We start from the raw sequence: 56,966 nt of genomic DNA, 5'->3' as shown, positions 1-56,966 counted from the left end.
GCAGTTTCTGAAAGAAAAGACTTTTGTCGAGTTTCATCTGCTTAACGAAAGAGATGAGCCTATCGCCAACGAGGCGTATGAACTGACACTTCCCGATGGAACCTTAATGACAGGCACCCTTGACGATAATGGTTTCATGCGTGTGGAAAATATTCCCAGAGGGAGTTGCAGCATAAAATTTCCGAAACTTGAAGATACGGAACATCTTTAATGGTTCAGCCTACTAAAACTACCAGCACAACCCAGACGGCAAAAAATGCAGGCACATCAGGGAAAACTACGAAGACCAACCAGGTAGTCGTGTCCGGAGCCTATATGGAAATACTGGTGGGTGGTCCCTATACTCGCGATAAAGAAGAACATCCTTTCGGACACGCAGCTTTACATGTCGTAGTCGGTAGTAAAGACATTACCTATGACTTTGGTCGCTATGGAAAGACGTGGGGCACATTCGATAGCGAGGGTGAAGGTGTGCTGAACGTTTGGACTTCCTTCAGAGCGTATATCTCTGGTGAGAACAGTCTGGGGCGTACAACAACAGGCTTTGTTTATTTTTTGGATAATACAAAGGCTGAGGCTGTGATCGCTCATTTCGACGCTATTGTTGCTCTGCAAAAAGAGCAGAGAAAAAAGACTGCGTCATCAGCAAGGTATGTCTTGCCATCCAACTATCATCCGACGACAAATAACTGCACAACTGTGACAATCGCAGGGGCAAAGGTTTCGGGTAAGTCAATTGTGCAGAACCCGGCGAAATATAACGAGATGCGAGGTCTTTCTTTTATCGAAAGACAAGCCGCACGTACGCAGAGTAGTCCGAAGGATGGGATTTTCATGCCAGCGGATTTACAAGCCATGCTCGAAGCGAATACAGAGGCCCCCTATGATAAGAAAAATGTTTACAAATAGGCGATTGGGCCTGTGGCTGGTGGCTGTTTTATCCGTAAATGCAATTTTTTTGGCGTTTCTGATTTTTGACGATATTGCGAAGGGGCACGATATGAAAATGATCAAAACTAAAGAACCGTTGCTGATCGAAGGTCCAAATGGCGACGAGAATTACTATGTCCTGCCTCTGGGGACTACGCTATATCACGATAAAAGCTTTCCTGAAGGGCATGATCGTTATGTGGTGTATCTCAACCATAAAGGCGCCATTGCCCACGAAGAAGTACCCATGAAGCCTGAATATGGCGGTTCATTTATCGATCCTCTCTGGTTGGCCAACGTTGATGCGGACACCTTGAAAGAAATTTTCAAGCGTTTCCCGCTTTCAAAAAATGACATTGCCGCTGCTATTAAGGCCAATGGAATAACCAAGGATGATCTGGCCGACATTATTCGTTCTATGCCAGATTGACCGACGTTACACAGGGGTATAAAGACCGCGCGTCCTCTCACCAGAGGATCGCGGTTTTTTATGCCTCAGACTTTCTGCTGTAACACCGTCGCCTGGTTAGCCGACCCGCACTGATGAATATTCGCAGTTTGCGTCATCCCGCCCCGGGCCACATACGCCACATTCATGGTTTGATCATTCCCACGCTCTGCGTGGGAATGCAGCCCGGACGCTCCGCGTCAAATTCGCGAGCTGGAACGCGGTGCGTCCCTTGAGGCATTTCCCGAGTCGGTTCGACGTGGGAACGATCAACGACTCAAGCACCAGCGAAAAAAACGCCCCCAAAAGGGAGCGCATTTTTTGCTTCAGTGGGGTTATTCATTCTGTGACCGAGCGCCACATCACGGATATTCCTGACGTGCGTGCACAACGCCCAGAATATGTATCCGGCCCACCGCTTGGTAAATGAGCAAGTAGTTGGGATGCACGACCATCTCGCGAGTGCCGGGAGTTCGCCCCACTCGATAGAGGTGTGGATGTTTGGTAAGGGTAACCGTGGCGGCTTCGATAGCGTTTGAGAGCTTGTTAGCCGCTTTGAAATTACGGTCACTGATGTAGTCAAGAATGTGCAGGAGTTCAGCCCGAGCTTCGGGCTGCCACTCAACCTGCATCGTATTTTTTACGCTTTGCTTCCATCAGGGCATGCATTTCGGCCATCACCTGATCATTAGGAATGCTCGGACGTGGGTCATTCATGGAAGCTTGTATTTTGGCGATCAACCAACGGTCATAACTCGCAGCCTGCTCCTCAGGACCAAGATCCGAAACAACCGGGCACAGTGGGTCGATCAAAGACGGGTCGATCATGGAACCTCCGGGTGTGGTGCCGGGAAGTCTATTCGGTAACGGTATCGCTGTCTGGATGAATTGCATGTAGGCCAAGCTCCATGGGGATCAAGTTGTCCCGGCAAATCCTAGAGCCTGCACTTCCGACGGCCAACCGCCAGAATTCGTCAGAAAACTCCTCGAATTTCTGAAAACGTTCCGTTTTCCGTAGGACGCAGCCGTGTGTTTCTCCAAAGCTGTGAGGTTAGAATGCCATCAGTTTCAAGTCGTATATCTAAACAAAAGGAATGAGCTAGTGGTTGCACTGATAGGGTTGGTGTCGTTGTTTGGATTGCTGTCTTTGGTGGTGGCGGTGGTTGGCTTGATTGCGCCGACGGTCTTCAAGAGCAAGAAGACCGGCAAGGTCCCGACTCGATGGACTTTATTCATGGGCGGGTTGGGTTTTATGTTTCTTGCTTCTGCCCTGGTTGATTACCTCAACCCGAAATCTGAAGATCTTGAGCCAGTGGCTGCTGTCGAAGCTACGACCAGTGCCATTAGCGCCGAGAACAACACCGCACGTTCAATGAACTCCATGGGTTTGACAGTCAACGAGTTCCATAACGCGTTCAACGACGCAATCGGTCAATACAAGGAGGAGTTCAAGACTGCGGATTTCGACGTCCAGGGTGGTGGGGCCACTGATACGTTCTCGCATGTTTTCAATCAAAACCTGTCGATGATGGGGACCATTGATAAGAGTGACGGCAACGTGGATATGGTGATCATTAATGTTTCCATGGGGCAGGAGAATTTGCTGCAACCGTTAGCTGTTCTGCTCGCCGCCACTGAGGCTCTCAATCCTGACGTTTCATTGGAGAAGAACAAAAAAATCGTGATGGAAATCTTTAATGAGTCCGTCGCGAAAATCGACTCTGAGAAAAGTGTCGAGCGTAAGGTAGGCGACCTCCACTACTCAGCGACGACCACTCGGTACACCGGCATGATGTTCGGCATCACAAAGAGCAGCGAAGGCTGAATCGTCCTGCTGGCATAAAGAAGCCGCGATCCCCTCACCCGGGGACCGCGGTTTTTTTTTACCCAACACTTACTGCTGCAAAACCGTCGCCTGGTTAGCCGACCCAAACTGCTGAATGGTCGCGGTCTGCGTCATCCCGCTCTGATCCACATTGGCAATGTTCCCGGTGCCGCCCTGGGTCACGTACGCCACGTTCATGGTGTCAGCCTGTTTCACGCTGATCATGTTGTCGCTGCCATACAGCTGCGCGGTGTACGCCTGGTTGCCGGTGCCGGATTGATCGAATTCGGCGCTGTTGCCCGAACCGTTCGATGAGCCCTGAACCAGGTTGGTGGTGCCGCGCTGGTCGGCGATGAGGATGTTGTCGCTGCCGTTCTGATCGAAGTACAGCTCGTTGTAGGAATCAGCCTGGCTGACCGTGGTCTTGTTGCCGGTGCCGGTCTGGTGGGTGGTCATGACCTGGCCGATGCCGTCCTGTTTGAAGCTGGCGATGTTGCCGTTACCGGCCTGGGTGACGGTGGCGCGCTGGCTGCTGCCGAACTGTCCGCCCAGTTGCGGGCCTTTCCAGTTGCTGGCGTAGACCTTGTTGTCGTTGCCCACCGACGTGGCGTTGAGGGTGTGGCTGTCGCCGTTCTGGTAGGTGAAGTGCACGTTGCCGTTGCCGACCTGATACAGCGCCAGCGTCGAGTTGACCGATTCGAACTGGTCGGCATAGATCGCGTTGGTGTTACCGACCTGAGTGACGGCGGCGGTGTTGTTTTCGCCGAAGCTTTGGTCGACCACGGTTTCGTTGCTGTCGCCGTACTGGTTGACGGTGGCTTGGCTTGCCAGTTGCGAGTCTTGCCAGATTTCGGTGCCGTTGAGGTTGCCGAACTGGTTGATGGTGATGTTGCCGCCGGTGCCGTTGCGCTGGTCGCCATAGGCGTAGTTGCTTTCGCCGGCCTGGTTGATGCCGATCTGGCCGCCGTTGTGCAGCACTTGTTCGGCGGTGCCGTAGTTGGCGGTGCCGTACTGGGTGATCACCGAGCTGTTGCCGGTGCCTTCGTACAGTTGCTCGATGTTGGCTTCGTTGCTGTCGCCGAACTGGAAGGTCTTGCCTTCGCTGCCGTTCTGCGAGTCCTGATAGACGAACGAGAAGTTGCCGGTGCCTTGCTGTTGTTGCAGCGCCTGGTTGCCGGCGCCGAAACCCAGGGACTGGCTGGCGTGGGCGGTGTTGAAGGCACCGGTCTGTTGTTGGGTGATGGTGCTGTTGTCTTCGAAAAGCTGTTCGGCGTAACCGGCGTTGTAGTCTCCGACCGCGTCCTGGGTGATGACGCTGGTGGCGGTGTCCTGCACGGCGGCGGCGTTGTTGCCCTGGCCCAGTTGGGTCTGGGTCGCGGTGCTGAACGGGGCCTGGGTCTGCTTCACATCAGCGATGTTGGCCGTACCGAACTGGCTCTGGGTGGAAAGGCTGTCGTCGGCCATGGCCTGGGCACTGATCATGACCAGGATGGCGGCGGTGAGGGGCGTCAGTTTGAACATGATGAACTCTCCGATGATTGCAGTGCTTAGCGATATTGCTTGACCGAAACGCTCATGCCGTTGCCCGACTGGGTCACGGCGCTTTGCAGCCCCGTGCCGGCCTGCTCGATGCTGGCGTCGTTGTTGTTGCCGTTTTGCGAAATCTGCGCACGGTTGTGGCTGCCGGTTTGCGTGATGGACGCGGCGTTGCCGGAACCGTTTTGCGTAATCAGGGCCATCAGGTCGCTGCCTTGTTGCAGGATGTACGCCTCCTGATTGCTGCCCGACTGCACGATCCTGCCCAGCAGCGACTGACCGTTCTGTGAGAGCAGCGCCAAGTTGACCTGGCCGTTCTGGTCGATCAGGGCTTGCTGGCCCACGGGGGGTGGCAGTTCGCCGAGATCGGCGCTGTTGGGCGCCAGGTCATCGTTTTCCATCAGGTCGTCGGCGCGCACGCCCGCACTGACGCACAGGGCGAGCAGGCAAAGCAGGGCGGCGGTCGGCGTGTTCATGGCGTTGTCCTGTGTTGTGTGCTGCCCGAATCCGAAATCGTGGCTGAGTCAGCCCCACCCACCCCGCGCCAAGCGGTGTGGGTTGGGTGGGGCGTGGGCTCAGAGCGTGTTCACCGAGACGGTGCGAACGGTGCCCTGGGACGAGCGGATGGTGGCGGTCGGGTTGGCTGATGGCACGACCAGCGTGTTGTTCAGCGTCAGCCGCCAGCGTCCGGTCACCGGTACCGTGGTGGTGCCCAGCGTTACCAGCCCGGTCGGGGTGGTGACCTGCACGGTGATGGTGTTGCCGGTGGTCACCGACGAGGTGCCGGCGAAGTCCCAGTTGAAGCGGCCGCCGGAACGGGCCTGCACGGTCGAAGTGGTGATCGTGAAGGTTTCCGCTGCTGGCCGTGGCGACACTTGCACCGTGACGGTCGCCGGCGTCGACTGGGCGTTGAAGCTGTCCCGGGCGATGTAGGTGAAGGTCGTGGTGAAGGCCGTGGTCACGGTGGCCGGTGGGGTGTAGGTGATCACCGTGCCGTCAGTGCTGACCGTGCCGCGTCCTGCCGGCGGTTGGGTCAGGCTGGCGACGCCCAGCGGTGTGTTGCCTTCCGGATCGGTGTCGTTGGCCAGGACGTTGATCGGGATCGCGACACCCAGCGTGGCGACGCTGTCGGCGACGGCGGTCGGTGGCCGGTTCGGCGCGACGGTCACCGTCACGGTCGCCGGGTTGGCCGAGGCCAGGCCTTTGCTGTCTTGCGCCTTGTAGGTGAAGGTCGTGGTCAACGGTGTCGTCACCACGGCTGGCGGGGTGTAGACCACCGAGGTGGTGCCGCTCAGCGCGACGGTGCCTTGGCCTGCGGCCGGTTGAGTCAGCGCGGTGATGGTCAGCGGCACGTTGTTGTCCGGGTCGCTGTCGTTGGTCAACAGGCTGAGGGTGATCGGCACGCCGAAGCTGGTGCTGCCGGTGTCGGCGTTGGCCAGCGGCGCCTGGTTCTCACCGGTGTCCGGTGCTGCACCGACCACCACGACTGGCTCGGTGTCGCTGCCGCCGGCGGCGGATTTGACCGTGACGGTGGCCGGAGGCTGGGTCAGGTCGGCCACGGTGATTTTTTGCAGCGTGCCGGTTTTCGACAGGCGTCCGTAACCTTGCGCGACCATGTCCGGCACCGCGACTTCATCGGTCGAAGTGGCTTCGATCAGCAGGCTGTGGCTGGCCCAGCTGTAGCGGGCGGTCTGGATTTTCACCACGTCGGTGAGTTTGGCCGAGACGGCAGTCGGACGGGTCGTACCGGCCGGGTTGGTGGCGGTCACGACCACCACCGACGGCAGGGTGCCGGTACCCAGACGCTGGCCGAAGAACAGTCCGTTGTTGTCGCCCAGCAGACTGGTCTGGCAAGGCGTCGGTGGTGGGCCGGGCAGCAACGCCACGGTTTCGCGGAAGCACAGGGTCGAGCTGCTGTCAGCCTTGGCGAACACCTCGGCGCGCACACCGGCCGAGGTCCGGCGATAGGTGGCGCGGTCGATGGCGACTTGGGTTTGCTGACGATTGTCGAGGACCTTGCCGGCAACGGTGAACAGGTTGGTCTGAATCGAGCCGGCACCCGACGGACCATCGATCCGCAGGAAGTTGGTGTTGAACGGGCTGCCGGTCACCGCTTCGGTGAGATTCGGGTCGCCGACGAAGGTTTCGACGCCGCCGGTGTCCGGGTTCACTTCGGTATACGGCCCGTTGATGCTGCGCAGGAACGGGCCGAGAGCGCCGTTGAGCGCACCGCTGAAGTCGCCCGGCGCGCCGATGCCGATGTCTCTGGTGATGTTGATCGCCCGCCGGCCCGGTGTGGTGACGTTGACGGTTTCAACGCCGTACGGGTGGGTGATGGTGTAGGTGCCGGCCACCGGGACGTTCACCCGGATGCGGATCCGCGCGAAGCTTTGCTGATCGCCATCGACCGGATTTTCCGAGGCGAACGCCGCTTCGATGCCTGCGACGTAGGCGTCCACACCGAAACCGGCACCGTTGTTGGGGATCGCGGTTTCAGCCAGGAACCAGAAAGCTTCCGGTGGCCAGTTGTCGGGGAACACCATCGGCAGGCTGTCATCGAACACGCCAGGTTCCGGCAGCAAGGTGCACATGTAGGCCGGCGGGGTGCTGGCCGGCACCCGCGAACTGGCGGCGCGCGACTGGCAAAGCTCCATCGACAGCTGATTGTTGTCCTGGTACCACATCGGGAATTTCCCGGTGGCGAAGGTGTAGGGGCCGGGATCGACGGCGGCCAGTTGCGCGAACGCACTGCCGGTCAGCGAGATTGTCAGCCCGAGCGCGTTGAGCGCGAAGCGTGGCCACTTGTTCATGATGCCTCCTGATGCGGATCTGGGCATGTGAGCGTTCATTGCACGATGACCACTTCTTCGGTATCGCTGCCGCCGTTGGACGACGTCACCCGAACCTTGGCCGGTGGAATCGGCGTGATCCCGGTGGCCAGGGTTTTCACCGCGCCATCACCGCCCAGCGCACCGATGGTGGCGCCGGTGCCGGAGGTGGCGGTGAGCACCGGTGGCGAGGTTTCGTCACTGGTCGAGGCCACCACGGTCAATTGCCCGGAAGTAAGGCTGTACTCGGCGCGCTGGATCACCACCAGGTCGGTCAGGGTCATGGGCAGGGTGGTCGGCGAACTGGTGGCGATCGCCAAGTGGTTGTCGGCGGTCACTTGCAACACGGCCGGCAAGGTCGGGTTGACCGCCGATTGCGCGTACCAGCTGCCGGTGCTGTCGGCTTCTTTCATGTTCACCACGGGCGTGCTGCTGGTGATGGCCGCGGTGCCCGGTGCTGGCGGGGCTTTGACGAACACGTCTTGTTGGGCCACTGGTGCGCTTTCGCCGGGCTTGCGCGAGTAGGTGCTGCGCTCGGTGATCAGAGGCGTTGGCCGCACCACTGTCGACAACTTGCCGGACACGGCGAAGGTCGTGCTGCGCAGGTCAATACCGCCCGGGCCTTCGATGCGCACGTAGTTGGTGTTGAACGGGCTGCCGGTCACGGCTTCGTTGAGGTTCGGGTCGCCGACAAACTGTTCGGCCGCGCCGGTCAGCGGATTGGTCTCGGTGTACGGCCCGTTGACGCTGCGCAGGAACGGGCCGATGTCACCCTTGAGGGCGCCGTCGTAGGTTTGCGGGGTGCCGATGCCGATGTCGCGGGTCATGTTGATCGCGCGCCGGCCGGGGGTGTCGACAGTGAACACATCGACGCCGTACGGGTGGGTGATGACGTAGGTGCCGGCGGTGGGCACGTCGACCCGGATGCGGATTCGGGCGAAGCTGATCTGGTCGCCCTCTGCGGGGTCGCCGCCGCCGAACGCGGCTTCGACGGCGCTGACGTAAGTCAGGTCGATGCCGCGTGCTGCATCGACGACGGTGGTTTCGCCGGTGAACCAGAACGCTTCATCGGGGAAGTTGGTGGGGAACACGATCGGCTGCGCGTCATCGAACACGCCGGGGGTCGGCAGCAGCGAGCACATGTACGACGGGGCGCCGGGTGTGCTCGGTACGCGGGAGCTGAGTGCTTTGGACAGGCACAGATCCAGGGTGCGACCGTGGCTGTCCTGATACCAGCTGGCGAAACCGCCATTGGCCGGTGTGTAGGGACCCGGATCGACGGCGAACAGAGCGGCCTGGGCAATGCCCTGGGCCAAGGCGCTCACGACCAGGACGGTCGCGGTTTTGGACAGTAAAGGGTGCATGAGTTAATCCCTCTATCGAAGTACCTGCCCCGTGGGGTTGGGTCAGTTGCTGAGGGCTTTACAACTTCCATACCAACGATTGGCCAACCGGCGGCAAAGGCCCGTGGCGCAAGGGTTCGAGGCTCGTCGTGGGGGAAAAGGACGCATGCCCGGATAGGGCGACTGTCCCCAGGATTGGGGATTGTGGGGGCATGAACGCCTGGCGGTTTTTCCCTGACCGGGAAATCGGCTGAGTGTGGGGCCGTTCACCCCCCGCATCCGGGCAAACACCCAACCGTGGGCTATAACCCTATAGGGACGTTTCGGGAAGTCGCCGCCATGAACATGCAGTCACAATCGCTACCGGTCGAGGAGGGCAGCCAGCGGCTGAACTCGCGCAAGCAGCCGTTCAACCTGTTGCGCTGGTTTTCATTGATCAGCATGGCGGTGATCGGCACCGTGGCGGTGGCGCTCGGGGCGGTGTCGACACGGTTCGTGATCGAAGAAAGCGTGCAGCGCGATGCCTTGCTGACCGCGCAGTTCATTCAGGCGATTGCGTCGGCGGAAGTGCGCCACGTCTCGATTCCCAATATCCGCACCATGGGGGAGTTGCTCGACCCTCGTCAGGACAACGATTTTCCCGATGTCGACCCGCAGGCCCGAGCCAGCGCCAGAGGTGAGTTTCTTGATCACATCGAGCATTTGCCGGATGTGATCCTCGCCAACATTTATGCGCCGGACCGTACCGTGATCTGGTCGACCAACCCGGCGCTGATCAACACCCGGATTCATGCCGACGAAGACCTCGACCGGGCCTTCGATGAAAAGATCCCGGTCTCGGCCAGCTATCACGACGTCGACAAGGCCCGTGAAGAACAAAAGTTCGTGGTGCCGCCGGAATACATCTTTATCGAAAACTACATCCCGCTGTTCGACGCCGAGGGCAGGAATGTCACGGCGATGGTTGAAATCTATAAAGAGCCCAAGGATCTGATCGCCCGCATGGAGCGTGGGCTGACGCTGATCTGGCTGGCCACCGCGCTGGGCGGCGGGCTGATTTACCTGGGGCTGTACTGGATCGTGCGGCGGGCGGCGATTCTGCTGGCGGCCCAGCAAAAACAACTGATCGCCAACGAAACCTTTGTCGCGCTGGGCGAGATGTCTTCGGCGGTGGCCCACAGTCTGCGCAATCCGCTGGCGACCATTCGCTCCAGCGCCGAGCTGGCGCTGGAGTTCGACGCGGGGCCGGCACAGAAGAACATCAACGACATCATCGGCCAGGTCGACCGCATGTCGAAGTGGGTGCGCGAACTGCTGCAATCGTTGCGACCGCTCAATGACGACCCGGAACCGGTGAACCTGGTGGCGGCGCTGCACGACAGCCTGACGGCGTTCGAGCAGCAGATCGCCAGGGCCGGCGTGCAGGTGGTGTTTCAACCTCAGCAGACGCCGATGGTGCTGAGCCAGCCGGTACAACTCACGCAAATCCTCAACAGCCTGCTGGCCAATGCGCTGGAGGCGATGGACAAGGGCGGCACGCTGACCATCACCCTCGAACCGAGCGACAGCCGTGGCGTGAGCGTCATGCTCAGCGACACCGGCAAAGGCATGAACGAGGAGCAGCGCAGCATGGCGTTCCGGCCGTTCTTCACCACCAAACAGGGCGGCCTCGGCGTGGGGCTGGTGCTGGTCAAACGGATCATGGAGCGCTTCGGCGGCGGGGTGAGCCTGGACAGCCGCGAAGGCGAGGGCACCACCGTTCGTCTGGCGTTTCAGCTCATTCAGTAAATTGGGGTGAACTTTCCCCCAGCAGTGGGTGTCAGGCCCCGGTCACCGGGGAGTGGGGAATGCAACAGCGCGTCCAAGTCCCTGTTACAACTGGAAATGATTTTTTGGCGAGGTAATTGCAAAACACCATCACCCCTTCCTTAGATGAGGCGGCTGATGATGGACAGAGCAATGCGTGACCCCAAAAAACTCTTCCTGTTGACGCCACTGAGCGTCTTCCTGATGTTGGCCCTCGGCCAGATGACCGGGGTTCGAGCGAGCCCGATCGACGACGAGAATCAGCCGGAAGCGTCCGACCCGTCGGCCTATTACGACGAGCCCGCAGACCGCGCCGGCGCCCTCAACGCCATCCTGACGATGCCCGAGGCTAACGAAGACTCCTTCGATCTGCCCGACGGGGTCAAAGGCACGCGGGACACGACGCGCACGGAAAACATCCTGCCGCCCACCGTCCAGACCAGTTTCAATTACCCCACCAACGGCAAGCCGAGCCCGCTGTACGGTGCCCAGCCGTTCACTCAGCAACTGGTGCTGTTCGAAGAGTTCGGCCCGGAAAAACTCGACCCGACCACACCGGCCGCGCCGTTGAGTTTTCCACCGGCCGCCATTGGCCCGGCGCCGGCGCAAGACCCGAACAACATCGCCCGCAGCGCGCCTCCCGGCACGGCGCTGGATGCGTTTTTGCGTCAACCGGGGCTCACGCCATTTCCGAGTCAGTTCGCCAACGTGGTTGACCGCAACCCGTGGCAGGCGCAGATCGAACTGTTCCTCAATCGTCACATCGGTTCCTCCGCCGAAGGCCGGCCACCGGGAAAAGGCTGGGCTCATCAGCGCTGGAACGAGTTCTACCCGCAAGTCGCCTACAAGACCGTGCAGACCGGTGCGCGTCTGAACGGCGGCCTGCGTGACAGTCGGCAGATGCACGGTTATGCGGTGGGCGAGTTCGGCCCCGGCGGTCTGTACCACAACGTCGCAGGCGTGCCGGCGACGGATGGCACAGCCAAGGGTGTCGACCCACGGTTCCACCCGGCGATGCCGGTGCAGGACCATAACTCGGTGTGGACTTTCGACGGCACGCTGCCGCCGAAACTGTTGATGGTGCGCTACGGCCAACCGGTGCTGATGCGGCACTACAACGGTTTGCCGATCGACCCATCGGCCAACCGCGGTTTCGGCCTGCACACCATCACCACCCACGAGCACAACGGCCACGCGCCAGCGGAAAGCGACGGTTATGCCAACGCGTTCTTCTTCCCCGGCCAGTTTTACGACTATCGCTGGCCGATCCAGCTCGCCGGTTACGACAGCATCAACACCAAGGCTGAAGATCCACGCGCCGCATTCCCGTGCGCACCGGGGGAAACCCTGTGGGTCAACGACCTGCAGCCTGCGAAAAAGACCTGCGACCACGGCACCATCAAGATTCGTGGCGACTGGCGCGAAACCATGAGCACTCACTGGTTCCACGACCACATGCTCGATTTCACCGCGCAGAACGTCTACAAGGGCAACGCGGCGATGATGAACTACTACAGCGCCCTGGACCGTGGCAACGAATCGGTGAACGACGGCGTCAACCTGCGTTTCCCCAGCGGCAGCGCCTTGCCGTGGGGCAACCGCGACTACGACGTCAACCTGGTGTTCGCCGACAAGGCCTGGGATCAGCAGGGCCAGTTGTGGTTCAACCCGTTCAACACCGATGGCTTCATCGGCGATCAGGTGCTGGTCAACTGGCAATGGAAACCGACCCTCGACGTGCGGGCCCGCAGTTATCGCTTCCGCATTCTCAACGGTTCGGTGTCACGCTACTTCAAGCTTGCGCTGGTGCGTGAAGTCAAAGGCACCAGTGGTGAGTTCCAGGGACCGAGAAACTCCGGCGTGTCGTACAGCCGCGTGCCGTTCCACATGATTGCCAACGACGGCAACATCATGGAACACAGCGTGCCGTTCGACGGCTCGATGGACCTCGATGCCGATGGCGACAAACAGAACCACAACGCGATTCTGCCGACCCAGGGCATCGCCGAGCGGTTCGACATCATCGTCAACTTCGCGAAAAACGGCATCAAACCGGGCGACAAGCTGTTCTTCGTCAACCTGCAAGCCCAGGACGACGGCAAGGGCCCGAAAGAAGTGATCCCGCTGGCCGATGTGCTTTCGGAGAAATACCTGGCGGTCATCAAGCAGACCAGCAAAGGCCCGCAATGGGACCGGGGCGACCCGGTAGTGGGCAAGGTCCTGCAACTCAACGTCAAGGCTTATACCGGCCAGGATCTGTCGATGAACCCGGCGGCCTACGAACCGGCCAAACCGGGCAAGGCCGAAGGCATGGTGATGATTCCGCTGAAGATTCACCGCGACAACGCTGCCGACAAGGCGCTGCTGGCCAAGGCCCTGCACCGGACCTTCATCTTCGGCCGCTCCGACGGCACCGATGAAGCGCCGTGGACGATCAAGACCGATGGCGGTTTCGGCTTCCATATGGACCCGCGCCGGTTGAATGCGTCGACCAAGCTGGCCAGCGGCCCGACCGACGCCGGAGTCAGTGGCATCGGCACCCTGGAAGTGTGGAACATCAAGGCCGGCGGCACGGGCTGGAGCCATCCGGTACACGTGCACTTCGAGGAGGGGATCATCCTCAGCCGTGGCGGCAAGGCCCCGCCTGAGTGGGAAAAATGGGCGCGCAAGGACGTCTATCGGATCGGCTCCGAAGCCGACGGGCTGGACAGCGTCGAGATGGCGATCAACTTCCGCGAGTTCGCCGGGACCTACATGGAGCACTGTCACAACACCCAGCATGAGGACAACTCGATGCTGCTGCGTTGGGACCTCGAGAAACCCGGGCAACTGCAGTTGATGCCGACACCGCTGCCGAGCTGGGATGGCGTGCGCTACGTCAACTCCGCCGCGCTGCCAACCTTCCGCACTGGCGACGGCTTCGGCCCGCAAGTGACCGTGAAACCATGAGCAGGGAGGGAGCCGACATGACCCAGCCAACGCCGCGCTCCCGCGCCCTGGGCATGCATTTGATGCTGGTGCTGGTCACCTGCCTGCTCGGCAGTCAGGTGCTCATCGCCCATCAGGCACAGCCCGAAGGCGCCAGTGAATCCGCCACCCCGTGGGGTGGCGACTATTTCCCCAACACCCTGCTGACCGACCAGGACGGTCGGCAGGTGCGCTTTTTCGATGATCTGATCAAAGACAAGGTGGTGGTGATCAACTTCATCTTCACCTCGTGCAGCGACTCCTGCCCGCTGGAAACCGCGCGCTTGCGCCAGGTGCAGAAACTGCTGGGGGACCGGGTCGGGAAAGACATCTTTTTCTACTCGATCACCATCGATCCGCTGAGCGACACCCCCGAGGTGCTCAAGGCCTATGCGCAACGCTTCAAGGTCGGCCCTGGCTGGAAATTCCTCACCGGCGAGTTCGAAGACGTCACCGAGCTGCGCAAGAAGCTCGGGCTGTTCATCGAAGGCGTCGACAACGGCCGGACCAAGGATCACAACCTGAGCCTGATCGTCGGTAACCAGAGCACCGGGCGCTGGATGAAAGCCTCGCCGTTCGAGAACCCGTGGATCCTCGCCGACCAGCTCGCCAACACCTTGCAGAACTGGAAACAGGCCAGCAGCGAAGAAAGCTACGCCGACGCTCCGCAGATTCGTCCGCCGAGCAATGGCGAAGAGCTGTTCCGCACCCGCTGCGCTTCGTGCCACAGCCTCGGCCCACAGGATGGCGAAGGCATCGGCATGCGCAACATCGGCCCGGACCTGATCGGCGTGACCCGCCAGCGTGACCCGGCCTGGCTCAATCGCTGGATCCGCGAACCGGATCGCGTGCTGGCGGAGAAAGACCCGATCGCGCTGCAACTGTTCGAGCAATACGAGCGCATCCCGATGCCCAATCTGCGCCTGGACGAGGCCTCGGCGCAGTCGATCATCGACTTTCTGAGTGCCGAAACCGAGCGTCAGCATCCGTCGGTGCAGCCCTTGGCCGACGGGGCATTGACGCCAGTAAAACCGGGTTCTGCCAGCGAAACGGTAAGTCGTATGCAGTAGCGGCTAAATAGCATCATTGAACCGTGTGTCACGGTCATTGCCACCTACACTCATTCGAGAGGGCGGCTGTAACCGGCTCGATACCAGAACGCCAGGGCATCCCCATGCAACGACTGGAAGAACAGAAAACATCGGCACCGAACCTCGCGCTGGCGGCCATCAAGAGCTGGGGCGGGCAGTTCAATCTGCTGCGCTGGTTTTCGCTGGCGAGTTTTTTCATCATCGCGGCCGTGGCGCTGGGGCTGGGCTACATCTCCACGCGTTTCGTGGTCACCGAAAGCGTGGAGCGGGACGCGCTGCTCACGGCGCAATTCGTGCAGGCCATCGGCGATGCGGAAATGCGCCACGCCAACATCACGCCGCAGCGGACCATGGGCGAGATGCTCGACCCGCGCCAGGATCACAGCTACCCCGACGTTGATCTGCTGGCTCATGCAATGGCCCGTGCCGAGTTTCTCGATCATGTCGAACACCTGCCCGACGTTTTGCTGGCCACGGTGTATGCCCTGGACCGCACGATCATCTGGTCGACCAATCCTGAGCTGATCAACGTCAGGATCGAAGATGACGACGAACTGGACGAGTCGTTCGAAATGAAAGTCCCGGTGTCTTCCAGCTATCACAAGATCGACGACGAAAAACCCGAGCAGCGGCTGTCCCGCGAACCCAAATACCTGTTCATCGAAAACTACATCCCGATGTTCAACGCCGACAAAAGCAAAGTCATCGCCATGGTCGAGATCTACAAGGAACCGGCGGATCTGGTGGACCGCATCGACCGTGGATTCGCCTCGATCTGGGCCGCGACCATCTTCGGCGGTGCGGTGATTTACCTCGGGTTGTTCTGGATCGTGCGGCGCGCCTCGAGCCTGTTGCAGAGTCAGCAACAGCAACTGATCAGCAACGAGACCTTTGTCGCTTTGGGCGAGATGTCTTCGGCGGTGGCCCACAGCCTGCGCAACCCGCTGGCGACCATTCGCTCCAGCGCCGAACTGGCCCAGGAAATCGCCAGCCCCGGCGCGCAGCGCAATATCGGCGACATCATCAGCCAGGTCGACCGCATGTCGCGCTGGGTGCGCGAGCTGCTGGTGTCATTGCGCCCGATGAGTGATGACGGCGAGGCGGTGGACCTGCTGGCGGCGGTCGAGGACACCCTGGGAGCATTTGACGCGCTGATCCGGCGCAATGGCGTCGAAGTGCGATTCACGCCACAAAGTTGCCCGCCGGTCGTCAGTCAAAAGGTGCTGCTCACGCAAATACTCAATAGCCTGTTTGCCAACGCCCTGGAAGCGATGCCCAGAGGCGGCGTGCTCAGTGTCGAGATTGAAACGACGCAGTCCGGTCAGGTGCGCATGACCCTGAGCGACACCGGCAAAGGCATGAGCGCGCAGCAGCAACAACAGGTGTTCAAACCGTTTTTCACCACCAAACAGGGCGGCCTCGGGGTCGGCCTGGCGCTGGTCAAGCGAATCATGGAGCGGTTTCAGGGTTCGGTCGTGCTGACCAGCCGCGAGCAGGAAGGAACCCGCGTCAGTCTCAACTTTAGAGTGGCATCGGGAGGGGAATATGGAACACAGCATTCTGCTGGTCGAGGATGACGAACTGTTGGCCGAAAATATTCAGACCTACCTGGAGCGCAAAGACTTCGAGGTGACGGTCTGCCACTCGGCCGAGGACGCGCTGGGGCAACTGGAAAGCTTCATGCCGGACATCGTCCTGACCGACAACTCGCTGCCGGGCATGAGCGGTCACGATCTGATCCAGAAGCTGCGCATCAGCGCGCCGGACCTGAAAGTGATCATGATGACCGGCTACGGCAACGTCGAAGACGCGGTGGTCGCAATGAAGGAGGGCGCCTTTCATTACGTCACCAAACCGGTTGCGCTGCCGGAACTCAAACTGCTGCTGGACAAGGCCCTGGCCACCGAACGGATGGAGCGCACGCTGTCGTTCTATCAGGAGCGCGAGGCGCAGAAATCCGGGGTGCAGGCGCTGATCGGCGAGTCAGCGCCGATGCTGCATCTGAAGAACACCATCGCTCAGTTGCTCGACGCCGAGCGGCGCATGGCCAACGGCGATCTGCCGCCGGTGCTGGTGGAGGGCGAAACCGGTACCGGCAAGGAGCTGGTGGCCCGCGCGCTGCATTTCGACGGCGCGCGCAGCAAAGGCCCGTTCATTGAATTCAACTGCGCGTCGATTCCGGCCAACCTGGTGGAATCGGAGCTGTTCGGCCACGAGAAAGGCGCGTTCACCGATGCCAAGGATCGCCGGGTCGGACTGGTGGAAGCGGCGGACGGCGGTACGCTGTTTCTCGACGAGATCGGCGAAATGGACCTGCTGTTGCAGGCCAAACTGCTGAAACTGCTGGAGGATCGCACCATTCGCCGGGTCGGTTCGGTGAAGGAGCGCAAGGTGAACCTGCGGGTGATCAGCGCCACCAATTGCAACCTTGAGCAGATGGTCCAGCAGGGCAAGTTCCGCCGTGATCTGTTTTTCCGGCTGCGGATCATTTCGATCAAGGTCCCGCGCCTGTACGCCCGGGGCGAAGACATCCTGCTGCTGGCCCGGCACTTCCTTGCCAGCCACGGCAAACGCTATGGCAAACCGAACCTGCACTTCAGCGACCAGGCCGAAGAGCTGCTGCTCAGTTACACCTGGCCGGGCAACGTGCGCGAACTGCGCAACATGCTCGAACAGACCGTGCTGCTGGCGCCGAACGACACCATCGCCGCGCATCAACTGAACGTGTGCATGAGCCTGTGCGATGAGCTGCCACCGCAACATCAGCACGAGGTGCAGCACCCGCACTTCGAACCGCGCCCGGCGAGCAACACCGAATCGATGAACCTGCCGGAAGTCGAGCGCGACATGGTGCGCAAGATGCTCGACAAGACCGACTGGAACGTCACCAAATCGGCGCGCCTGTTGGGCCTGAGCCGCGACATGCTGCGCTACCGCATCGAAAAACTCGGCCTGGCGCGCCCGGACAAGCGTCAGTGGTAAACGGCGGTGCTGCTTGGATTCGGCGGGCTCAGGCATTCGAGCACGCACGTCGGGTCCAGCACTTCGTCGTTGACGTAAATGCCGCGTTCGGCATCGTAGGTGCGGATGAATACCCGCACCGTCGCGTCGGCTACGGTCGGCAACTGCGAGTCATGGAACACGTGGCGATCCGGGATGACGATGAAATCCTGTGGCGGCGTGTCATCGAACGGCCGGGGCGGCTGGGCCGACAGCGACGGTGGAGCAGGGTGGGCAAAGGGCTGGTCAGCCCCGTAGTAGTTGAAGTCGCTGTCCAGCGCCTGCGCCTGGGTGGCGGCGAGCAGACAAACGGACAACAGCAGTCGATTGAACATTCCCATGGCAGCACCTGTGGAAGCGGATTTCCCCAAGGCTATTAACTATAGCTGTCCATCGAAGCAGGCGTTGTTGCAGGCGTCGGCGGCTTACAAGTTCGCAACAACCTGTTGCGCGTGGCTGATCTAGACTCGGGCCGCTCAATTGTGAGCATCGCCCGGAGTGCGCCATGGAAGTGCCAAACAATAAAAACGCCGTCGAGAGCAATCGTCAGGCGTGGAATGATTCCGCCCGTCATCATCAGGACTCGCCCGATTGGCAGGCCTTGCTGACCGAGGTTACGCAGGCGGATTTTTCCTGCCTCGACGACACCCTGCGCGGTTTGCTCGAGCAGGTCGGTGTCGATGGCAAAGACGTCGTGCAACCGGGTTGCAACAACGGCCGCGAAAGCCTGTCACTGTTCGCCCTCGGCGCACGGAGCGTGGTCGGCATCGATCAGTCCAGCGCGTTTCTCGAACAGGCCCGCGAACTGAACAAGCGTTCGCCGCACAACGCCGAATTCATCGAAGCCGATATTCATCATTTGCCTGAATCGCTGCGCGGCCGTTTTGACGTTGCACTGATCACCATCGGCGTCCTCAACTGGATGCCCGACATCGGCGAATTCTTCCGCCACGTCGCCTCGACCCTCAAACCGGGCGGACAACTGGTGATCTACGAAACCCACCCGTTCCTGGAAATGGTCGACCCCGAGGCCGAAGACCCGTTTCGTCTTGCCAGCTCGTATTTCCGCGAAGAACCGTTCGTGCAGGAGGAGCCGATCGTCTACGTCGGCAAGGTCGAACAGCCGGCGGCGAAGTCTTACTGGTTCGCTCACACCCTGGGCGCGATCTTCACCGCCGCCCTCGAGGCCGGCCTGAACATCACGCACTTCAAGGAATACCCGCACTCGAACCGGGAAGAAGTGTATGACCAGTACCAGAACCGCGAGGCGCAGATGCCGATGTGTTTTACGTGGGTGGGGGTGAAGCGCTGAAGCGCGAATGGAGCATTACGAAGGCGGCCGAATGGCCGCCTTCGTTGTTTCAAGCCTGCGCAGCCGCCGTCACCACCGGCCGTCCCGGTTTGCGCAGCGGATCGAGGCGTGAGCCCTCATAGCGCGTTTCGCGGAAGAAGCGCCATTTGCCGAACAGGCAATAGACGTGCATGACGCGACCCTGTTCGTGGTAGCCCATGCGGATGTGCAGTTTCAGGGCCGGGATGTTGTGGGTTTCGCAGACGTCCACCACCTTGTTGCAACCCTGGGCGGCCATGGCTTCCCAGAGGGCGACCTGCACGTCCACCGACAGGCTGCTGCCGAAGTAGGCGCGAATCATTTCACCGCCGAACTCGAAGAACTCGCCGGGTTTGACCGGGAAGGTGCAGCCGTAATAGTGGCGGTCGTGGTAGTCACGAGTGCTGCCCCAGATAAATCCGACCGCATGGCCGTCGGCGTCCAGGTACATGTGCCCGGTGTGGCCCTCGTTGGCCAGCTCGGCCATGGTCTGCACGCGGTCACCGAAGTGTTTGGCGAACGCGCCGGCATTCTGTGCGGTGATGTCGACCTTGCGCAGGCCGTCGTAGGGGCGCAGCTTGTGCGGCGGTACCGGGCTGACCAGGTCGCGCTCCATCCACAACAGTTCCCAATGGAAGAACACGTAGCGTTTCCACAACGTGCCGAAAGTACGGCCCAGGCCTTTTTGCTTGATACGTTCACGCAGCTTTTCAATGACGCTCATGATGCCCTCCGAGGCCGGAGCCCGGGTGTTGTGGATGACGCTGTTGTGGGTATAGATCAAGCCGGCAAATGCATGTCAAAGCGCCAGCTTTGAAAGTATTGCAAGTTGTGTAACGGCTCAGATCGCCTCGGCACCCCGCAAAAAATCCTTGTTCAGATCGGCATAGGAAACCCGTGGAACCCCCGTCAGCCGCTGCTCTAGCAAGCGGCTCAGGGACTCTTCGGGTGGCAGATAGGCGTCGCCGAAATCCGCCCCGAGCTGGTTCGGATGGGCGACGATTTCCAGCACGCCGTCGGTCGGCGCAGGCGCGTTGCGCAGGTCCACCGGGGTGCAGACGTAATCGGCCGTGACCCCGGCCAATCCCTGCAATCGGCGGTTGAGCAAACCCTTGAACAGGCGCTTGGGCAGGCTGAGGTTTTGCCCCAGGTTGCGCGCCAGGCGCACCGGCACACCTTGATGGGCGGCGAAGCGCGCGACGATCTCGCCGATCGGCCAGATGTTGTGCACGTGCTGATGCGAATCGAGGTGGCTGGGACGCACGCCGTGATCGACGCAGCGCTGCCACTGCGCCTGCAATTCTTCCTGCACCGCCTCGCGGTCTTCGCGGCCCAGCCACAGGCTGTGGCGAGGCAGGTTGAGGTCGAACACGCCGTGGCTGTCGCAGAAGGTGCGGCGCTCGACAATGGCCCGGCTCAAGGGACGGCCGTAGGTCAGGTTGAAATGCAGGCCGATCCGGCCCTCCAGCAGCGGCAGCCGGGCCATGGCGCAGGCCGCTTCGAACGCCGGCATGTTGGCCATGGCGGTGGCGGAACTGATGACCCCGGCCTGGAACGCACCGAGGATCACCGCGTTTTCGTTCGGGCTCAGGCCGAAATCGTCAGCGTTGACTATGACTTGGCGAGGCATGTTCGCCCTCCTTGGTGGGGTTGATCACAGGTGTCGCAATGACCGCCGCTTTGGCCGCCGCACGCTTCGCCCGCCATTGTTGCAACGCAGGTTTGAGCCGGTGCCAGGCGCGCAGCCCCAGCCCCAGCAACAGACCGCTCGGGCGCCAGGAGTAGAAGCTCCAGCGCCAGTGCTCCAGTTGTCCGGTCATGCGTTCGTGCAATTGATGGCTGGAGTTTTCCAGGCTGACCCGCGAGGCATCGATCCAGCGCCAGTTGTCGTCCAGCCCCCAGCGAATCCATTCCTCCAGCAACACCCGGCCGCTGCCCAGATCGGCGTATTGCGGCAGGAAGGCGAGGTTGTAATCGTAGAGCCGGCCTTGTTCGAACAGACCGAGCCGATAGCTGATGCAACGTCCGTCCAGTTCCAGCATCACCACGCGCACCCGATCCGAAGCGGCGAGGGCGGTGAAGGCGTTTTCCATGTAGCGGCGGTTGCGGTCGCTGGCAAAGATTCCGACGCCTTCGTCACCTTTCCAACTGACCGCTTCGACTTCGCTGATGGCCTGCAACAACGGGCCCATGCTGGTCGCGTCGGGCGTGATCCGTCGGACTTCGGCGCCGCACGCGGCAATCCGCTTGCGCGCCCGGCGCAGTTTGTAGCGCGGATCGCCCGAGACTTCCTGGCGGTCGGCGTCGCTGATCAGGTGCACCGGCACCCGGCAGCTCAAGCGACGTTCGCCGGTGGAGCTGTGGGCCATCCATTCGGTGAGCACGCTTTCGGCGCCGACCGGCTCGGTGATTTCATTGAGTTGCAGCAGGGCGTGGGGCACGCGCTGGCGAATCAGTCGCAGGGCCTGGCGCATGTCTTCGGTGTCCAGCCGTGATAACAACGCAAGGCGATCGGCCAGTGGATAACCCAGATGATGCACCACCCGAAACGGCACGCCGAACAACCGCTCACGGCTCGCCACCAGCGGCAGGCACAGGCGCAACTCGTCCGCTTCCCAACCCAGCAATACGTGCAGGCGCTCGTGCGTGTCGAGCGCCTGCTCTGCCGCACACAGCCAGTCGAGGCTGTTGAACGGTGTGTGGTCCGTCACCCGCAGGCGCAGCGCTTCATAGGCCGCCGCCGGGAAGTCGGGTGCGCACAACGAAGTGCGCCATTCGAGTCGCGCCATAGGTTCAGGTCACCGTTGCTGTGACAGGTGGACGGGAAGGTTTGCGCAGTGCCTCCAGGCGCGAGCCGCTGTAGCGGGTTTCGCGGTAGAAGCGCCAGCGGCCGAACAGTTTGTAGATGTTCATGATCCGGCCCTGTTCGGTATAGCCCATGCGCAGGTGCAGCTTGAGCGCCGGGATGTTGTGGAATTCGCAGACGTCGACCACCTTGTCGCAGCCCTGGGCGGCCATGGCTTTCCACAGTTCCAGTTGCAGGTCCACCGACAGTTCGGTGCCCCAATAAGCGCGGGTCAGTTCGCCGCCGAATTCGAAGAACTCGCCGGGTTTCACCGGGAACAGGCAGCCGTAGTAGTGCCGGTCGAAATAGTCTTGAGCGGTGCCCCAGATGAAAGCCACCGCATGGCCCTGATCGTCCAGGTGCATGTGCCCGGTGTGATGTTCCCGGGCCAGTTCGGCCATGGTGCCGACCCGGTCACCGAAGTGGCGGGCGAAGGCGCTGACGTTGTCCGGGGTGATCTTCACTACCCGCAGGGGCGGGTAGGGTTTGAGGCTGTGGGGCGGCACCGGACTGACCAGGTCGCGCTCCATCCACAGCAGTTCCTGATGAGAAAAGACGTAGTGCTTCCACACCTTGGCCAAGGTGGCCCGCAGGCCTTTGTGTTTGATGTGATCGCGGATTTTTTGCAGAACATTCATGGTCGTGGCTCCTGATGACGAGTCATCGCGCGGCACAGGCCAGCGCGGCCGGACATCAACGGGGCGGTCATGAGGCGCTCCAGCGCAGGGCAAACAGGGTCTGTCCCGGCAGCTCGAAGCGCACGCGGCCGTCCTGACAGCGAAACGGCGCGTCGCGACTGCGGTTGTCGGCGCCGAAGTAGCGCAGCGCGCCGTTGTTCAACGGGCATTTGGCGCCCGCCAGGTCGACACGCTGCAAGCGCGTGCCCTTGTTCACGCCGAGCAGCCCGCGCTGATCGTCGCCGGCCATCGCCAGCACATCGACTTCGAACGCATCGTTCTCCAGCCACAGCACGTTGTGCAGCCAGTGCTGCTGAATGAACTGCTGGGCCAGGCCCACCGGTTTCAACTCGAAGCGGTCATCGCCCAGCACCCGCAACATGCCTTTGGGGTATTGCGGCTCATCGGCGGCCTGGAACCAGTTGAGCATGGTCAGCAAACCGTCCTGGGAGGCGTTGATCACCACCGAGGCCCACCACAGCGAGGTGAAATGGGTTTCCTGATCGTAGGGGCTCAGGCTCGAGCCGCTGGACAGGTTGGTCTGATCCAGCAGCAAGGCCTTGAGCGGCTGGCCCTTGGCATCGAGGCCAACCAGATCCGCCGCGCGGCGCACGCTGTCGCGGTACACGCGGGTGGCGAGCAGGTCGCGAATCATCCATTCGTGCCAGGCCAGCGCATCGACCTGATCGGCGGATTCACCGAGCAGGCGCCGGGCCCAGTCGATGCCACGCTTGTTCGCCGCGTTATCGGCGAACGGTCCGTTGATCAGCCGTGAACTGGCCGGCATCGCGATGCGCACGCCGGCCCTGGCATTGGCCGGATCGCTGCGCACCTGCCGGGCCATGCTGGTGAAGATCGAACGGTATTGCTCGTAGCTCGAATAATTCAGGTTGGGCTCGTCGGCGAACCCGATGTAGTGCGTACCTTTGCCGCCCAGCGCACGGGTGCCGGCGAGCCACGCGTCGAGGCCGCTGTTGCTTTGCACGTCGGCGCGCAGATCGGCCTGACGCTGACTGCCGGCAAGCAAGGTGATGTCCTGACGAATGCCGAACCGGTCCTGATAGACCTGACGAAACGCATCTTCGAAGTGCGGATTTTTTGCCGTCACGTCGACGAACGTGTAGTAACTGGCGGCCGTCGGTTTCAGTGCATCGAGCACCGGATGACTGGCGGGCGGCGGCATCACGTAGGGCAGGGCGATGCCCAGGTCCGGCGTGCGGCCGAGGACTTTGTCGTGCAGGGTCAGGCGCGTCTGGCCGTCGTCTTCGCGCAGCGGTTTGAGCTGTTGCGGGGTCTGAGCGAACAGATTGGCCGTGCCGTCGAGCCAGAATGCCGCTTTGCCGCTGCCTTGCAGACGCAGGCGCCAGACCTGCTCGCGCTGACTGACGGGCAGCGCGAGCTGATCGAACTGCCAATAGGCGCGATAGGGTTTGAGCGACAGTGTCAGGGGCTGCCCGTCGCCGACCCGCTGCGCTTGCAGGGCGCTGACCCCGCCGTGAAACTTGCCCGCCAATATCGCGTGCTCACCGGCGGCGACCTTGAAATACAGTTCATCGCCATTACGGGTTTCTGCACTGAAATGCACCTTGGCCGGGGCAAACAGCGCCACGGTGGTTGCGTCGTGCTCGACCCGGTAACTGCGGAAGCTGTAGCCGGGGATCTCCAGCTGATAACTCGCGGCGCCCGGCGCCAATGGCCAGCTCTGACTGCCACGGGTTTCACTGGCCTTGATGAAGCGCTCGCCCTGCAATTGGCCCCGGCCGTCGAGCAGGTAAATGTGCTCTTCGTTGGCCTCCGCCTGCCACGCCGGCGCCCAGCGCACGGTCACCGTGTCGGGGCGATCCGCTTGCAGGTACAGACTGCCGTCGCGAATGTCGCCCCAACGCATAGACGCCGCGAAGGCGTCCAGCGACAGGCCGAGACCGAGCAGCAGGGCCAGGCCTTTCATGCCGATTTCCGTTGTAAGAAGCGACGCTGCAACATCAGCCACATCGGCGTGAGGTCGCTGGGCAGAATGATCAGGGTTTGCCAAAACGCCACGCCGCTCAGCCGGCAGTACAACACCAGCATCGCCACGGTCACCGCCAGATAGGCAATCGACGAAGCCGCCGCCGCGCCGACGATGCCGTAGGCCGGAATCAGCAGCAGATTCAGCGCAAGGTTGAGCAGCGCGCCAAGCCCCATCATCAACGACACCGTGCCGGGACGGTTCTTGCCGATCAGGTCCAGGCGCAGGATGCTGGCGTAGCACAGGCCCAGCAGCCCCGGCAGCAACGCGAGCAGCGCCGGATACGCCGGCTGGTAGGCGACGCCGAACAGGGTGACGATCAGCCATTCGCCGATCACGGCCATGGTCAGGCAGGCGCCGAGCATTACCGTGGCGGTCAGGCGCAGGGCCAGCGGGGTGACCTTGTCCATGCCTTCGTCCTGTTGCAGCAGGCGTTTCATCAGCGGCGTGGTCACCGCTTCCGGGACGATCAGCAGCAGTTCGGCGGCGGCGCTGGCCATCGCGTAATGCCCGAGGGCGGTGCTGCCGAGCAGGGCGCCGATGAACAGGTAATCGGAACGCAGGATCACTTGCTGGAACAGCAGATCCGGGTGGCTGCGGGCACTGAAACGCAGCAGTTCGTTCTGGCTGGCGCGATCCCATTGCAGTTGCAACGGCTGCGCGCGTTTGAGCCACAGCCAGCCGACCAGCACTACGAGGCTGATGCCGGCCAGCCAACTGATCAGCGCGGCTTCGAGGGCCGCTTCTTTCCACATCCAGAACAGCGCGAGAAACAGCAACAGCGGCGCCAAGGATTCCACCAGTCGCAAGGCATTGAACGCGACCACACCGCCGGACGCATTGTGCAAGGTCAGCAGACCGCTTTTGAGCACGGTCAACGGCACCGCCAGCAGCAACAGCCACGCCAGCAGACCGAGTTGCAGGGTCACGTCCAGTTCACTGCCGAACTCGCGTACCAGCGCCACCACCAGCAAGGTCAACAGACCCGCGAGCAAGCAGCCGAACACCAACACCTGCGCGAGCAACACACCCATCGGCCGCTGCTTGGCCGCCTGATAACCGACGGCGGAATTCAACCCGCCGCTGGTGGCGGCGCTGATCAGATCGGGCAGGGTGCTGAGCAGGGCGAACAGGCCCCGTTCGCTGGGGCCGAGAATCCGCGCCAGCAGCACATTCCTCAGCAGGCGCAGGGCGATCATCGCCAGTTTGGTGCCCATGCTCAGCGCCAGATGCTTGAGGTAACTGCTTCGACTCATGGTCGCGCCCCGCGATAGATCCGCCACGACAGCAGTTGCGGATTGCGCGCGGTGCGCTGGCTGACGCCGAAGCGTGGCAGGTTCAGCGGATCACCGGTGCCGCGATAGAGGCCGCTGCCGGTACCGAGGGCGAACGGGTAATCGTGATGGGCGATCTGTTCGCGGACCCGCTCATCGTTGTCGCCGTTGGGGTAGCAATACACCGGCAGCGGCCGGTTGCAGCCATTGAGCAGGGCATCGCGGCTGCGGCTGATTTCTTCGCCCAGGCGCACATCGTCAAGGCCGGTGAGGATCGCGTGACTGGCGCCGTGGGGGCCGAAACGCACCAGCCCCGACGCTTCCATTGCCCGCACCTGATGCCAGTCCAGCGCTTGTGGCAACGACTCCTGCGGACACTCGTCGGTCAGGCGTTCGAGTCTCTTCGGATCGAGCGCCTTGAGGCTTTGCAGATAATGCAACAGGGTCAGACTGCGGCGATCCACATCAATGTCGTCCAGCAGCACTGGCAACGGCTGGCCGGCGGCACGCAGGCATTCGATCAGGTGCGTGCGGGCTTTTTCACCATGACTGCCCCACAGGGTTTCGCCGATGCTTTCCCACCAGAAGCGCTGGCGGCTGCCGATGAAATCGGTGGAGAGAAAAATGCTCGCCGGCACCTGATGTTTCTGCAGCAGCGGGAAGGCGTTGGCGGCGTTGTCGCGCCAGCCGTCGTCGAAGGTCAATGCCACTTGCGGACGCTCGGTGCGCAAGGCATTGGGTTGCAGGATCTCCATCAGCGGCACGCAATCGAAATGCTTGCGCAACCACACCAGCAAGTGTTCGAAGGCCTTGGGCCCGACGCACAGTTCGTTGCGGTGCGGCAGGTCGGCGGCGCGGTCGTTGGACAGCACCCGGTGGAGCATCAGGATCACGCCGGCGCCGTGCAGCTGGTTGCGCCCCACGGACGAGTTGAGATAGAGCCAGCCGCTGGTGCGTTTAATCAGTTGCTTGATCGCCATGGCTCGATCCCTCTCAACGGTTTTGGTCAGGGTTCCACTGGGCATAACGCTGGCCGCGCAGGAACTGCCACAGGCCGATGCTCATGCCCGCCAGTGTCACCAGCAGGAATGCCGCAAGGCGGAACGGCTTGGGCAAGCGGTGTTGCGAATCCAGCAGGCCGGCAATCGCGATGGCATAGCCGACCACTTGCGCGATCAGGCTCAGGCGATAGAAACCGTGCTCTTGCCACAGCCAGAAATTGCTCAGCAGCAGCGGCAGCAACAGGATCGGCGCCAGGCGCCGGATCAACTTGTGGCTGATCAACGCAATCGAATACAGCCCATGCTTGAACGGATTGAGCAGCTCGCTGCGTTGCGCCAGGCTTTGCAGGCCGCCGACGGTGACCCGCTGGCGCCGGCGGAATTGCTTGTCGGCTTCGTCCACGCCGTGGTCGATCACTTGCGCTTCGGGCACGTAGACGATGCGTTTGAATTTCACCGGTGCGCAGGTGCTGATGAAGAAGTCGTCGTTGACCTCGGCCGGCACGTTCTCGAACAGTTCGCGGCGCAGGGCGAGCAGGGCGCCGTCGGCGGAGACCATGCAGCCGGTACGGTTCTCGACCCGGCGCAACCAGCCCTCGTAGTGCCGATAAAGGCTGTCGCCGATGCTCAAACCGCCGCCGGTGACCGGAATCACCATGTGCCCGGCGCAGGCGCCGACCTGCGGATCGCTCAGGGGCGCCAGCAGGTAGCCGAGGGTTTCCCGCGACCATTGGTTGTCAGCGTCGGTAAACACCAGAATGTCGCCCGTAGCCAGCGCCGCGCCGGCATTCAGCGTGGCGGCCTTGCCCTGGCGGGGCAGGTCGAGCACGGTGATTCGCGGGTCGACGACCTTGTGTGCACAAGCCACGGTGTCGTCAGTGGAACCGTCGCTGGCCAGGATGATTTGCAGGGTCGCCGGCTGATAATCCTGGGACAGCAGCGAGCGCAGCTTGTGTTCGATGTGCCGCGCTTCGTTGTGGGCGGCGATCACGATGCTGATGTTCAGCGGCGGTGCCGGGCTGTGGCGCCACGCCGGAAACAGCGGCGCGAGCAGCGTCAGCAGCAGCGGGTAGCCGACATAGGCGTAGGCCGGCAGCAGCAGGCACATCCAGAAAATGAATTCAGCCACGGGCAGGCCTCCTGGCGTTCCAATGACACAGACTGAGAATGAACGCGGCGCCCGCCAGGTGCAGGCGCAGCCAGTGCAGGCCCCACAGTTGCAGGGTCAGGCAGACGTTGTGGTGCTTGGCGCTCTGGCGCACGCTGAGCACCAGCCCCGGCACCAGCGTCAGCATCACCATGATCGCGGCGTGATGGGGAAAGCCGTCGAGCAGCGCGGAGATCGCCAGGAAATCGAGAATCCAGACCAGGATCGACAGCATCGGAAACCGCAACAGGCGCAGGCTGAAACCATGGCTGCGCAGCAGTTGCAGGTGACTGCCCTGGCGCCACAGTTCCTTGCCCATCCACTCGCGCCAGTTCATTTCGTAACCCCAGTGCAGCGCGACGTTCTCATTGATCGACAGCAGTCGGGCGCCGTGCTCGCGCAGGCGCAGGGTGAATTCCTTGTCTTCGCCGGTGCGCAGGGATTCGTTGAAACCGCCGACCTTGTCGAACCAGCGCCGGCGCATCAACAGGTTGGCGCTGGGCAGCCAGTCGACGACATGGCTGGTATGTGTGGTCGGGCGCAAGGTCCGGCGCTGCCAGGCAGTGGCGTACCACGGCGCGGCGGCGGGGGTGTGCAGGTCGAGACCGAAGACATCGGCCTGGCCACTGGCTTCGATGTCGAACAATGGGCGCAGCCAGTCTTCCGGCATTTCGATGTCGGCATCGATGAACGCCAGCCATTCCCCGGTGGCGATGGCGGTCCCACGATTGCGCAACGCGCCGATCAGCAGGCCTGGCATCACCAGTACGTGGGCGCCGAACTGCCGGGCGATCTGCGGCCCTTCGTCACTCGAACCATTGTCGACGACGATCAGTTCACACTCGACATCCGCCGCGTGCGCCGCTTTTTGCGCGGCCAGCAAGGTGCGGCCAATGTGCCGGGCCTCGTTGTACATCGGAATGACGATACTGATCCGGCTCATGTCCTGCTCTCCGTCAGCGGCGCTTGTTCGGCTTTGAGGCGCAAGACGCTGGTCATGGCGAGCATGATCCACACGTATTTCTGATTCGGCGCGCTGAGGAACATCAGGAACAGCGTCAGCGACAGAAAACTCACCCCCAGATGGGTCATCAGATCCGCCTGTTGCCAGTCACGCCGCAACATCCACGCCTTACGCGCCCGCATCAGGTTGTACAGGCCCAACCCAAGCATGCCGACGAACATCAAACCGGCAGGAACCCCCAGTTCGCTGAAGATTTCCAGGTAGGTGTTATGCGCCCGGCGGTACAGGTCGCCGATCTTGCGGTTGGCGGAAAACGCCTTGGCGTAGCCGGTGGTGGCGTAGTGCAGCGGAAAGGTGCCGGGGCCGGAACCGAGCAGCGGGTTCTCGCGGATCATCTGGCCACCGACCACGATGTATGAGGCACGGCGACCGAGGGATTCGTCGTTGTGGCCCTTGGCGCCGGCGCTCAACACGCTGAGGGACTGGATGCGCGCGATGTAACCGGCGGGCATCGCGTAGATCGCCAGCGGAATCACGATCGCCGCACCGAGCATGGCAAACCCCAGATGACGCGGGCGAATCCGCGCCAGTTGCGCGCGGTAGTGCCAGCAACCGATCACCAGACTCAAGGCCAGCACCACCAGCCCGGAGCGCGATTCGGTCTTGGTCATGCCGCCGAGCAACAGCAGGCAGCAACCGCCCCAGAACAGGCGATGCAACAGGTTCGGGCTGCGGATCACCAGCAGCAGCCCCAGCGGAATGGCGAAGGCGATGAGCAGGGCGAAAGCGTTGGGGTCTTCGAGCAGGCCGGCGGCGCGGCCCTGATCCTGGAATTTGCTGGAGAACATGGCCATGGCGCAGGTCGTGCTGACGGCCAGGGTCACCAGCCGGGCGAACAGGTCGAGGTTCAGCTCGCGGCCGATCAGCAGGGTGATGACAAACAGAATCAGGCCGACGCTGATTTCCCGCAGATGACCGAGCGACATGCCCATGTCATCGGTGTTGAGCAGGCTCAGAAAGTACAGAACCATGAAGGCGATCAGGAAGCGCCAGATATTGCTGCGCAGACGATCCGAGGGAATCTGGTGCATCGCCAGTTGCAGCATCAGGATCACCGCCAGCGAAGCGCCGATCAGCTTGCTGCCCGACAGTGAACTGTCCTTGAAGAAACCCTCGAACGGCACCAGGGCGGCGATACCGAGCAGGCCCCAGGTCGGTTTGCGGTACAGCACTGCGAATCCGACCAGGCCGATGACTGCGCCTGGCGCCAGATAGGGCCAGGGACTGGCCAGCAGAGCGATGCAGGCCAGACCCAACAGACTGACGATCGAGAGCGGGAAAATCATGCGCGTGCCTCCCGTGCCGTGCGGATGTACAGCTGCGACCAGCGTTCGGCCAGGGCCTTGAGGTCGTAGCGGTCCTGTTGCGTGCGTTTTGCGTTGTCGCGCAGTTGCCGCGCGAGGCCAGGCTCGGACAGCAACGTGTCGAGCTGGCGGGCGAGGGCGGCGCTGTCGGTGGGGGCCGCAAGCAAACCGTTGTGGCGATGCTCCAGCACGTCGGGAATCCCGCCGACGCCGAACGCCACCACCGGCACCCCGGCCTGCATCGCTTCCAGCAGAATCATCGGCGTGCCTTCGGTGCGCGAGCTGATCACCAGCGCATCGAGTTGTTGCCACCAGGGGCGCATGTCGGTCTGGTAACCCGGCAGGCGGATGCGCTGCTGCAAACCGGCGGCGTCGATCCGCGATTGCAATTCTTCGTGTTCCGGGCCGTCGCCGAGCATCACCGCGTCGAGTTGCGGGTGCTGGTGACACAGCGGGATCAGCGCGTCGAGAAACAGGTCCGGGCCTTTCTCACTGCTCAAGCGCCCGACGTAACCGGCGAGCCAGCGTGGTCCTGGGGAATCGCAAGGCAGGGCGGCCGCTGCCGGCAATCCGTTGGGGATCACTTGCAACTTCTCAGCGCTCACGCTGGCCTGACGGTGCAACACCGCGATGCTTTCGGCGACGCACACCACCCGATCCACCGACGCCGTGCGGCACAGTTGCAGGCTCAGCCAGGTGTAGAACTTCTGCTTGCGGCTGCGCGGGGTGAAGCCGTGTTGGGTGATGACCAGCGGCAGGCGCAACAGCGTGGCGCCGACCCAGCCGAACAACAGTCCCTTGAAATTGTGGGTATTGATCAACGGACGCTCGCCCCGGCGCTGACGCAGGTGCCGCAGCAGGGCACCCAGCCCCGCGCAGCCTTGCGCATCAACGCCAGCCTCGCGAAAGCGCGCGATCAGTTCCGGCGGCGCATCGAGGAACAGCACCTGGTGCTGCCCCGGCGTCGCCAGGCAATGATCGAGCAACATCCGCTCGGCACCATAGAACCCGCCGCTGCTGAGCAAATGCATGATCGGCAGCGCGGCGTTCTGGGTAGGGGACGTGTTCAATTGCGCACCCAGTGCACGAAGCTCGGCACGGTCCAGTTCTTGTGCGGGTTGCTCGGCTGCGCGTTCTGGTCGTTGATCACCAGCAGCACCGGCAGGCCCAGCTCGTGGCTGATTTGCGCCGGGTGTTTGAAGCGGTGGTCGAAGAACTCACGCACGTAGACCAGTGCAATCGCCAGCAGCAAACCGGTGAACAGCCCGAACGGAATGATCAGCATCGGCTTGGGGAACGCCGGTTCGGTCGGTTCGAACGGCGGGCTCAACACCCGGGCGTTGGACAGGTCATCGCTCAGCGAACGGGTGGTGCTGCTTTCGGCAAAACGCTGGGCGTAGGTCGAGAACGCGGCGTGCAGGGCATCGATCTCGGTGTCCATCTGCCGCAGCTTGCTCTGGGTTTGCTGCAGTTCATGGATGCGGTTCTTGAACTCGGCGATGCGCGCGGTTTTCTGATCGATCACCTGCTGGACCACCGCCAGATCGTTGGTGCGTTCCTGGATACGGTTGCTCACCACCTTGAGGAACTGCTGACGGGTGCGGGCAATCTGCTCGCGGGTCAGCAACATCGGTTCACTGCTGGGCTGGAACACTGCCAGATCGTTCATGTAGCGGCTGACCTGGGTGGTCAGTTGCTCGCCCATCTGTTTGATTTCACGATCCTCGAACGCGACGTTGTCGACCGTGGTGGTGAAGGTGTAGGGGAAGGTGTAGTCGTTGAGTTTGCTGTTACTGGCGGCGGCCAGCGCAGTCTTCAGGTACTCGAGCCAGCGCTGGCTTTGCAGCAGGCGGTCGCGATACAGGTTCAGCGCCTGCTCTTCGGTGTTGATCGCGTTGAGGCGGAAGGTGATTTCCTCCTTCGGATCCGACGCGCCGACACTTTCCAGCAACGCCTGGCGATTGCCTTCCAGTCCATCGAGGCGCACCTGATACAGGTGTTTCTTGGTTTCGTAGAACGATTGCGGCAGGTCGATCGACTGCAGCGCCTGGCGGCTCACCAGATAGTTCTGCAACAGGGCAGAGACGAAGGTCGTGCCTTGATGCGGATCGGGGAAGCTGTAGATGATCGAGATCACGTTGGAGCCAGGCAGGGTCTCGATTTTCAGGCTGTCTATCGCATCCTGGGTCAGCGCATCGAGCGCGGTGTCGCGCACCGGATCGGTCTCAAGCCCCAAGGTGTTGCGCACGGGGTTGATCACGTACTGGCGCAGCGGCGAACTGATGTAGCGCTTGAACGGCTCGCTCACCAATTTGCTGAACATGCCCGGTGAAGGCGTGTATTCGCCCTTGTCGCGCAACTCGCTGATGGTCTGACGGATCAGCGCCGGCGAACGCAGGATGTTGCTCTCGGTTTCCATGTCCGCCAGCGACGGCGGGATGAAGGTGGCGTTGTCCACGGTCAGCGACGTGGTGGCGTCGCCCTGTGAAAGTTTTTTCGACTGCACGATCACCTGAGCGGTGATATCGAAGGTCTGCTTGAGCAGCAGCGGCAGCACCAGCGCGATCACTGCAAAGATCAGGAAGACCCGTTTCACCAGTTGCTTGTTGGCGAAGAAGATCCTGAAGAACTCATGCAGGTAATTTTCCTTTGGATTCATGATCGGTCACCTGAGAGTCAGTTGTTGTTGCTGTCTTTGTTGTCGACGCGGTAGCCGAAGCTGAAGCCCACACCCTGGAACAGCACCACGTCGGCCAGTTGCCGGGCGAGTTCGCCGGCGCTGGCCAGTTTGGTTTTCGGCACGTACAGCATGTCATCCGGTTGCAGGTAGGCGATTTGCGGCGCCTCGCCCGACAACGCTTTCTCGACGTCGTACCGCACCGCCTGCACCTGATTGCCGTTGCGCCGCATGATCACCACCGAGTCGAGCCGCGCCTTGACGTTGGTGCCGCGGGCCAGGGTCAGTGCCTCAAGCACCGACACCGGCCGACGGATCGGGTAGGAACCCGGCTGGCCGACTTCACCCAGCACATAGATTTCGTTGCCGGCGGTGGACTTGAGCAGCACGTCCACGGTCATGCGGCCCGGCAGTTGCGCGTACTTTTTGTTGAGGAAGGCTTCGAGCTGGTTGACGGTCATGCCTTGCAGCGGCACCGCGCCGATTTCCGGGAAGCTCGCGTAGCCGTCGGTACCAACGGTGATCTCGCGGCTCATGCCGGTGGCCGGGTGGTTGAGGGCGCTTTTCAGGTTCTGCTCGTTGGTCAGCGGGCTGATGATCTGCACCGTCAACTGATTGCGGTTGGGCTGGAACAACTGTTTGCGTTGATAGGCGCGCTGGATTTCCTGGCGCGCTTCTTCGCTGGTCAGCCCGGCGATTTTCACCGAGGTGTTGGCGCCCGGCAGTTCGATGGTGCCGTCCGGCAGCACCAACTGGTTGCCATTGAGCTGGCTGGCAGCGGTGAAGTTAAGGCCGATCTGGTCCCCCGACTGCACGCGATAAGCGTCCGAGCCGCTGGTGCTGATGTGGAAGATCACGTCCAGCACATCCTGCGGGCGCAGGGTCTGCTCGACCTTCGGCATGTCGGTGGCCTGGGCGTTGGCCGGGGTGGCGGTGAGAATATTCACCGGCATGTTCTGGGTTTCGGAGGTGCTCGAGCAGCCTGCAAGCGGCAGCATCAGCAGCACAAGAATCCTGGCGTTCATGGCGTCATCCTTTGCGGTTGCTTACAGGTTTTTGTAGAGCCATTTAGGCATGTAGTACTTGCGTCGGTTGAACACGCTGCCGACCACTTTCGCCCCGGCCTGGGTCAAGCGCTGGACCGCCGCCTGGGCAACTTCCCAGCGAGTGTCTTCGGCGCGTACCACAAACACCACGCCGTCGACCTGGGTGCTGATGACCAGCGTGTCGGCCGCCGAATACACCGCGTCGCCGTCGATCACTACAAAGCGGTACTGGCTGCCCAGTTGATCGAGCAACGGGCTCAGACGCTCGGCGGTCAGGTGCTCCAGGGTGCGGATCGGCCGGCCGTTGGGCAGCACATGGAATGGCAGGCTCGACACCTGCACCACGCAGTCCTGCAACAGCGGCGGGTTGTCCGGGTTGAACAACAGGTCGCGCAGGCCGCGCTCCTTGCTCAGGTTCAGTTGCTGGGTCAGGTTGCTCGCCGACTGGCTGGCGTCGACGTACAGCACCTGGCCGCTGCTCATCTGTGCCAGTTGGCTGGCCATGGCCAGGGCGCTGGTGGTGGTGCCGGCGCCGGGGTTGGCGGCGGTCAGAAACAGGATCCGCAGATCCAGGTCCAGCACGGTCGAGGTCAGGTTCGACTCGCTGGGGCTGGCAATGCTCAGGCTTTTGTTGGTTGAACCGTCCATTAGCTTGCTCCGTGGCCGCTGAATACTTTGAAGGGGGTTTTCAACAGAATCTTCAGATCAAGCAGTAGGCTCTGCTCGGCGATGTAGCTGAGGTCCAACTCAACGCGCTGGTCGAAGTCGATATTGCTGCGTCCGGAGATCTGCCACAGGCCGGTCATGCCGGGGTAGATCGCCAGACGCGCGAGGTGACTGTCCTTGTAGCGGTAGGTGTTGAACGAGGTCGGGCGAGGGCCGACCAGGCGCATGTCGCCGGTCACTACGTTGATCAGGTTGGGCAGCTCGTCGAGGCTGGTGCGCCGCAGGAAGCCGCCAATCCCGGTGATGCGCGGGTCCTGGTCGATCTTGAAGTCGATGGCGTCGGCACCGTGCTTGTTCAGGTGGCGCAGCGACTCTTTAAGCTCTTCGGCGTTGGCGACCATGGTCCGGAACTTGTACATGCCGAACTTGCGGCCGCGATAGCCGGTGCGTTTCTGCACGAACATCACCGGGCCTTTGCTGGTGAACTTGATGGCCAGCGCCAGACCGATCAGCAGCGGCGAAATCATCAGCAGAATCATCAGGGCGCCGAAACAGGCCACCACCCGATTGGTGCGCGACAGTTGCCACGGCCGGCCACCTTCTCGACCGGTCATCCAGCCCTGGCCCTGGCGGTGGATTGCCGCGTCGAGGCGCATTCGCTGTTCCGGATCCATGCGTTTGTCACGCACCAGTTGTTGGATCGGTATACCTTTCTCAAGTCCAGTCATGGAGTCCTCCGCTGATGTTCAGCCGCGAACGGCGCGTGGGCGATAGGCAGTGGGGTAGTAATCGCGGAACCAGGCGACAAACCGTCCCAGTCCCTCATCCAGCTCTATCCGGGGCTGAAACCCGGTGGCCTGGGCCAGGTCGCTGGCCTCGGCGCAGGTATTGAGTACGTCGCCCGGCTGCAGCGGCAGCAGCTCGACCACGGCTTTCTGGCCGAGGTGTTTTTCCAGCAGGGCGAGGTAGGTTTTCAGCGCCACCGGGTGCTGGCCGCCGATGTTGAACAAGCGCCACGGCGCCATGCTGCTGGCCGGGTCGGGTTGTTCGCGGTTCCACTCGGGATTGGCCCGGGGTGCCAGCTCGATCAGGCGTGCGATGCTTTCGATGATGTCGTCGATGTAGGTGAAATCGCGCTGATGCTCGCCGTAGTTGAACAGCTTCAGTGGCGAGCCTTCGCTGATGGCCTTGGCGAACTGGATCGGCGACATGTCCGGCCGGCCCCACGGCCCGTAGACCGTGAAAAAGCGCAGCCCGGTGCAAGCGATGCCGAACAGATGGCTGTAGCTGTGGGCCATCAATTCATTGGCTTTCTTGGTCGCGGCGTACAGCGACAGCGGGTGATTGACGCCGTCCTGCACCGAATACGGTGTGCGCTGGTTGGCGCCGTACACCGAACTGGACGAGGCGTAGATAAGGTGCTCGACCGGGTACTGGCGGCAGCACTCCAGGATATTCAGGAAACCGTCGAGGTTGCTGTGCAGATAGGCCCGTGGATTTTCCAGCGAATAGCGCACTCCGGCCTGCGCGGCGAGATGGACCACGACTTGCGGCCGTTCGCTCGCGAACAGCGCTTCCAGCGCCGCAGCATCCGCCAGATCAATCGTGGCAAGCTGGAAATCTCCAATCTGCTTGCGCACCCAGTCCACCCGATCGTGCTTGAGCTGGGGATCGTAGTAGCCGTTGAAATTGTCCAGGCCGATCACCTGATGCCCGTCGCGCACCAGCCGCAGCACGCAATGAGCACCAATGAACCCGGCCGCACCGGTGACGAGGATTTTCATGGCCGCAACCCGTCAGGCGCGATGTGGCGCAGACCGATGCCGCTGTAGTGCAGGCCGGCAGCTGCGACTTGTTCCGGGTTGTAGAGGTTGCGTCCGTCGATGATGACTTTCGAGCGCAGCTTGCTGGCCAGCAGCTCGAAATCCACGACGCGGAAATTCTTCCACTCGGTGCAGATCACCAGTGCGTCGGCATCCTCGAGGGTGTCGTCGCGGGTGGCGCACAGGTGCAGGTCATTGCGGTAACCGTAAAGGCGCCGGCACTCGGACATCGCTTCCGGATCGTAGGCCTGCACGCTGGCGCCTTCGGCCCACAGCGCTTCCATCAGATAACGACTCGGGGCTTCGCGCATGTCATCGGTGTTCGGCTTGAACGCCAGGCCCCAGATCGCGATCGACTTGCCGGCCAGACCTTGAGGGAATTGCGCCCTGAGTTTGCTGAACAGAATGTGCCGTTGCGCGTCATTGACGTCGGTGACGCTGCGCAGCAGTTTCAATGGCATGCCGTTGTGTTCGGCGGTGTGCAGCAGGGCGCGCAGGTCCTTGGGAAAGCACGAGCCACCGAAGCCGCAGCCCGGGTAGATGAAGTGATAGCCGATGCGTGGGTCGGAGCCGATGCCCTTGCGCACCGCTTCGATGTCGGCGCCGAGCAGTTCGGTGAGGTTGGCCAGCTCGTTCATGAAGCTGATGCGGGTGGCGAGCATGGCGTTGGCTGCGTACTTGGTCAGCTCGGCGCTGCGGTTGTCCATGAACATCAGTTTTTCGTGGTTGCGGCAGAACGGCGCGTACAGCTCACTCATCTGCTCGCGGGCCAGGTCGTCGCGAGTGCCGACGATGATCCGGTCCGGCCGCATGCAGTCGGCGAGGGCGCTGCCTTCCTTGAGAAATTCCGGGTTGGACACCACTCGCACCGCCAGACCATTTTTGCCGCGCCGCTGCAGTTCTTCTTCGGCGGTGTGCAGCACCTGATCGGCCGTGCCGACCGGCACCGTGGATTTGATGATCAACGTGCGATCGTCTTCCATGAAGCTTGCGATCTGCCGCGCCACGTTGAGCACATGGCTGAGGTCGGCGGAGCCGTCTTCATCGGCCGGCGTACCCACGGCGATGAAGATCAATGCGGCATGTTCCACTGCATCGCTGGCCTGGGTGCTGAATAACAAACGCCCGGCCTTGATGTTTTCTTCCAAAGTTGCCGAAAGACCCGGTTCGCTAATAGGCGGTACCGCCTGTTGCAGTTGTTTAATCTTGTTCGGGTCAATATCGACGCACAATACGCGATGTCCGACATCGGCAAGTGCGGCTGCTTGTATCAGGCCAACATAGCCCGTACCAAATACGCTCACGTCCATATTGGCGTGCCTCGTAAGACGGTGATGGAAGATTGAAAATGGAACTGTCAAAAGGGGTATAGCGCAGCGTGGGAAAAGCGTGTCAGCAAAATGACATGTTGCAAGGGTATAACACCCCCATTTTTGGGGGCGAAAGGCCATCAAGTGCTTGCTGTAGCTGGATTTGTCCCGTTCTTGACGTGTTCGAAGAAAACGATAAACGGTCGTAGGCCACGTATTTCAAGGGTTTTAACGACTTGGGTGTGTCAGATTTGAGTCAACGTTTTTTTGACGCTTTTTGATTATGTCCGACATTTCTTGCGCTTTAATGGCCCGGTGCTAGTGTCAGATTTTGACCGACAAACGCTTGACAACCTCTCGTCGGACGCACTCCGGAATTGCCATGTTTCGATATCTGAAAGAACTGCTTTTAATTATTTATCTATTGCTTTATTCCGAATATTACCTTGACCGTTTAAATGCGATGGGTATCGGTCTGGCAGTACTTCTTTTTGGCGCGATGTTTTTGACGCTGACTTTCGCATTAATACTGACAGCCTATATACGTCAGACTTTCATTCGGCATTTGTTCGCATTAACCCTGTTTGTTTCGGCGGTGTTCTTCGACGTTTACACGAGGGTCACCGCCGATTACCTGACCTATAGCAGTTTTGTCTCATTGGTGTACTCCGGCGGCTTCATCCAGGAAGCGGCGTATCAGTACCGGGGGGCGATCATCCACGGTCTGCTCAACGGGTTGCTGCTGTTGTTCGGGATCGGTCTCAAGCCCCGGCACACGATCCCGGTGCCCAACGCCTTGCGGATCGCTGCGCCGTTGTGCGGTGTGTTGCTGCTCAGCGCCGTACTGTTCGTGCGCGCCGGGGAGGGCGCGCGCGGGTTGCCGATCATGTACACGCCGCTGGCCTATCTGAACCTGTTCGGCTACGAAGCGCTGCACAACACCGTCGGTCCGCGTGAGCCGGTGACCCTGGCGCGCAATGGCCCGGCGGTCGGCCACGACATCGTGCTGATCATCGACGAGAGCATTTCCGGCAATTACCTGGATATCAACGCGCCGTTCGGCGTGCACAGCAACCTCAAGCAGGCCCGTCCCGGCGTCGAGATCTTCAATTACGGCTACGCGGCGTCCATCGCCAATTGCAGCGCCGACACCAACATCACCCTGCGCTACGGTGGCACCCGCGCCGACTACATGCGGATCAACAGCACGCTGCCGTCGATCTGGCAGTACGCGAAAAAGGCCGGCCTGCGCACGGTCTACATCGACGCTCAGCGCACCGGCGGCAACCTGCAGAACCTGATGAACGATGCCGAGAAAAAGGACATCGACGAATTCGTGCAATTCGACCAGACCAGCGTGCGCGACCGCGACATGGCTGCCGCCGCCAAGCTGATCGAACTGCTCAACGACGGTAAACCGCAGCTGGTGCTGATCAACAAGGTCGGCGCGCATTTTCCGGTACACGACAAATACCCGGACGCCTTCATGGCCTACCGCCCGACCTTGCCCCGCGGGCAGTTCACGGAAGTGGCCGACACCGGTGAACGCACCGGCTTCAACGGCCAGCCGGATGACTGGGTGCTGTATCGCAATGCCTACAAAAACACGGTGCTGTGGAATGTCGGCGAGTTCTTTTCGCGGGTGTTTGCCCAGGCCAATCTGAACAACGCGCTGCTGATCTACACCTCGGACCACGGCCAGGATCTGCACGAACGCGGCAATCCCGGGCTCAACACCCACTGCGGCGGCGACCCGGTGGAGGAAGAAGGGCTGGTGCCGCTGGTAGTGATTCAGGGCGATCAATTGCAGACACTCGACTGGTCGGCGCAACTGGCGGCGAACAAGGATCGCTCCAGTCACTACAACATCTTCCCGACCCTGTTGCAGTTGATGGGCTACGACCTGCCGGGAATCGAAGCGGTGTACGGCAAACCGTTGAGCGTGGCGACGGCGGATGAATTCACCTTCAACTACCGCTTCAACGCGCGGCTGGGGGCCAAACCCGAGTGGAAGCACATCGATCTGAACAGCATCGTGACGCCGGGTGAAGCGCCGACGAGTGTGGCGGTGGGTCAGTAACGCGTCGGTATCCGCTATCCTTGGCCGACACGGATCGATCGGATGACGGCATGCTCCAGGTTCAAAACGTCTTCAAAAGCTACCTCACCCCGCAAGGCCCGTTGCCGGTGCTGCAAGGCATCGACCTGACGCTCGGGCCCGGCAGCAGTCTGGCACTGATGGGCGAGTCGGGCAGCGGCAAGAGCACGCTGCTGCACCTGATCGCCGGGCTCGACAAGGTCGACAGCGGCAGCATCAGCAGCGGCGAACATCGGCTGGACCGGATGAACGAGGCGCAACTGGCCAACTGGCGGCGCACCGAAATCGGTCTGGTGTTCCAGCAGTACAACCTGATCGGCAGCCTGCGGATCGAAGACAACCTGGCGTTTCAGGCGCGGCTGGCCGGGCGGCATGACCCGCGCTGGCAGCAGCATCTGGTGCAGCGTCTGGGGCTGGGCGAATTGCTCAAGCGCTATCCCGAACAACTCTCCGGCGGCCAGCAACAGCGGGTCGCGCTCGGTCGGGCGCTGGCCGCGCAACCGAAATTGCTGCTGGCCGACGAGCCCACCGGGAGCCTCGACGAAGCCACCAGCGACGAAGTACTGCGACTGTTGCTGGAATTGCTCGACGACACACCCACCACCTTGCTGATGGTCACCCACAGTCAGCGCGTGGCCGCGCGGCTGGCGGAGCGCGTGGTGCTGTCCAGCGGTCGGTTGACGTGAAGGTTTTCCGTCACGCGCTGATGGCGCTGCTCAGTCACTGGCGGCGCCATCCGGTGCAGTTTTTCAGTGTGCTGACCGGGTTGTGGCTGGCCACCAGTCTGTTGACCGGAGTCGAAGCCCTCAACAGTCAGGCGCGGGACAGTTACGCGCGGGCCAGCCAAATGATCGGCGGCGAGCCCCAGGCCAGCCTCAGCACGCCGAACGGCGCGACCTTTCCGCAACAATGGTTCGTTGACCTGCGGCGCCTGGGCTGGCCGGTGTCGCCGGTGCTGCAAGGGCGCCTGATGCTCAAGGGCCACGAAAACCAGCGCCTGCAGTTGATAGGCATCGAACCGGTGTCCTTGCCCGGTGATAGCGCGGTGGCCGGGCAGGCGATGCCGATTGAACGCGTCGTCGAATTCTTCACCCCGCCGGGCAGCACCTGGATTTCTCCCGAGACCTTGCGGGCGCTGAACCTCGCCGAGGGCGCGACCCCGGCCACCGAAACCGGCCAGACGCTGCCGCCGCTGCGGGCGCAAACCGACATGGCCCCCGGCGTGCTGCTGGTGGACATTGGCGCCGCTCAGCGCGTGCTCGAACAACCCGAGCAACTGTCGCGTCTGCTGCTGCCGAAGGATTTTCACGCCGACGTCCCGGCCGCGTTCAAAGGCCAGTTGCAGCTCAAAAGCAGTGGCGAGGAAAACAACCTTGCGCGTCTGACCGAAAGCTTCCACCTCAACCTCGATGCGCTCGGGTTTCTCTCGTTCATTGTCGGTTTGTTCATCGTCCACGCGGCCATCGGTCTGGCGCTTGAACAACGCCGGGGATTGCTGCGCACCTTGAGGGCCTGCGGGGTCAGTGCGCGGATGCTGATCGCTTGCCTGATCGTCGAACTCGGCGCGTTGGCGTTGATCGGCGGGCTGTTCGGCGTGGTCAGCGGTTATTGGCTGGCGAGCGTGCTGTTGCCGGATGTCGCCGCCAGCCTGCGCGGTCTGTACGGCGCGGAAGTGGCGGGGCAGTTGCGTCTGAGTCCGTGGTGGTGGTTCAGCGGCATCGGTTTGAGCCTGCTCGGCGCGTTGCTGGCCGGGGCCAACAGTCTGCTGCGGGCGGCGCGACTGCCGTTGCTGGCGGTGGCGGATCCGCAGGCCTGGCATCAGCAACATGCGCGCTGGTTGCGGCGTCAGGGTTGGGTGGCCGGCGTATGTGCAGTGATTGCCTTGGCCGCGCTGGTATGGGGCAACAGCCTGGCCAGTGGGTTTGTGTTGATGGCGGGGCTGTTGCTCGGCGCCGCGCTTGCGCTGCCGGTGTTGCTCAGTGCGCTGCTCAACGGGTTGCTCGGGCGCAGCCGCTCGGTGCTCGGGCAATGGTTTCTCGCCGACTGCCGCCAACAATTGCCGGCGCTGAGCCTGGCATTGATGGCGCTGCTGCTGGCGATGGCGGCGAACATCGGCGCCGGCAGCATGACCGCCGGTTTCCGCCAGACCTTCAACGACTGGCTCGAACAACGGCTCACCGCCGAGCTTTATCTGAACCCGAGCAATCCGGCGCAGGCGCGGGAACTGTCCACCTGGCTCAAACAGCAACCGAGCGTCACCGCGATCATGCCCAACTGGCAGGTTTCGGTAACGCTGCAAGGCTGGCCGGCGGACGTGTTCGGGATCATCGATCATCCGCACTATCGCCAGCACTGGCCATTGCTCGAAGCGCGGGGTGACGACCCGTGGGCGGCGCTGGCCAAGGACGATGCGGTGATGCTCAGCGAACAACTGGCGCGTCGTTTGAAAGTCAGGCCGGGCGATCACCTGACGATTCCCACGCCGGGCGGGTCATGGTCGCCGCGTATCGTCGGGATCTACGCCGACTACGGCAATCCGAAGGGCCATGTGCTGGTCAACAGCAATCACCTGTTGCGCGGCTGGCCGCAGCTGACGCCGAACCGCTTCAACCTGCGCATCGACCCGCCGAACATCCCGGCGCTGCTCACGGCCTTGCAGGCGCGCTTCCAGCTCGATGACAGCCGGATCGTCGATCAGGCGCGACTCAAGGGCTGGTCGGTGCAAGTCTTCGAACGCACCTTCGCCGCGACCGCCGCGCTGAACAGCCTGACGTTGGCCGTCGCCGGCGTGGCGCTGTTCATCAGCCTGCTGACCCAGAGCCAGAGCCGCCTCGGCCAGCTCGCACCGTTGTGGGCGCTGGGTGTGACGCGGCGGCAGTTGATGCTGCTCAATCTCGGGCAAACGTGGCTGTTGGCGCTGCTGACGCTGGTGCTGGCGTTGCCGTTGGGCATCGGTCTGGCGTGGTGTCTGGACGCGGTGATCAACGTGCAGGCCTTTGGCTGGCGTCTGCCGCTGCGGGTGTTTCCATGGCAGTTGCTGCAACTGATGGGGCTGGCGCTGCTGGCGACCTTGCTGGCCTCGGCGTGGCCGCTGTATTCGCTGTACCGCACGCAACCGGCGGACTTGCTGAGGACGTTTGCTCATGAGGACTAGGTTTGCGCTGGTGTTTTTGGCGTTGTTGCTCGGTGGTTGCGACAACCCCACAGCGGAGCAGAAGGGTTTCGCCGGCATGGGCGCTCAGGCGCAGGCGTTTACACCGGTGGTGCCGGGGCGGGTGTTCAGCTTCCCGGCGGATCACGGCGCCCATGACGGCTTTCGCATCGAATGGTGGTACGTGACGGCCAATCTCAAGGATGCGCAGGGCAACGATTTCGGCGTGCAGTGGACGTTATTCCGCAGCGCCCTGAACGCCTCGCCGCAGCAACCGGGCTGGGCCAACCAGACGATCTGGCTCGGGCACGCGGCAGTGACCTCCGCCAGCGTCCACCACGCCGCCGAGCGTTATGCCCGTGGCGGTGTCGGGCAGGCCGGGGTGCGTGCGGCGCCGTTCGAGGCGTGGATCGATGACTGGCGTTTCGTCAGTCAGGCGAGCGATCCCCTGGCCGACCTGCAACTCAGCGCCCGGGACAAGAACTTCAGCTACCAGCTGCGCCTGACCTCCAGCCGCCCGCTGGTGCTGCAGGGCGACAAGGGTTTCAGCCAGAAATCCGAACAGGGCCAGGCGTCGTATTACTACAGCCAGCCGTTTTTCCAGGCCAGCGGCACCCTGCAGATCGACGGTCAGACCTACACCGTCAACGGCCCGGCCTGGCTCGACCGCGAATGGAGCAGCCAGCCGCTGACCGCCAATCAGACGGGCTGGGACTGGTTCTCACTGCATCTGGACGGCGGCGAACACGTCATGCTGTACCGCATGCGCCAGAAGGAAGGGGCGCCGTACCTGACCGGCACGTGGATTGCCGCCGATGGCCAGACCGAAACCCTGCACGCCGAGCAGATCAAGCTGACCCCGCAAGGCACTGCGAAGGTCGCCGGCCGCTCGATGCCGGTGCGCTGGTCGATCGAGATCCCGACGAGGAATCTGCAGATCACCCTCGATGCAATCAACCCCGACGCCTGGATGAACCTGCGCATTCCGTATTGGGAAGGGCCGGTGCGCCTGAGCGGCAATCGGGGCGGGCAGGGCTATCTGGAAATGACCGGGTACTGATTCCGCGCACCTGCCTGCGAAGGAATCGATTGGAACTCTGTCCAGGATGCCCCCTCTACCGAGGAACATGGCCGAGGATCCGATCCATGAGCGAGGAACTGAAATCTCCAGACCTGACGACCTGGCAGCAAATGTTTGACGATCAGACGTACTGGCAACAATCCCCGGATGCCCATTACTTCGATCTGCAGCGCATCGCTGACGATTTGCTCGGCCAAGGTGCCATCGATCTTGAGCAATGGCAGATTCTCAGAGCCAAGGCCGATGACCTGCACAAGGACTCGCCCGCCATGAACGTCGCGCGGGAACTCGACGACCCCGAAGCCTGAGGAGGCCTGGAATGAACACTGTCCCTGATAACGAGCACCCCGACGAACCTCGTCCGCCGGGTGAAACCGAGCGCGACAACGACGCACTGCGTCCCACCGATCCCAAACAGCGGCAGAGCTCCGGGAAAGGCACCGCCAGTGGCGAGTCCACCGCGCAGGACACCGCGCAACGATCGCGGAACAAACCCTGAAGGGCGTCTATGCTCAGTGGCACATCCGTCGCTGATCACGTTGGCGATGGGTGCTGCCATCCATCACAGGGAATGTATCGCTTATGAAGCTCCAAGCACTGACGCACGCCATAGCACTTGCCACCGTCCTTTCTACGGCCAGCTTTTCGGCGATGGCCGCCGATATCCCGCTGTCGGCCGCTGTCGAGGCCGACCGGGTCACCACCAAAGTGCTGGCGGTTGACCCGGCCAATCATCAAGTGGTCCTGGAAGGCGCGGAAGGTCGCCAGGTGCACATTCAGCTCAGCGACAAGGCGAAAAACCTCGGAAATCTCAAGGTGGGGGATCTGGTCCAGATCGAGGTGACACGTTCGGTCGCCGCTTATCTGGACACCGACGTGGATAAAGGTCTGCCAGGCTCCACCGAGCGCACGGGTGAACTGCGCAACGCCGTGGGCAGCAACAACCCCGGTGGCGAGGCCTTCCGCCAGGTTCAGGTGCAACTGAAAATCACCAAAATTGATTTGGCGGCAAACCAGGTCACCCTGGAAAACCCTTCGGGCCAGTCGAAAACCCTCAACGTCGAAAAGCCTGAGATTCAGGCCAAACTGAAAGATTTGAAAGTCGGGCAAAGCGTCGTGGTCACTTACACCGATGTATTAAAAGTGACCAGTCAGCATGAAAGTTGAGTATTGACTCTACAGAATGGCTGTTCTTGTACAAGTAATTGTATGAGAACAGTCATATGAAGTATTCGAGGTGGTGATGTCAGAAAGTTTGTCGGGAAATATCGACGAATATTTTCTTTAACTTTTCAGTACATAAATTTCATGTTGAAGCAGGACGACATATCCGCCAATTTCCATTAAAATCCTTCGCGTTCGCCCAGTGTCAGGGCTCTTTACCGGTGCATGGATTGCCAGGCCATTACACTGGGCGAACACCTCCTCGGAGTGGAGGCCAAAGAATTCAGATGCAAAAAGGGCGACTTTGAAGTCGCCCTTTTTTATTGTCTTACGATTTGGCGGGACGCATGCCCTGTTGTAACTGAAGGCGCTTGAGCGTTTCCTGATACATGGTGGTGCGGCGGTGCTGTTTGCCGTATCCACCGACAGCAGCCACGGTGCCGGCCTGGATGTGATCCAGGTAGCGGAAGATCGTCCGCGGCGAGAGGCATTTGATGCCGTAGCCAAGGCTGCTTAAACGATCCTGCAGCGTGTATCCCGGGACCCGGTCGTCCATCGAAAAATGCAGCCCGTGAGCCTTGATCAGCCGTGCATTCCACAAGGTGCAGAAGCTTTTCAGGTGAGTTTCCCGGTAGGGTTTTGGATCTCGGGACGGCAACCCGAAATGCTGTTTTGCCCGGCGGAAATAGTGTTTGAAATAACGCGAAGACAAACGCCAGGTGTCTCTAAGGACGCCTCGATCCAATTGTTCGACGCAACCAACCGCCGCTGTATCCAAAGATTGCATGCACTCATTCATCATCATCGAAAAGACAGTACTGTCAAAAACGAAAGTATCGGTGTGCAGCAAAAACAGGTAATCGGTTTCAACTTTCGCAAGTGCCAGATCAAGTGCCTTGCCATGAGCAATATGCCCCGCTTCCTTGCCGGGAGAAGGGCGCTCGATCAAGTTGATCCAGTCCAGGGACCGCAAGTAAATCAGGCTTTCATCGGCGGAATCGTTGTCCACCACCCACACCGGAATTTGATGCTCCTTGACGTATTGCTGGAGAAACTCCAGGCACATCCGGGTTATTTCCGGCGTCTTGTAATTGACCAATACAAGACTGAAGGCGGGCAGTTGTTTTGAGGTGGAATCGATCGCACTCATGGTCTGGGCTCACTTCAAGTTGAAGGGTTCTGCTGACGGCAATCAGCACACAGAACCGCTGCTTTGTGGCCCGGATGGTAGGGACGCAACCTTAGTTCAAGCTTAATTTCCGAGCGCCCGGGCCGGGCGACTTGTTACGGCTTGCGACACTGGCGAGGCGCTTGGCGATCAAGCGCGGTTCCACGGTAAGATGCGCCGCCATTTCAAGCTCAAGGAAGACAACGGCCCGCGCCGTTCGCCAAGGATGAAACCACTTTCCCTCTACCACCCGGCCCTTTACTGGCTGCGCGTGTGGCAAAAAAGACTGTTCCGCCACATCGCCTGGCACTGCTCGAGCAAACGCTACGCGCGTCCTGCCACGACGTCCGAGCGCCTGCCTTACCGCTACCTCAAACACACCTCAAAACTGATCCGCAAACTCGGCGACTCCGACCTCGCGCTGCAACACAACAAAGTCATCAACCTCAAACTCGCCGTCGCCGCCATCGACGGCGTCACCATCGCCCCCGGCGAATATTTCTCCTTCTGCCGCCTCGTCGGCCGCCCGACCCGCCAACGCGGCTACGTCGAAGGCATGGAACTCTCATTCGGCGAAGCCCGCACCGGCATCGGCGGCGGCATCTGCCAACTCAGCAACCTCATCCACTGGATGGCCATTCACTCACCCCTGGTCGTCATCGAACGCGCCAACCACAGCTTCGACCCCTTCCCGGACGACGGCCGCGTCCTGCCATTCGGCTCCGGCGCGGCGATCTTCTACAACTACATCGACCTGGTACTGCACAACCCGACGGATCGCAGCTTTCAGCTGAAGCTGAAGGTTGGGGAGACGCAGTTGGAGGGGGAATTGTTGTGTGATCGGGAGCGGGCTTATCGGTATCACGTGTTTGAAGTGGGGCATCGGTTTGTGCGGGAGGGGGAGTGGGTGTATCGGGAGAATGAAATTTGGCGGGAGGTGAGGGAGAAGGGGCAGGTGGGGGCGTTGGTGAAGACGGAGCGGTTGTATGGGAATCGGGTGGTGGTTAAGTATGAGGTGGGGGAGCAAATCATCGAAAGGCAGCAGTAGGTTGCGTTTTTTGCCTTAGGGTTTTCAGCGTGTGACGGAAATAAGGCAATTACAGGTTTCGGTAGGGATACGTTTCGCCGCATAGGTGAAACGTATCGTCCAGATAATAAACTCCGGAAATCGAGTTTATTAATAGTTCGAGTTCTCCCTTTGATGGGAATAGCAAATAGAACAGCTCAAAGAATAAATAGTCCTTGATGAGGGTTGCTGCAACGTCTGGGCGGTTTTTTATCAGGGTTGAAAGTGGCGGGTAATTGCAATCTCGTAATTCGGGGATGTCGGCGTAGCCTTGTTTGTTATCGTCTTGTATGCATTCGGCGATGAGTGCATTTGTTAGCTCGTAGAATTGCTCGGGCAGTTCGTGGATTTTTATTGATAAAGTATATTTTTTGGCATTGTTGGAGAGAGGTTCCCCGAAGCCAAGGCTGCGGTAGGTTACAGAGGTTGGGTCAATGATGTTGTTTTCTGATTTGAAGATCATGATTTTTTAATCGCGGGAGGAAACGAAGGGGATGCTGTATGTACGCAATCGTGGTCGTCTACATAAGTTAAGAAGCTAAGGGCTGTATTGGTTATCCAGAATGGAAAGCCAGTCGTTTCTGAAAGCAATATTTTCAAATCGGAAGATGACTGAAGCGTCCAAGCATGGATTTGGTTGTCGAGGACGATTAATGTTGGTTTTTCAGAAGGGTATAGGAGATCGACTTTTTTCCAAAAGTCTGGGTCGTGTTGTTTTGTTACGGATTTTAGATTGAGGGGATCAAGGTTTTTTGTGTTTAAGTAAAAGAAGCAGGTTTTTATGTTTGAGATTGTTTTCTCTAATTCATTGTCTTTGAGTTGCTGGTTTTTTAGATGGTTTGTTTCGAGTGCTGATGTGATTTCTTTTTTTAAGTAACTCATTGAGGTATTCCTGTTGTTTTTTGGAGCGTGAATAGAAGTGAGCCTATTCCCTTTTGTGGAAGTATTTTAATTATTGATTGTAGATTCGATAACCAGCGCCAAAGTTGCTAGTGGTGTGAGTGTTGCTATATGTGGGGTCGAATAGGCCAGTGAGAGGTGGTTGAGTAGGTTTTTCTCTTGGATTTAGTTTTTCTAAAGATTTTTGAAGCTCGGGGTAGCTTTCTATGTATGTGCAGTCTGATGAATTAAATTTAAGTGTTATAGTGCTGGGTGAAATGAATGCGAAGTTAATTAAAAGATCCGGGTTCGAAAAGAGTCTTCCGCTGATGTCGTAGATCTTGTCTCCGGTGTTCAATTTTTGGCCGTAGCGTTCGTGGGTCAAATATCCGTGGTCTTGGTTTAATAGTCGTAGTAATTTTTCGTAGCCTTTTATTGAATCAAAGGAAATACTGGCTTGTCTTATTATAAGGAAGCCGTCTTCGGTCATGTTCTCCAAAATGGTTGAATTCTGCCTGTTGATCGAATCGATGACTGGCTCGTCGATTAAGTTAAGTACAAAGTTTGATAGCTTAAGGTGAAATTTTTCCCGAGGGCGTTCGATGGGGGGGATGTTGATATAGCTTATGATCCCGCCTGCGTTATCGGAGTCGATCGCGCCAAAGCACTCTGTGATATCAATTGAGAAAATCATTGCGCTCTCCAGCGAGAACTGAATACACCTATAAGATGTTGGATGTAGATGTTTTTAATCTTCTTCATTCCATTCCGCATGGGTCTCAATGGCTATTTTTAGCCATGCGCTAAAGTCAGGATGTTCTCCGTGAAGCTCCCATCCCTCTGAAGCATATGCATGTATTATTAGCACTTTTGGATTGCCGGATAAATCATCTCCGTCAAAGCAAGCAATATCATCATTCGCATTGAATTTAGCGAAAGGAACTAGCGTGCGGTTTGGGTAAAGGTTTTTTAGCGTGTTGTGCCAGTAATTTATTTTTCCCTCTTGATATATTAGTAACCACCAAGGCTCAATGTCCGGTTCAGGTTCCGTAGTCGCGAATTCTATGAATGCACTAGGGAAGTTGAAGTTTTTCAGGTGTTCAATGTTGAGAAAAATTTTCATTTTGCCTATTTGAAAAGGACTGAAAAGGGGAAGAAATTATTTTCTTCAACGAAAGCAAATTCGAACCCCTCCGATTGCAGTTTGGCACCTAGAGCGGGTATTCACAGCGCCATGGCGTGGTGAACAGTTCTGGGTCTATGTTGAGGTTTTCAAGAAGGGAGTTGATTTCCGCTTCAGAGTTCATGGTTTCTATTTTTGCGATAAAAATGTCTCGGTCGTCCACGCCATCGCTTGTTTCAAGTGTTTTGGTGGGGATTGTAAATATTACTAATGCATGTTGGAAGTTTTTTGATTGGTGGATGAAGTTGTAATATTGATGTGGGTCATTGGTAAGGGGGTATTTGTAGATGGAATATAATGAAATCCATTTTCTTAGTGAATGGTTTTCGGCCTCTAGCTCTTGCGCAATGTTGTTATAGCCTGTTCCGTCGAACCCGTTCCATACACTTCTTGGGATACATTTAAGCGCTGTCATTTTTGCCCCTCGAACGGATTCTGAAAAGGGGTAGATTTATTTTCTTTAACGAATAAGAAATCTGCTCCCTTTGATTTAGTTCTATTTAAATTTGCGCGCTGCTGGCTTTTTTTAGAAGGTTTTCAAGTTCAGGATAGGATTCGAGTTCTTCGTGGTTTAGGGAGTTAATAATAGCTTGTATTTTCTTTGCGTATTTATTCTCGATTGGGACTTCACTCCAATCCAGTTCTGAGGCAGAGACTATTAATACTTCGGTAAATGGAGAGTCCAAAAGTTTCTTTAGAATTTCAATTGCCTGAGCCGAGCGATTCTCTCCAAGTGCCGCAGCACTTCGCTCCTGCCAATACTCTTCCCTTGATAGGATCGTGTCGTTAAGCCGGTTCCAGTCTTCAGCGCTGAAATTTCCTAGAACTCCTTTGGCTACCTGCTCTGTAATGTATTCATTCCAGTTGGAATCCTCGCTTTGTCCCAGCCAGTAGTTGTATTCATCGAAAGCCTTGCTATCCATGATTTGTCTCAATTCAAATAGGGCGCGACATAGGTGAGTCGCCAGCTGGGAAGGAGGATGTGATAACGCCGTCGTCTTTGAGTACTTGCCACTGCACGCCGTCAACTGTTTTTGAAAAGGAGACAGATTTATTTTCTTTAACGAAAAAATAAATCTGTCTCCTTTTGGTTCGGTCCCCTTTTGGGTTTGGTTTATATGTTAGTTAGGTAGAAGCTGAGGTCGTTGGTTGAGAGTTCTATAAAGGTCGGTAGCATTAAGTTTTGATTGTGTCCTTCTAGTGATAAGAATATGACGGAGTTTCCAAGCTTTAGCACACCGCATCCGTCGTCAGTAATGGAGGTTAATTCCGCGGTTATGTAAGTTGCATCGGGTTTCGAGCGGATTGATGGAGTGGTTTCCTCTGAAGTCATTATGTTTTTATTCCAAAAAAACTCATCGCCAATGTCCATTTCGATGTCATAGGACTGGTTTTCTTTTGCCTCCGGAGCTATGAGGTTTGAAAAGCCTTTTCCATAGGGGCTTGAAAATTCAATATATATACTCTCGGTGAGAATTTTAATTATGCGTATTATAGTGATTTTCATCTATTTGGTTCCTAGGGGGACGCGAATTACTGTGTTGTCAACGTTCATGACGTTGTTAACTACGTCAAGAGTCCACGTTTCTTCGTGGTAATGGTGCTTGTTTGGTTTGCTATTCATTTCATGAGCACCATAGCGAATACTTCGTTTGCCATCGGCAGATACAATCCTATCGTTATCAGGCAATCCTGTTCTTGGATGGGTATTTGTATAGGGGCCTTCACCTAGGAAATCCTCCCATCGCTTAACAGCATCCTGCGGTTTAACCGGTTTGTTTCCATAGACCTCATTATGGTAACCCTGACCAGGAGGTGATGCCGGTGCGGGTGGAGAAGTAGGTTCCGCACCATGAACGTTGCTTTTAGAAGCATTATCTGGTTTTTCGCTCGGTGGTGATTTTGACTCTGAGCCTGGGCAATTACTGCTTAATCCCAACGGATCCACCCACCCCGTAGGGTTAGGTACGTACTGGTAGCTATTCAACCCACCCGCAAGCTTGATCGGATCCGGTGTCAGAAACCGCCCAGTCCCCGGATTGTAGTAGCGATGACGGTTGTAGTGTAGGCCCGTCTCGGCATCAAAATACTGACCTTGGAATCGCAACGGGTTGTCGATTTCACTGACATCCAGCGCCGCGAGGTTGCCGTAGGCGCGGTACTTCGCCGACCACATGATCTCGCCACTGTAGTCGGTGAGTTCCTGCGGTGTGCCCAGATGATCGAGTTGATAGTAGAACGGCGTCGCCTTACGCGGGCCTTCGCCGTCGAGCATGGCCAGTGGGCGGAAGCTGCCAGGTTCATAGATGTAAGTGCGATAACGGTTGTCACCGCTTTCGGCGATCAGGCGTTCGCCTTGCCACAAGAATTCGGTGGTATGGCCATCGACAGTTTTCTCGATGCGGCGACCGAAGGCGTCGTACTTATAGGATGCATTGCTGCCGCCCGGCAGGCTGACACCGATCAGTCGATGCTGGCAGTCGTAGCGGTATTCGGTGACAAGTTTCTGTCCGGTGCCACGGCGTTCGCGGATCAGGTTGCCATAGGCGTCGTAGTCGTAGTGGCGGTCGCCCTGCATCAGCAAGCGGTTGCCTTTGACGTTGGCGAGGTTGGCTGTGCCTTCGTTGTTCTGGCCGAGCAGGTTACCGGCCGGGTCGTGGGCGAAGGTTTCCGGTGTCGCGCCACGTACGCTGGTCAAGCGGTCCAGCGGGTCGTAGTGGAAGCTGCGGTTGCCCTTGCGGCTGTCATCGATGCCGGCGAGGTTGCCGTTGGCGTCGTAGTTATAGCGACGCTGGAACAGGTTTTTCTCGCGCTGGCGGACGCTGTGCGCTTGCAGGCGACCTTGTTCGTCGTACTGGTATTGGCTGAGCAGCAGTCCTTGTTGGCGTTGCTGTTCGCGACCGGCGGTGAATTGGTGGCTGGTCAGGCGTGAGCCATTGAGGTCAATACTGCTAAGGCGTCCGCCTGAGAGATGACGGTAGTCGAGTGTGCTGCCATCGGGGAGGCTGCAGTGACTCAGTTGTCCGACGCTGTCGTATTCGTAGCGCGTGGTGCCCCAGCCCTGATGCTCGGTGATCAGGCGATCCTGCACGTCGTATTCGTAGGCAAGCGGCCAGTGTCCGTCGTCGACATTCACCAAACGGCCCAGGGCATCGTAGCTGTAGTGTATTTCTTCGCCATCGGCGAGGGTTTTCACCAGCAGTCGACCGGCAGCATCGCGCTGATACTCGGTGACCAGTTCGCTGCCGTCATCGCCGAATTCGGTCTTCTTCAGCAACTGGCCGTTGAGGTCGTATTCGTACGCGGTGCGGCGGCCGTCGAAACCGGTTTCCTGCTGGATCAGACCGTTGGCGTAGTAGTCGAGCTTGTAGTGCTCGCCGCGCTCGTTTTCGATTTCAGTGAGTAGCAGGCCGGCGTTGTCGTAGCGATAGCGCAATTGGCTGCCGTCGGGATTGATGCGGCGGCTGACCAGGTGCAGGTTATCGGCGTATTCGTAGCGGGTGATGCGGCCGAGCTCATCGCGTTCGGCGGTGACGCGTCCGTACGGGTTGTAAGTGAAGGCACGGGTGGCACCGCCGGGGAGGGTGATCTGGGTCAACCGGTCGACGGCATCCCATTGAAAATGGGTGATGGCGCCGAATTCATCCTGGCGGGTGATCTGGCGTCCGAGTGCGTCGTAGCGGTACTTGCGCTGACCACCGTCCGGAAGACGTTCCTCCAGCAATTGACCGAGATTGTTCCAGCCCAGTTGATGGCGACTGCCATCAGGGTGATGAATTTCCAGCAGCCGGCCCTGGCCGTCGTAGTTGTAGCGGGTTTCGTTGCCCTGTGCGTCGATTTGCTGGGTAATGTCGCCTTGTTGATTGCGGTCGTACTGCCAACGGGCCTTGCCACGTTTGACTTCAATCAGTTGCCCATCGAAGTAGTTGTAGAGGGTTGGTTCTTCTTCCGGCGGGATGACAGCCATCAATCGTCCGGCATCGCTGTATTGATACTCGGTGATGGCCCCCATTGGATCTTTTACAGCAACCAGACGTCCCTGATCGTCATAGGCATTTTGCGTTTCAGCACCATCGGCAGCGGTTTCACTGATCAGCCGTGCATTTTCGTCATGCACGTAAACCTGTTCACTGCCATCGGCGTTGTGAACCGTAACCGTGCCTTTGTCATCCCACTCGTAGCGAGCTTCCAGTTGCGAATAGTTGGCCCAATGACGTACGCAACGGGAAAGTTTGCCTTCACGCTCCCATTCCCAGAAAAAACTGGCGCCACCGGCCAGTTGTCGCTCGAGAATGACGTGCTGATCGTTGTAGCGGTAATGCTCGGTTTCCCCTGCGGCATTGGATGCCGAGACCAATTGGTTGCGAGCGTTATAGCGGTAGGTGACAAGGTTCTGAATGGTCAGCCAAGGATCCTGGCGCTCACCGCGCTCGTCATACTCAGAACGCTGCTGTTGCTGATCAACGGCAACGATATGGCGATCGTCGTAGCGCAACAGCAACGCGCGGCCCGCACCGTTATCGATGCGCTGGATCCGCCCCACCAGGTCATAGCTGATATGCACCTGATTTCCGTAGGAGTCACTGACCGTCGTCAGTCGGTTTGCGCGGAAGTGATAAAAGCGTGGTTTTGCTCCTGCTTGGGTGAGGATCAGTTCACCCGGCGCGCTGCCCAAATAAATCGCCGCCTGAGCCAGACTGTTGGTAATGGCTGGACGTTGTTCGGTCGGCATCGGGAAGCGGGTCTGACGGTTTTCGTTATCAGTCCACAACACGCCTTCATCGTTGATTTGCAGGCGATGGGATAGGGAGTGGCTCCAGCCATGGCCGAGACGCCCGTCGATTTCAACCGCGCTGCTGCGATAGAGACGTGTCCATTCAATGGGTAGCAGCCCACCCAATACGCCGTCAGTGAGCGTCAGCAATTCCTCGCCGGTAACCATCGATACCGGTTCACCGTTAGTGCAGGTCTTATCGGCGCACTGAGCAGGTTGATCCGCTGGGTTTTTGGACTGGTTGGGCGCGTTGTCTACATTTTCCTGTTGTTGAGCGCGGGTGCTGTTTTCCTTCTTGCCGCGTGCATGAATCTGCGCATCCGTCTCTACAGCACCTCCGGAAACGGGTGGTTTTTTCTTTGGTGGTGTGGCGGTCTCTGCGGGTTTTGGAGGCGCAATTTCTACGCTCGCCTTTCTCGCCTGGTTCAGTGGCGAATTGCCGTTGAGCATCAACGGTTTCGCCGTATCGGCGTGTGCTGTCGCATTCTTCTTGCTGATCTTCATCAGCATCGACGTGAAGTCTTCAATCAGTGTCATGACCTTGCCGCTGTTCCTTGCAGCATTAAGGCCCTTGGTGCCAATACGGACGGCCAAACCGATCCCGCCCGTCAAAACAATACCGATCAGGATGTTCAGCAGTACTTCCGTAGTCAGTTCTGCCAGCACTTCAGTGCAGGTCTGCGGAGGCAGCATTTTGACCCACGCTACGATAGCTGCGACGTAGATCCACATAAGTGGCTCGTCACTGGCGATCAGCAGGGCTGTTTGAATGGCTTCTTTTGAAGCGTTATAGATCTTCTTTATCTGTTCTTCGGTGAAGAATTTTTTGAGTTTTTCGTAGTTTTCCCGAGGGTGTGCAACCAGGTCGTAGAGACTTTTGATGTCCCCCCACAGCCCCATGATCGCCTTGAGGAACCCCTTCCACGCCGACTCCAATTGCTGCAATGCCCGTCCAGCCATGGATGCATTGGTATGCGCTTGCCAAAGTGGCAGAAAGTCGGTGGTCCACTCTGTTTGCAGCCAGCCGCTAAGGTCCCCGATTACGCCTTGATAGGAGTTGAACAGGCTATCGATCTGAGCCTTGGTGGGATTCGGGAAAAAAGTGATTTCATATTGCTGATGCGGTTTGAGGCCAGTGACCTCCAGAATCCCGCTTGGACCGATTTTGACGTTGATCGGTTGACCGACTTCGTTCTTTCCGTAGAGCTTGCCATTCTCCACTGGCACCAGTCGCACCGGCGTATTGCCGATAGGTACAAAACGCGCAGACTCGAAACTATGTACAAGTTTGAGTTTGCCGTTGGCAGGGCAGTTGGCATAAAGGGTATTTTCCTTTTTGCTGTCTTTGTCCGCCGTACCGACTTCGTCACCGACCTTGAACTGTTGCTCTGCGTCCAGAATGCCGCCGTACCAGGCTTCGGCATGCTCGCGATAATCCTTCAGGCACTTCTTGAAGTCGCTGATGATGGCCTGAGCATCAGGCTGTTTTGCATTGAGATTGGCAACAATCTCACCCATCAAAATGCTCATACAGCCACCTCACTTTCCAGATGGGCCTTCAGTAGGCCGGTAAAGTTTTCTTCCGTGAGTGGCGTGCGTTTTACGAAGCGCGCCACTTTCTTTTGCAGGTTCGATTCAGGGAACGAGAAGTACAGGTCGGCATGTTCGTCCAGCAGCCACTGCATCATGTTGCCGATTACGGTCGACGGATTTTCGGCCATCAAGCTGTCAAGCAGGTCTTTCGGCACTTCCCACCACGGCCAATCCTTCGCCTTCGGCACCACCCTCGGCCCGACTTCCAGACTCCGCCCATTAATCAGATACCGCTCAAACACCGGCAACACTTCCCCAGCCGCCTCACCCAGCCCTTCAAGAATCGGATAAATATGCCGCCCATCCCAGAACCGGAAAAACACTTCGGTCCCGTCCGGCATCTTCACCTGGGTCAAACTGCGCAGGTGTTCGAAAACTTCGTTGGGCTCCGAGCGGGAGACCGCCAGCCAGCCCCAGTCGAGGGCGTCGGTTTCGGTGATCCAGGGCAGGAAGGCCGAGTTGGCCTTGAGTTCGGCGACGTATGGCATCACCGGTTGCCAGGTGGAGTAGGGCGTTCCACCCCAGATGGGAATGGCCTGTATGGACGGTTCGCTCTGATATAAGGCCTTGAGCGCTTCGGCATCGCTCGCGGCGCTTATGACCAGATACAAGCGTTCGTCTTTCTGCAGCGGCTGTTGTGCCAGCCAGTCTTTGGGTGTCAGTCGATTAGATGGCACAGGCACCTGCCTTGCATTTTTCGCACTCTTCGCAGAACGGCGCATTACGTTTGAGGGTGTTGATCTGCGCCGGGGTCAGTACAGCGCCAGCCTTGTCGGCATCGGCCTGCTTCAACACGCCCGGCAGCAGTGGGGCGGCGCCGGTGCCGCTGCCCGGTCCTCCGCCGGAGTTGATGTTGATCGCCGGCCCGCTCATGGTCACGCCGCCGCCATCGATCTTGATGAA

General features: G+C 59.8%; 52 protein-coding genes and 1 pseudogene (1 of these 53 running past the window's edge). 18 read left to right on the top strand and 35 right to left on the bottom strand.

Annotated features, from left to right (window positions below; all coding sequences use genetic code 11):
• The 3 genes from CAG25_RS26325 to CAG25_RS26320 all read left to right on the top strand — a co-directional run.
• Positions 1–211 carry the end of a PAAR domain-containing protein gene (locus tag CAG25_RS26325; RefSeq protein WP_085613436.1) on the top strand. It extends 296 nt beyond the left edge of the window, so the window shows 211 of its 507 coding nt (coding positions 297–507); the start codon falls outside the window, past its left edge; its stop codon occupies positions 209–211.
• Complete coding sequence (locus CAG25_RS28525) at positions 211–909, top strand: hypothetical protein (RefSeq protein ID WP_143492993.1); 699 nt, start codon at positions 211–213, stop codon at positions 907–909. The genes CAG25_RS26325 and CAG25_RS28525 overlap by 1 nt, the downstream gene beginning before the upstream one ends.
• Positions 910–1,000: 91 nt before the next feature.
• Positions 1,001–1,360: a hypothetical protein gene (locus tag CAG25_RS26320; protein WP_256575378.1), complete on the top strand. Its 360-nt coding sequence runs from the start codon at positions 1,001–1,003 to the stop codon at positions 1,358–1,360.
• 380 nt (positions 1,361–1,740) lie between these two features.
• On the opposite strand, the gene CAG25_RS26315 is transcribed toward CAG25_RS26320, so the two are convergent.
• Positions 1,741–2,010 (bottom strand): type II toxin-antitoxin system RelE/ParE family toxin, encoded by a 270-nt coding sequence (locus CAG25_RS26315; protein ID WP_085613438.1) that lies wholly within the window; start codon positions 2,008–2,010, stop codon positions 1,741–1,743.
• Complete coding sequence (locus CAG25_RS26310) at positions 2,000–2,206, bottom strand: antitoxin (RefSeq protein WP_085613439.1); 207 nt, start codon at positions 2,204–2,206, stop codon at positions 2,000–2,002. The genes CAG25_RS26315 and CAG25_RS26310 overlap by 11 nt, the downstream gene beginning before the upstream one ends.
• A 274-nt stretch (positions 2,207–2,480) precedes the next feature.
• Between CAG25_RS26310 and CAG25_RS26305 the strand changes: the two genes are divergently transcribed.
• Complete coding sequence (locus CAG25_RS26305; protein ID WP_085613440.1) at positions 2,481–3,203, top strand: hypothetical protein; 723 nt, start codon at positions 2,481–2,483, stop codon at positions 3,201–3,203.
• Positions 3,204–3,272: 69 nt separating this feature from the next.
• On the opposite strand, the gene CAG25_RS26300 is transcribed toward CAG25_RS26305, so the two are convergent.
• The 4 genes from CAG25_RS26300 to CAG25_RS26285 form a co-directional block, all read right to left on the bottom strand.
• Positions 3,273–4,724, bottom strand: a complete 1,452-nt coding sequence (locus tag CAG25_RS26300) for a curlin (RefSeq protein ID WP_085613441.1) — start codon at positions 4,722–4,724, stop codon at positions 3,273–3,275.
• Between the two features lie 26 nt (positions 4,725–4,750).
• On the bottom strand, positions 4,751–5,215 hold the full coding sequence (locus tag CAG25_RS26295) for a curlin (RefSeq protein WP_064595177.1): 465 nt from the start codon (positions 5,213–5,215) through the stop codon (positions 4,751–4,753).
• A gap of 99 nt (positions 5,216–5,314) precedes the next feature.
• Positions 5,315–7,549, bottom strand: a complete 2,235-nt coding sequence (locus CAG25_RS26290) for an Ig-like domain-containing protein (RefSeq protein WP_085613442.1) — start codon at positions 7,547–7,549, stop codon at positions 5,315–5,317.
• Between the two features lie 35 nt (positions 7,550–7,584).
• Positions 7,585–8,931 (bottom strand): hypothetical protein, encoded by a 1,347-nt coding sequence (locus CAG25_RS26285; protein WP_085613443.1) that lies wholly within the window; start codon positions 8,929–8,931, stop codon positions 7,585–7,587.
• Between the two features lie 318 nt (positions 8,932–9,249).
• Here CAG25_RS26285 and CAG25_RS26280 point away from each other — a divergent pair, with 318 nt between their 5' ends.
• The 5 genes from CAG25_RS26280 (at position 9,250) to CAG25_RS26260 (ending at position 17,756) form a co-directional block, all read left to right on the top strand.
• Entirely contained in the window at positions 9,250–10,698 is a 1,449-nt protein-coding gene (locus tag CAG25_RS26280; protein WP_085613444.1) for a sensor histidine kinase, read from the top strand.
• A gap of 159 nt (positions 10,699–10,857) precedes the next feature.
• Positions 10,858–13,665, top strand: coding sequence for a multicopper oxidase domain-containing protein (locus tag CAG25_RS26275; RefSeq protein WP_085613476.1), 2,808 nt, complete (start codon positions 10,858–10,860; stop codon positions 13,663–13,665).
• Positions 13,666–13,682: 17 nt separating this feature from the next.
• Entirely contained in the window at positions 13,683–14,753 is a 1,071-nt protein-coding gene (locus CAG25_RS26270; protein WP_371857751.1) for an SCO family protein, read from the top strand.
• A 104-nt stretch (positions 14,754–14,857) separates the two neighbouring features.
• Positions 14,858–16,351 carry a HAMP domain-containing sensor histidine kinase gene (locus tag CAG25_RS26265; protein WP_085613446.1) on the top strand — a complete coding sequence of 498 codons (1,494 nt, stop codon included), beginning with the start codon at positions 14,858–14,860 and terminating at the stop codon, positions 16,349–16,351.
• On the top strand, positions 16,320–17,756 hold the full coding sequence (locus CAG25_RS26260; RefSeq protein ID WP_085613447.1) for a sigma-54 dependent transcriptional regulator: 1,437 nt from the start codon (positions 16,320–16,322) through the stop codon (positions 17,754–17,756). The genes CAG25_RS26265 and CAG25_RS26260 overlap by 32 nt, the downstream gene beginning before the upstream one ends.
• Here the strand turns inward: CAG25_RS26260 and CAG25_RS26255 are convergent.
• Complete coding sequence (locus CAG25_RS26255) at positions 17,747–18,115, bottom strand: hypothetical protein (RefSeq protein WP_085613448.1); 369 nt, start codon at positions 18,113–18,115, stop codon at positions 17,747–17,749. The genes CAG25_RS26260 and CAG25_RS26255 overlap by 10 nt on opposite strands.
• Before the next feature lie 164 nt (positions 18,116–18,279).
• Here CAG25_RS26255 and CAG25_RS26250 point away from each other — a divergent pair, with 164 nt between their 5' ends.
• Positions 18,280–19,086: a bifunctional 2-polyprenyl-6-hydroxyphenol methylase/3-demethylubiquinol 3-O-methyltransferase UbiG gene (locus CAG25_RS26250; protein ID WP_085613449.1), complete on the top strand. Its 807-nt coding sequence runs from the start codon at positions 18,280–18,282 to the stop codon at positions 19,084–19,086.
• Between the two features lie 49 nt (positions 19,087–19,135).
• Here the strand turns inward: CAG25_RS26250 and CAG25_RS26245 are convergent, their stop codons facing one another.
• The 17 genes from CAG25_RS26245 to CAG25_RS26165 form a co-directional block, all read right to left on the bottom strand.
• Positions 19,136–19,828, bottom strand: a complete 693-nt coding sequence (locus CAG25_RS26245; RefSeq protein ID WP_085613450.1) for an N-acetyltransferase — start codon at positions 19,826–19,828, stop codon at positions 19,136–19,138.
• Positions 19,829–19,945: 117 nt separating this feature from the next.
• On the bottom strand, positions 19,946–20,734 hold the full coding sequence (locus CAG25_RS26240; protein WP_085613451.1) for a ChbG/HpnK family deacetylase: 789 nt from the start codon (positions 20,732–20,734) through the stop codon (positions 19,946–19,948).
• Entirely contained in the window at positions 20,706–21,893 is a 1,188-nt protein-coding gene (locus CAG25_RS26235) for a GNAT family N-acetyltransferase (RefSeq protein ID WP_085613452.1), read from the bottom strand. The genes CAG25_RS26240 and CAG25_RS26235 overlap by 29 nt, the downstream gene beginning before the upstream one ends.
• 4 nt (positions 21,894–21,897) lie before the next feature.
• Positions 21,898–22,587, bottom strand: a complete 690-nt coding sequence (locus CAG25_RS26230; protein ID WP_085613453.1) for a GNAT family N-acetyltransferase — start codon at positions 22,585–22,587, stop codon at positions 21,898–21,900.
• A 67-nt stretch (positions 22,588–22,654) separates the two neighbouring features.
• Complete coding sequence (locus CAG25_RS26225) at positions 22,655–24,574, bottom strand: hypothetical protein (RefSeq protein ID WP_085613454.1); 1,920 nt, start codon at positions 24,572–24,574, stop codon at positions 22,655–22,657.
• Complete coding sequence (locus CAG25_RS26220; RefSeq protein ID WP_085613455.1) at positions 24,571–25,890, bottom strand: lipopolysaccharide biosynthesis protein; 1,320 nt, start codon at positions 25,888–25,890, stop codon at positions 24,571–24,573. Before CAG25_RS26220 ends, CAG25_RS26225 begins: the two co-directional genes overlap by 4 nt.
• Positions 25,887–26,888: a polysaccharide deacetylase family protein gene (locus tag CAG25_RS26215; protein ID WP_085613456.1), complete on the bottom strand. Its 1,002-nt coding sequence runs from the start codon at positions 26,886–26,888 to the stop codon at positions 25,887–25,889. The genes CAG25_RS26220 and CAG25_RS26215 overlap by 4 nt, the downstream gene beginning before the upstream one ends.
• A 13-nt stretch (positions 26,889–26,901) precedes the next feature.
• A complete protein-coding gene (locus tag CAG25_RS26210; protein ID WP_085613457.1) occupies positions 26,902–28,038 on the bottom strand; it encodes a glycosyltransferase in 1,137 nt (378 codons plus the stop codon).
• Entirely contained in the window at positions 28,031–28,999 is a 969-nt protein-coding gene (locus CAG25_RS26205) for a glycosyltransferase (RefSeq protein WP_085613458.1), read from the bottom strand. Before CAG25_RS26205 ends, CAG25_RS26210 begins: the two co-directional genes overlap by 8 nt.
• Positions 28,996–30,366 carry an O-antigen ligase gene (locus CAG25_RS26200; RefSeq protein WP_085613459.1) on the bottom strand — a complete coding sequence of 457 codons (1,371 nt, stop codon included), beginning with the start codon at positions 30,364–30,366 and terminating at the stop codon, positions 28,996–28,998. The genes CAG25_RS26205 and CAG25_RS26200 overlap by 4 nt, the downstream gene beginning before the upstream one ends.
• Positions 30,363–31,415: a glycosyltransferase family 4 protein gene (locus CAG25_RS26195; RefSeq protein ID WP_178076503.1), complete on the bottom strand. Its 1,053-nt coding sequence runs from the start codon at positions 31,413–31,415 to the stop codon at positions 30,363–30,365. Before CAG25_RS26195 ends, CAG25_RS26200 begins: the two co-directional genes overlap by 4 nt.
• A 35-nt stretch (positions 31,416–31,450) precedes the next feature.
• A complete protein-coding gene (locus CAG25_RS26190) occupies positions 31,451–33,043 on the bottom strand; it encodes a Wzz/FepE/Etk N-terminal domain-containing protein (protein WP_085613461.1) in 1,593 nt (530 codons plus the stop codon).
• A 17-nt stretch (positions 33,044–33,060) separates the two neighbouring features.
• Positions 33,061–34,086 carry a polysaccharide biosynthesis/export family protein gene (locus CAG25_RS26185; protein WP_064378938.1) on the bottom strand — a complete coding sequence of 342 codons (1,026 nt, stop codon included), beginning with the start codon at positions 34,084–34,086 and terminating at the stop codon, positions 33,061–33,063.
• Positions 34,087–34,107: 21 nt separating this feature from the next.
• A complete protein-coding gene (locus CAG25_RS26180; RefSeq protein WP_039767764.1) occupies positions 34,108–34,755 on the bottom strand; it encodes a CpsD/CapB family tyrosine-protein kinase in 648 nt (215 codons plus the stop codon).
• Positions 34,755–35,501, bottom strand: coding sequence for a sugar transferase (locus tag CAG25_RS26175; protein ID WP_085613462.1), 747 nt, complete (start codon positions 35,499–35,501; stop codon positions 34,755–34,757). Before CAG25_RS26175 ends, CAG25_RS26180 begins: the two co-directional genes overlap by 1 nt.
• A gap of 18 nt (positions 35,502–35,519) precedes the next feature.
• Positions 35,520–36,557 (bottom strand): NAD-dependent epimerase/dehydratase family protein, encoded by a 1,038-nt coding sequence (locus CAG25_RS26170; protein ID WP_085613463.1) that lies wholly within the window; start codon positions 36,555–36,557, stop codon positions 35,520–35,522.
• A complete protein-coding gene (locus CAG25_RS26165; protein ID WP_085613464.1) occupies positions 36,554–37,906 on the bottom strand; it encodes a UDP-glucose/GDP-mannose dehydrogenase family protein in 1,353 nt (450 codons plus the stop codon). The genes CAG25_RS26170 and CAG25_RS26165 overlap by 4 nt, the downstream gene beginning before the upstream one ends.
• 382 nt (positions 37,907–38,288) lie before the next feature.
• Between CAG25_RS26165 and CAG25_RS26160 the strand changes: the two genes are divergently transcribed.
• The 7 genes from CAG25_RS26160 (at position 38,289) to CAG25_RS26130 (ending at position 45,403) form a co-directional block, all read left to right on the top strand.
• Positions 38,289–39,986 carry a sulfatase-like hydrolase/transferase gene (locus CAG25_RS26160; protein WP_064595237.1) on the top strand — a complete coding sequence of 566 codons (1,698 nt, stop codon included), beginning with the start codon at positions 38,289–38,291 and terminating at the stop codon, positions 39,984–39,986.
• A 50-nt stretch (positions 39,987–40,036) separates the two neighbouring features.
• Entirely contained in the window at positions 40,037–40,690 is a 654-nt protein-coding gene (locus CAG25_RS26155) for an ABC transporter ATP-binding protein (protein WP_085613465.1), read from the top strand.
• Positions 40,687–43,158 (top strand): FtsX-like permease family protein, encoded by a 2,472-nt coding sequence (locus CAG25_RS26150; RefSeq protein ID WP_085613466.1) that lies wholly within the window; start codon positions 40,687–40,689, stop codon positions 43,156–43,158. Before CAG25_RS26155 ends, CAG25_RS26150 begins: the two co-directional genes overlap by 4 nt.
• Entirely contained in the window at positions 43,148–44,215 is a 1,068-nt protein-coding gene (locus CAG25_RS26145) for a lipocalin-like domain-containing protein (protein ID WP_085613467.1), read from the top strand. The genes CAG25_RS26150 and CAG25_RS26145 overlap by 11 nt, the downstream gene beginning before the upstream one ends.
• 86 nt (positions 44,216–44,301) lie before the next feature.
• Entirely contained in the window at positions 44,302–44,544 is a 243-nt protein-coding gene (locus tag CAG25_RS26140; protein ID WP_074687761.1) for a hypothetical protein, read from the top strand.
• An 11-nt stretch (positions 44,545–44,555) separates the two neighbouring features.
• Positions 44,556–44,735 carry a hypothetical protein gene (locus CAG25_RS26135; RefSeq protein ID WP_039767781.1) on the top strand — a complete coding sequence of 60 codons (180 nt, stop codon included), beginning with the start codon at positions 44,556–44,558 and terminating at the stop codon, positions 44,733–44,735.
• A gap of 83 nt (positions 44,736–44,818) precedes the next feature.
• Positions 44,819–45,403 carry a hypothetical protein gene (locus CAG25_RS26130; protein ID WP_085613468.1) on the top strand — a complete coding sequence of 195 codons (585 nt, stop codon included), beginning with the start codon at positions 44,819–44,821 and terminating at the stop codon, positions 45,401–45,403.
• 325 nt (positions 45,404–45,728) lie between these two features.
• Here CAG25_RS26130 and CAG25_RS26125 read toward each other — a convergent pair whose 3' ends face one another.
• Positions 45,729–46,550 (bottom strand): glycosyltransferase family 2 protein, encoded by an 822-nt coding sequence (locus tag CAG25_RS26125; RefSeq protein ID WP_085613469.1) that lies wholly within the window; start codon positions 46,548–46,550, stop codon positions 45,729–45,731.
• A 244-nt stretch (positions 46,551–46,794) separates the two neighbouring features.
• Here CAG25_RS26125 and CAG25_RS26120 point away from each other — a divergent pair, with 244 nt between their 5' ends.
• A complete protein-coding gene (locus CAG25_RS26120; RefSeq protein WP_085613470.1) occupies positions 46,795–47,616 on the top strand; it encodes a VanW family protein in 822 nt (273 codons plus the stop codon).
• 49 nt (positions 47,617–47,665) lie between these two features.
• Here the strand turns inward: CAG25_RS26120 and CAG25_RS26115 are convergent, their stop codons facing one another.
• From CAG25_RS26115 to CAG25_RS26075, 10 genes and pseudogenes are all read right to left on the bottom strand, one after another.
• On the bottom strand, positions 47,666–48,097 hold the full coding sequence (locus CAG25_RS26115) for a hypothetical protein (RefSeq protein WP_085613471.1): 432 nt from the start codon (positions 48,095–48,097) through the stop codon (positions 47,666–47,668).
• On the bottom strand, positions 48,094–48,516 hold the full coding sequence (locus tag CAG25_RS28520; RefSeq protein ID WP_143492995.1) for a hypothetical protein: 423 nt from the start codon (positions 48,514–48,516) through the stop codon (positions 48,094–48,096). The genes CAG25_RS26115 and CAG25_RS28520 overlap by 4 nt, the downstream gene beginning before the upstream one ends.
• Before the next feature lie 70 nt (positions 48,517–48,586).
• Positions 48,587–49,207: a hypothetical protein gene (locus tag CAG25_RS26110; protein WP_085613472.1), complete on the bottom strand. Its 621-nt coding sequence runs from the start codon at positions 49,205–49,207 to the stop codon at positions 48,587–48,589.
• Positions 49,208–49,261: 54 nt separating this feature from the next.
• Positions 49,262–49,636 (bottom strand): hypothetical protein, encoded by a 375-nt coding sequence (locus CAG25_RS26105; protein WP_082934388.1) that lies wholly within the window; start codon positions 49,634–49,636, stop codon positions 49,262–49,264.
• A gap of 88 nt (positions 49,637–49,724) precedes the next feature.
• Entirely contained in the window at positions 49,725–50,111 is a 387-nt protein-coding gene (locus CAG25_RS26100) for a hypothetical protein (protein ID WP_085613473.1), read from the bottom strand.
• Between the two features lie 85 nt (positions 50,112–50,196).
• Positions 50,197–50,619 (bottom strand): hypothetical protein, encoded by a 423-nt coding sequence (locus tag CAG25_RS26095; protein WP_064595260.1) that lies wholly within the window; start codon positions 50,617–50,619, stop codon positions 50,197–50,199.
• 191 nt (positions 50,620–50,810) lie between these two features.
• Complete coding sequence (locus CAG25_RS26090; RefSeq protein WP_085613474.1) at positions 50,811–51,203, bottom strand: hypothetical protein; 393 nt, start codon at positions 51,201–51,203, stop codon at positions 50,811–50,813.
• Positions 51,204–56,000, bottom strand: a complete 4,797-nt coding sequence (locus CAG25_RS26085) for an RHS repeat-associated core domain-containing protein (RefSeq protein WP_256576186.1) — start codon at positions 55,998–56,000, stop codon at positions 51,204–51,206.
• Positions 55,997–56,740 (bottom strand): DUF4123 domain-containing protein, encoded by a 744-nt coding sequence (locus CAG25_RS26080; RefSeq protein WP_085613475.1) that lies wholly within the window; start codon positions 56,738–56,740, stop codon positions 55,997–55,999. Before CAG25_RS26080 ends, CAG25_RS26085 begins: the two co-directional genes overlap by 4 nt.
• A pseudogene (locus CAG25_RS26075) lies at positions 56,730–56,966 on the bottom strand (type VI secretion system tip protein VgrG); the annotation flags it as partial. The pseudogene CAG25_RS26075 and the gene CAG25_RS26080, both read right to left, overlap by 11 nt.

Source organism: Pseudomonas sp. B16(2017) (assembly GCF_002113205.1).
GTDB lineage: Bacteria > Pseudomonadota > Gammaproteobacteria > Pseudomonadales > Pseudomonadaceae > Aquipseudomonas > Aquipseudomonas pharyngis.
This window is presented reverse-complemented; position numbering and strand designations above follow the sequence as displayed.

Coding starts and splice junctions, on each gene's coding strand:
- CAG25_RS28525 (WP_143492993.1), top strand. CDS start 211: ATGGTTCAGCCTACTAAAACTACCAGCACAACCCAGACGGCAAAAAAT.
- CAG25_RS26320 (WP_256575378.1), top strand. CDS start 1,001: ATGAAAATGATCAAAACTAAAGAACCGTTGCTGATCGAAGGTCCAAAT.
- CAG25_RS26315 (WP_085613438.1), bottom strand. CDS start 2,010: ATGCAGGTTGAGTGGCAGCCCGAAGCTCGGGCTGAACTCCTGCACATT.
- CAG25_RS26310 (WP_085613439.1), bottom strand. CDS start 2,206: ATGATCGACCCGTCTTTGATCGACCCACTGTGCCCGGTTGTTTCGGAT.
- CAG25_RS26300 (WP_085613441.1), bottom strand. CDS start 4,724: ATGTTCAAACTGACGCCCCTCACCGCCGCCATCCTGGTCATGATCAGT.
- CAG25_RS26295 (WP_064595177.1), bottom strand. CDS start 5,215: ATGAACACGCCGACCGCCGCCCTGCTTTGCCTGCTCGCCCTGTGCGTC.
- CAG25_RS26290 (WP_085613442.1), bottom strand. CDS start 7,549: ATGAACAAGTGGCCACGCTTCGCGCTCAACGCGCTCGGGCTGACAATC.
- CAG25_RS26285 (WP_085613443.1), bottom strand. CDS start 8,931: ATGCACCCTTTACTGTCCAAAACCGCGACCGTCCTGGTCGTGAGCGCC.
- CAG25_RS26280 (WP_085613444.1), top strand. CDS start 9,250: ATGAACATGCAGTCACAATCGCTACCGGTCGAGGAGGGCAGCCAGCGG.
- CAG25_RS26275 (WP_085613476.1), top strand. CDS start 10,858: ATGGACAGAGCAATGCGTGACCCCAAAAAACTCTTCCTGTTGACGCCA.
- CAG25_RS26270 (WP_371857751.1), top strand. CDS start 13,683: ATGACCCAGCCAACGCCGCGCTCCCGCGCCCTGGGCATGCATTTGATG.
- CAG25_RS26265 (WP_085613446.1), top strand. CDS start 14,858: ATGCAACGACTGGAAGAACAGAAAACATCGGCACCGAACCTCGCGCTG.
- CAG25_RS26260 (WP_085613447.1), top strand. CDS start 16,320: ATGGAACACAGCATTCTGCTGGTCGAGGATGACGAACTGTTGGCCGAA.
- CAG25_RS26255 (WP_085613448.1), bottom strand. CDS start 18,115: ATGGGAATGTTCAATCGACTGCTGTTGTCCGTTTGTCTGCTCGCCGCC.
- CAG25_RS26250 (WP_085613449.1), top strand. CDS start 18,280: ATGGAAGTGCCAAACAATAAAAACGCCGTCGAGAGCAATCGTCAGGCG.
- CAG25_RS26245 (WP_085613450.1), bottom strand. CDS start 19,828: ATGAGCGTCATTGAAAAGCTGCGTGAACGTATCAAGCAAAAAGGCCTG.
- CAG25_RS26240 (WP_085613451.1), bottom strand. CDS start 20,734: ATGCCTCGCCAAGTCATAGTCAACGCTGACGATTTCGGCCTGAGCCCG.
- CAG25_RS26235 (WP_085613452.1), bottom strand. CDS start 21,893: ATGGCGCGACTCGAATGGCGCACTTCGTTGTGCGCACCCGACTTCCCG.
- CAG25_RS26230 (WP_085613453.1), bottom strand. CDS start 22,587: ATGAATGTTCTGCAAAAAATCCGCGATCACATCAAACACAAAGGCCTG.
- CAG25_RS26225 (WP_085613454.1), bottom strand. CDS start 24,574: ATGAAAGGCCTGGCCCTGCTGCTCGGTCTCGGCCTGTCGCTGGACGCC.
- CAG25_RS26220 (WP_085613455.1), bottom strand. CDS start 25,890: ATGAGTCGAAGCAGTTACCTCAAGCATCTGGCGCTGAGCATGGGCACC.
- CAG25_RS26215 (WP_085613456.1), bottom strand. CDS start 26,888: ATGGCGATCAAGCAACTGATTAAACGCACCAGCGGCTGGCTCTATCTC.
- CAG25_RS26205 (WP_085613458.1), bottom strand. CDS start 28,999: ATGAGCCGGATCAGTATCGTCATTCCGATGTACAACGAGGCCCGGCAC.
- CAG25_RS26200 (WP_085613459.1), bottom strand. CDS start 30,366: ATGATTTTCCCGCTCTCGATCGTCAGTCTGTTGGGTCTGGCCTGCATC.
- CAG25_RS26195 (WP_178076503.1), bottom strand. CDS start 31,415: ATGCATTTGCTCAGCAGCGGCGGGTTCTATGGTGCCGAGCGGATGTTG.
- CAG25_RS26190 (WP_085613461.1), bottom strand. CDS start 33,043: ATGAATCCAAAGGAAAATTACCTGCATGAGTTCTTCAGGATCTTCTTC.
- CAG25_RS26185 (WP_064378938.1), bottom strand. CDS start 34,086: ATGAACGCCAGGATTCTTGTGCTGCTGATGCTGCCGCTTGCAGGCTGC.
- CAG25_RS26180 (WP_039767764.1), bottom strand. CDS start 34,755: ATGGACGGTTCAACCAACAAAAGCCTGAGCATTGCCAGCCCCAGCGAG.
- CAG25_RS26175 (WP_085613462.1), bottom strand. CDS start 35,501: ATGACTGGACTTGAGAAAGGTATACCGATCCAACAACTGGTGCGTGAC.
- CAG25_RS26170 (WP_085613463.1), bottom strand. CDS start 36,557: ATGAAAATCCTCGTCACCGGTGCGGCCGGGTTCATTGGTGCTCATTGC.
- CAG25_RS26165 (WP_085613464.1), bottom strand. CDS start 37,906: ATGGACGTGAGCGTATTTGGTACGGGCTATGTTGGCCTGATACAAGCA.
- CAG25_RS26160 (WP_064595237.1), top strand. CDS start 38,289: ATGTTTCGATATCTGAAAGAACTGCTTTTAATTATTTATCTATTGCTT.
- CAG25_RS26155 (WP_085613465.1), top strand. CDS start 40,037: ATGCTCCAGGTTCAAAACGTCTTCAAAAGCTACCTCACCCCGCAAGGC.
- CAG25_RS26145 (WP_085613467.1), top strand. CDS start 43,148: ATGAGGACTAGGTTTGCGCTGGTGTTTTTGGCGTTGTTGCTCGGTGGT.
- CAG25_RS26140 (WP_074687761.1), top strand. CDS start 44,302: ATGAGCGAGGAACTGAAATCTCCAGACCTGACGACCTGGCAGCAAATG.
- CAG25_RS26135 (WP_039767781.1), top strand. CDS start 44,556: ATGAACACTGTCCCTGATAACGAGCACCCCGACGAACCTCGTCCGCCG.
- CAG25_RS26130 (WP_085613468.1), top strand. CDS start 44,819: ATGAAGCTCCAAGCACTGACGCACGCCATAGCACTTGCCACCGTCCTT.
- CAG25_RS26125 (WP_085613469.1), bottom strand. CDS start 46,550: ATGAGTGCGATCGATTCCACCTCAAAACAACTGCCCGCCTTCAGTCTT.
- CAG25_RS26120 (WP_085613470.1), top strand. CDS start 46,795: ATGAAACCACTTTCCCTCTACCACCCGGCCCTTTACTGGCTGCGCGTG.
- CAG25_RS26115 (WP_085613471.1), bottom strand. CDS start 48,097: ATGATCTTCAAATCAGAAAACAACATCATTGACCCAACCTCTGTAACC.
- CAG25_RS28520 (WP_143492995.1), bottom strand. CDS start 48,516: ATGAGTTACTTAAAAAAAGAAATCACATCAGCACTCGAAACAAACCAT.
- CAG25_RS26110 (WP_085613472.1), bottom strand. CDS start 49,207: ATGATTTTCTCAATTGATATCACAGAGTGCTTTGGCGCGATCGACTCC.
- CAG25_RS26105 (WP_082934388.1), bottom strand. CDS start 49,636: ATGAAAATTTTTCTCAACATTGAACACCTGAAAAACTTCAACTTCCCT.
- CAG25_RS26100 (WP_085613473.1), bottom strand. CDS start 50,111: ATGACAGCGCTTAAATGTATCCCAAGAAGTGTATGGAACGGGTTCGAC.
- CAG25_RS26095 (WP_064595260.1), bottom strand. CDS start 50,619: ATGGATAGCAAGGCTTTCGATGAATACAACTACTGGCTGGGACAAAGC.
- CAG25_RS26090 (WP_085613474.1), bottom strand. CDS start 51,203: ATGAAAATCACTATAATACGCATAATTAAAATTCTCACCGAGAGTATA.
- CAG25_RS26085 (WP_256576186.1), bottom strand. CDS start 56,000: ATGAGCATTTTGATGGGTGAGATTGTTGCCAATCTCAATGCAAAACAG.